A 42,734-nucleotide genomic window follows, 5' to 3' on the forward strand; every position below is an offset into this window, starting at 1 on the left:
AAGAAAATTATTTCACCTCAATTTCAAACTGTTCATTCAAGCTTAAAACCCCTTCCGTAATTCCCTCAGGATGCGCTGAATAACCTTTTAGTTTAGAGGTTTTTCCTTTAGTAATTAAATCCATTAATTGTTTTTCAGAAATTTTCTTTCCAAATATCTCGAACGGAATTTTAAACGTACACACTTTATAATCAGAACATCCAACCGCGGTTTTTCCCTTTAGAACAGTATGATTTTTACATTTTGGACAAGTCGTGGTTTCCCACGAAATTTCAGTTGTCTTTCTTGGTGCTTTTTCTTTGGGAGTTTCTTCTTTTTCTTCGTGTAACGTAATCATTTTCCCTCTTCCATCGATGACTTTTTTGGTAAGGTCTTTCACCATTTGGATGAGTTCTTCCTTGAAATGATTGGCTTCATATTCACCCTTTTCAATTTTTCGGAGTTTAAACTCCCATTCTCCGGTTAGTTCGGGACTTTTCAATAATTCGTCTTCGATGGTATCAATGAGGTCCATTCCGGTTGCGGTGGCGTAAAGGTTTTTCTTTTTCTTTTCGATGTATTTTCGTTTGAAAAGGGTCTCGATAATATTCGCACGGGTCGAAGGTCTTCCAATGCCATTATTTTTAAGCATTTCACGAAGTTCTTCATCGTCCACTTGTTTTCCAGCGGTTTCCATCGCTCGAAGAAGCGTTGCTTCTGTGTAAGGTTTTGGCGGACTTGTTTTCCCTTGATGAATGATGGGTTCGTGGTCGCCTTTTTCACCTGCAACAAATTCAGGAATGGTTTGTTCTTCCTCTTTTTCGTCTTTTTCAGAAGTTTCCTTTTTGTCTTTGGCGTAAACCAATCTCCAACCCGGCTCTAAAATTTGTCTTCCCGAAGCTTTAAACGGAATGGTTTCAACCTTTCCTTCCACCAAAGTATTTGAAATTTTACATTCGGGGTAGAACACCGCAATAAAACGTTTCGCTACCAAATCATAAACCAATTTTTCCTCTTTGCTCAAACTTTGTGATGGCAGAATTTCCGTTGGAATAATGGCGTGATGGTCGGTTACTTTACTATCATCAAAAACGGCTTTTGACTTCGGAATAGTCGTTTCCAGTAGAGGAGCAACAAGGTCTTGGTAAAAACGCATCGACCTCAAAATTCCCTCAATTTTCGGATACAAATTTTCAGAAAGGTATGTCGTGTCAACTCTTGGATAAGTGGTGTGCTTTTTTTCGTAAAGACTTTGAATATATTTTAAGGTGTTTTCCGCAGAATAACCATATTTCTTGTTAGCTTCTACTTGCAACGCCGTCAAATCGAACAATCGAGGATTTTTTTCCTTTCCTTCTTTAATTTCAAAAGAAACAATTTCAAATTGGTGTTGTTTTAAATATTCCAAACCTTTTTCAGCTCGGTCTTTGGATTTCAGTCGGTCAATGGAAGCATTGAAAACCACGTCACGATATTTGGTTTTGAGCTCCCAATAATCGGAAGAAGTAAAAGCGTTGATTTCTTTTTGTCTTTCAACCAACATGGCTAAAGTTGGGGTTTGAACTCTACCAATCGACAAAACCGCTTTATTTCCACCAAATTTTTTTGTGAATAATCGAGTTGCATTAATTCCCAAAAGCCAATCACCGATTGCTCTTGCGTTTCCTGCGAGATAAAGATTTTGATAATTTCCTGCAGGTTTCAGTGATGAAAATCCTTCACGAATGGCATCTTCTGTCAATGAAGAAATCCAAAGTCGTTTCATCGGTTTGTTGCATTTGGCTTTCTGTAAAACCCATCTTTGAATGAGTTCTCCTTCTTGTCCTGCATCCCCGCAATTAATGACTTCATCACATTCCTGAACTAATCTTTCAATAACCTTAAACTGTTTTTCAACTCCGTTGTTCTCAATCAATTTAATTCCAAAATTTTGTGGAATGATTGGAAGCGAGAACAGGTTCCAAGATTTGTATGCAGGAGAATAATCTTGTGGTTCTTTCAGCGTACAAAGATGTCCGAAAGTCCACGTCACCCAATATCCATTGCCTTCGTAATAACCACCCAAAGAAGCAGTCGCTCCCAATACTTTGGCGAGATCTCGTGCTACACTTGGTTTTTCGGCGATACAGAGTTTCATCAGTTGGTCTATTTTAACTTTAATTCAAAAAATCTGAACTTTAATTTTCTATATTTTTGAAGGAGGGCAAAGTTCGGTAAATTTTTGCTAGTTTGGAAAGAAAGTATTGGCTAAAGAAAAAATTATCATAAACAATAAACTGGTTGTCAAAATATTGCAAATTAATTTTTAGAGAAAATTATCTTAAAATTCAAAATTTTGGATATACAAACTGAATTAAAATTGCCTACTATTTCTTTTTCTTTTAACTTTGCACAAACCTAAATCTAATGAGCAAAAAGAATACGAAGTACATCTTCGTTACCGGAGGAGTTACTTCTTCACTAGGAAAAGGAATTGTATCTGCATCACTCGGATTACTCTTGAAATCAAGAGGTTACAAAGTGACTATCCAAAAACTAGACCCCTATATCAACATCGACCCAGGAACGCTTAATCCATACGAACATGGCGAATGTTATGTGACCGAGGATGGAGCTGAAACAGACTTGGATTTAGGACATTACGAAAGATTTCTAGACGAACCAACTTCCCAAAATAATAATGTTACGACGGGTAGAATCTACCAAACGGTTATCGAAAAAGAAAGAAAAGGTGATTTTTTAGGAAAAACAGTGCAGGTAATTCCGCATATCACCAATGAAATCAAGCGTAGAATCAAGATTCTTGCAAAACAAAATTACGATATTATCATTACTGAAATCGGTGGAACTGTTGGTGACATCGAGTCTCTTCCTTACATTGAATCAGTAAGACAATTGAAATGGGAATTGGGTGAAAAAAATTCGATGGTCATCCATTTGACGCTACTTCCATATCTTTCTGCAAGTGGAGAATTGAAGACCAAGCCTTCGCAACACTCTGTTAGAATGTTGATGGAAAGCGGTATTCAGGCGGATGTTTTGGTTTGTAGAACCGAACACAAAATTTCGAAAGAAATCAGAGGAAAATTGGCTCAATTCTGTAATGTAGCTGTAGAAAATGTGATTGAAAGTATTGATATGGACACGATTTACGAAGTTCCATTATACTTGGAGAAGCAACATTTTGATGAAGTGGTTCTAAAAGAATTAGGATTAAAATCTGACAAAAAAGCTGAACTTAAGGATTGGAAAAACTTCCTGAAGCGATACAAAAATCCTAAAAAATCTATTGAAATCGCTCTTGTAGGAAAATATGTCTCATTACAAGATTCTTACAAATCTATTGCGGAAGCCTTTATCCACGCCGGCGCAGAGAAAGAAACCGAAGTCAAAGTGAGATGGGTGTATAGTGGTGAACTTACTGAAGATAATATTAAAGAAACGTTTGCTGGAATCGACGGAATGCTTATTGCTCCAGGTTTTGGTGACCGTGGTATTGAAGGTAAAATTTTAGCTACTAAATATGCCCGTGAAAATAATATTCCGCTTTTGGGAATTTGTTTGGGAATGCAAGTGATGACGATTGAGTTTGCAAGAAATGTTTTAGGATTAGAGAAAGCCAACTCAATGGAATTTGATACCTCGTCACCAGATCCAGTGATTTCTCTAATGGCAGATCAGAAAAATGTAGTAGAAAAAGGTGGAACAATGAGACTTGGAGCTTGGAAATGTGACTTGAAGAACAACTCCAAATTACAAGAAATCTATGGAAGCAAGCATATCTCGGAAAGGCACCGTCACCGATATGAGTTCAATTCGGAGTATCAACAGGATTTCGAAAAACAAGGATTAATTCCGACAGGATTTAACCCAGAAACTAATTTGGTGGAAACTTTGGAGTTGAAGAACCATCCTTTCTATATTGGAGTACAATATCATCCAGAATACAAAAGTACAGTGGAGACTCCGCACCCTTTATTTATTGCGTTTGTCAAAGCTTGTACAGACAACAAAGCTGAGTAATAACTACGAAATTAAAAATGCTTCCCTTTCGGAAGCATTTTTTATCTGACAAAAAGTAAACGATTCCAAAATTATCTGTATTTTTGTCCACTCTAATTTTCACGGAATAAGATTTGTCAAAATTTTTGAATCTTAATCTTTTAATTAAAAAAATATAATGCAACAGAACAGCGGATTAGATAGAAAACAACTGATTAGTTTCATGATTTTTTCTTTGCTTTTTTTGGGAGCCATGTTTTATTTCCAAAATCAACAAGCAAAAAATCAGCAAGCAACAGAACAAACTAAAGCCAAAACGGAGCAGTCAAAAGCAACACCTGCAACAACAACTTCGACAGCGACCATTCCTCAAAATGTTTCGCCGGCTTCGATTCAGAATGTCAAACTTCAAAATGATGAACTTAATCTAGAGTTTGCAAGTCTTGGAGGTCAACTTTCTTCCGTAGAGTTGAAGAAATATAAAGCTTACAATAAGCAAACCGACAAAGCGGATCTACCGCTTAATATTATTCAGAAGAACAATTCGACTTACGGTTTTCAATTCAAAGATAAAGCAGGTAAGTTAATTAATACAAGAGACCTTAATTTCGTTCCGACAGTAAGCGGAAATACTGTGACAATGACTTACGCTATCCCCAATGTAAGCATTCAGTTCGTCTATACTTTACTTCCAAAATACACCTTAGATTTTAAAGTTAAAACTCAAGGTCTTGCTAATCTTACTTCTGGTTCCGAAGCTGATTTTATCTGGGATTACAATGTAAGAGAATTAGAAAAAGGTCGAGCACAAGAACAATCCCATTCAGAATTTGGATATGCATTTAGCAATTATGAAGATTATGATACGGATGGAAGAACAACATTGGAAGAACCAGATGAGACACTTAATTGGTTAGCAATTAAGCAACAGTTCTTTTCTTCTGTCATCGAATCAAAGACTGGTTTCAATAACTCAAAAGGTAGTTCTGAACCAATTGAAGAGGGAGAATACTTAAAGAAATTCAATTTTGATGGACAAATTGCTATGAATGGAGGCGAGTTCAATCAAGATTTTACTTGGTACTTCTTGCCTTTGGATTTACCTTTATTAAAATCTTATGAAGGTAAGAACTTTGACGAAATTTTACCTTTGGGTTGGACTTTTATCGGAGCAATGAACCGTTACTTCTTCATTCCAATGTATAATATCATTGCAAAATGGGGGATTCCAGCAGGATGGATAATTTTCTTGATGACCATCTTGGTCAAATTATTATTGGCTCCTGTAATGTTCCGTCAGCATAAATTAAGTGCGATGATGAGAGTCATCCGCCCTGAAATTGATGAGGTTAACAAGAAGTACAAAGATGCTGACCCAATGAAGAAACAACAGGAAGTGATGGCGGTCTATAGAAAGGCAGGAGTTAATCAAATGGCAGGCTGTCTTCCAGCGTTATTGCAGATTCCTATTTTCTATGCACTTTTCCGATTCTTCCCTAATTTTATTGAGTTGAGAGGAAAAAGCTTTTGGTTTGCAAAGGATTTGACAGCATATGACGATTTAATTAAATTACCTTTTAGTATTCCATTTTTAGGAGATCATTTAAGTGTTTTTGCTTTGGCGTGTACTGCGGTAATTCTTATCTATACGATAATGACCGCTGGTTCAACTCAGATGCCACAGCAAGAAGGGATGCCTAATATGAAGGTGATAATGTATATTTTCCCAATAACATTCTTGTTTTTCTTAAATACTTCTGCTTCTGGACTTTCTTGGTATTATTTTGTTTCCAACGCTATTAATATTTTGATCATTTTGGTGATTAAATATTGGATTTTGGATGAAAAGAAAATTCACGCTCAGATCCAAATGAATAAACAAAAAGAACCAAAAAAAGAAGGTAAATTCCAAAAGCGTATGCGTGAAATGATGGAGAAAGCTCAAGAGCAACAACGTGTGCAGCAAGATCAAGCGAACAGACAGAAAAAGAAATAAACTTTTATAAAATAATTTAAAGCCAGATAATCTCTGACTTTTTTATTTAATCATAATCAAGACGAAAGGATTTGCGATGATGAATGGTCGGGCCAAACTCTTTCAGCGCTTTTTGATGTTGTTTCGTTGCATAACCAAAATTTTTATCCCAACCATATTGTGGAAACTCTTCATGAAGCTGGATCATCAGTTGGTCTCTATAGTTTTTTGCTAAGATTGAAGCAGCAGCAATACTCAAATATTTTGAGTCTCCTTTGACAATGCAATGATGGGGAGTGAAATTATAAGGATGAAACTTGTTACCATCCACCAAAATCAACTCAGGTTGAATTGATAATCCATCTAGAGCCAAATGCATTGCGTGAATTGAAGCTTGTAATATGTTGTGTTCGTCTATAAATTCGGGTGACAATTCAGCAATAGCGTACGCGTTAACATGCTCTTTAATATAGCTGTCCAATTCTCCCCTAACTTTGAAATTAAGCTTCTTGGAATCATTTACCAAGTCGTTTTCGAAAGAATCACTAAGTATTACCGCGGCTGCAACAACAGGTCCACATAAGCAACCTCTGCCGACCTCATCACAGCCCGCTTCAACAAATCCGCTAGAAAAACTTTTAAGTAATGACATTTGTTAAAATAATTTAACAAATATACCGTTTTATCAAATAGATTAAAAACACTGCTAAAGAGCTGTTATTATGAATGTTTTAGTATTTTAAAATATTAATGATTAATAATATACTATGCTCGAATTAATAAATAATTAAGGAATTATTTGCATACATTAAGTTTTTTTTACAATTTTGTTCACATTATAGAAATTTATTTGATATGAAGAAACTAACAACAAGCGTTTTAGCTGTTGTTCTTGTTTCGTCCTTTACGATTGTAAACGCGCAACAAGATACTGCTAAGGCAAAAAAAATCGATGAAGTCGTAGTGACGGCTTTGGGGATTAAAAGAAATGTTAAGGAAATCGGCTATACAACTTCCAAAGTTAGTTCTGATGAATTAACAGATAACGCTGAACCCGATATCTTTAGATCTATTGGGAATTCAGTTCCAGGGTTAACGATTAATACCTCAACTGGACAGCCTGGATCAGCCAACAAGATTGTCATTAGAGGTATGAATTCAATGAATGGAAATGATCCTTTGATTATTGTTGATGGTATTCCTTATTCTGATTCTGAGGTATCTTCCTCTTCTAGGACCGTAAGTGGAGCTCAAAACATGGCCGGTATTTCATCGTTAGACCCGAATGATATTGAGTCTATGAATATTTTGAAGGGTGCAGCCGCAGCATCTCTCTATGGTTCTCGTGGATCCAATGGGGTTATACTTATTACCACTAAATCTGGTTCATTAAATAGGGGGAAAAGGGATAGATTAAATATTGATTTTTCGACAACTACTGCATTTGAAGATATTGCAAATCTTCCAGAGTACCAAAATAAATATGGAACTGGTTCTAACTTCAATTATTCTAATGCTAATGGTTCTTGGGGGCCAGCATTCGGAACGATTGAAACAATTCCAACATGGCCTGAGTTTTACAATTCAGGCGTAATTAGTACATCAACTATTCCGTATGTTGCTCAGCCAAACAATGTTAAAAATCTTTTCAGAACTGGATATCTTTGGGATAACTCGATAACCCTTAATAAAACATTTGAGAATTCTTCAATTACAATGGTTGCATCAAAGTTAATGCAAGAAGGTTATATTCCATTTTCTGAATTTGATAGGACAAGTTTCTCTTTAGGGGCGAATACAGTTGTTAACAAGTTTAGAATGGGGGGTAAATTATCTTACTCTACTAATAAGCAAGTAGGTTCTTTTTTTGGAAGTAATCAGTTTTCGGATGCTGATGGTTCCGGTACATCCTCCTTTGCTAGAACTATGATATTGGGTAGAAACTGGGATACAAGTTTACCATACGAGCATCCAATTACTGGTGCACCTTTGACATGGAATGGTTCCTCCCAATTTGACAATCCTTTATGGGCTTGGAAGCATAACCAAATAAAAACAGAAGCAGATAGGACTGTTGCACAGGCAAATATGGGATATGATTTTAATTCATGGTTAAAGCTAGATGGTCGTCTTGGTGTTAATAAATACAATCTTGAACGACGAGAGATTATCGATAGACTTTCAAGAGGCGCTCAAGGTCTTGGTCTACAAAGAAAAGATAATTATACATCAGAAGAAATCAACGGTGCATTGATGCTCAATATCAATAAGGAAGAGATATTTCCAAATTTCTCATTAACTTCTAATATTGGTACAGATTTCAACCAAAAAACAGAAACTAGGTATTTGGTTAAGGGTACAGAGATGAAAGTCCCTAATCTATTCACTTTGTCTAATTACAAAAATATTACACTAGAAGCAGACAATTACTATAGGTATAGGCTCTTTGGTATATATGCTGATATGACTCTTGGTTATAATAGTTATGCATTTCTTACTTTAACTGGAAGGAATGAGTGGGATTCTGCATTACCTCGTGATAATGATAATTATTTTTACTATAGTGTTTCTGGATCATTTGTATTTTCAGATGCATTCAAATTAAAAGGTGATGTTTTTAATTTTGGAAAGTTAAGAGCTTCTTATGGAACTGTTGGTAATGGTGTTGGAAATACGTTGGGAGCGTATTCGGTCGGCAGATACTATAACATTGATTCACCTGTTTGGGGTGGTCAAGCTCAGTATTATTTGCCTTCGCAGATAACAGATGCTGGTTTAAAGCCAGAACTTTTGAAAGAAATTGAATTTGGAACTGATTTAGAGTTTTTCAATCGTAGATTAACTGTTAATTTTACTTGGTATAAACAGAACGCAACTGACCAGATTGTTCCTGCAACTATCGCATCAACAACTGGATATAATTCTTTCCTTACAAACATGGGAGAACTTCAAACAAAAGGTATAGAATTAGCGACAACAATTATTCCTATAAAAACGCAAAATTTCAAGTGGGAGTTCGAAACAGCTTTTTCAAAATATAAAAGCGAAGTACTGAGCTTAAGAGAAGGGTTGACAAGAGTTCAAATCTTAGCTAATCAGCCAGGCTATTATATTGTTGGTGAAGCACCAGGAGTGTTTTTTGGATCTGCTGCAGCAAGAGACGATAATGGAAATATACTAATTGATCCAGCGACAGGTACAATGATTGTTGATCCAAATGAGAGGATTATTGGAAATCCTCATCCTGATTTTAGAGTTGGCTTCACTAATTCCCTTAATTATAAGAATATATCTCTAGGTTTTTCAGTTGATTGGAAGCAAGGTGGAGACGTATTTTCTCAAACAATTGTTGATTATCTCGGTCGAGGGGTAACAAGAGATACCGAAGATAGAGAGGGGGTTTTTGTAATGAATGGTGTTTATGGTAATACAGATACTTACCAACCAATTCTTGACTCTAATGGTAATGTAATCCAAAATACAACTGCCATAAATGCTAATTCGATGTATTTTGGAAGCGGTTCTTACGGGATAAATGGGGCTGATGAATGGGCAGTATATGATGGAACAGTTATACGTTTACGAGAGATAAACTTAGGTTACGAACTTCCTAAAAAATTCTTGGAGAGAACTTTCATTAAGTCTGTCAAATTTAGTTTGTATGGGCAAAATCTTTGGTATGTTGCTCCTAACGTTCCAAAGTATACCAACTTTGATCCAGATGTGACAAGTTTTGGAACAACCAACCTAGTAGGCGTTGAATTTGGTGCAGCACCAACTGGGAAAAGATATGGAATTAACTTAAAAGTTCAATTTTAACACTAAACATTCAAGAAAAATGAAAAAATTTAAAAATATATTATGGGCTTCAATGGCGGTTGTGTCTTTAATGTCTTGTAGTAATTATATTGACAGTGTAGAAGAAGTTAATCCTAATGAGCCTTCAGAAGTGCCTATTGGAGGTATATTAACTGGTGGTCAACTAAATCTAGCAAATGATTTTGCATATAGTTTATATTATAGCGAGGTTTTGCAAGCGTATACCCATCAGATGGTTATAAGAGAAGAAGGTGGTAGATACGATATTTCTACAGCTAATTCGGCAAACCAGAATTCTTGGGATAATTTCTACTCATCCACAGTCAAGCAATTAGACGCAGTTATTACCACTGGAACAGAAAATGATGATATGATTTATGTGGGAATTGCGCAAATTATGAAAGCTTACGCTTTTACAAGGGCGGTTGATGTTTGGGGGGATATTCCATTTAGCGAGGCAGGTCAAGGGCAAGGAAATTTGAATCCTGCTTTTCAAGATGATCAAGAAATTTATACTGCTTGCTTTGACCTAATTGACCAAGGGGTTAATAATCTTAGCGTTACAGCAACTAACAGTTTTAAGCCTGGTGCGGATGATATTTTTTATGCGGGTAATTTAGGAAAATGGAAAAGATTTGCAAATACCTTAAAATTGAATCTTTATAATAAAGTTCGAAATACGAGTTTGTATGATAATACCGAAGTGGTGGCGTTAATTTCAGGGGGTAACTTGATGTCTAGCATCAATGACGATTTTGAATTAAAATACACTTCTAGCAATACCGCTGCAGATATGAGAAATCCACTCTTTAGGGATGAATATGGTGGTGGACAAATTACCCACTACATAAGTCCTTTCTTGTACGAAATGCAAAAAGGATGGAATACGAATGTTTTTACTGGTATCGTTGATCCACGAGCTCCCTATTATTATGTAAATCAACTAGCTCCCGGTCAAACGCCGACCAATACAGGTGATTATCATGACTTATCCACAGGATTCTTGTCAATTAGATTTGGTTCTGTTGGGCCTTATGTTGATGCAGCTCAAAGGTCTTCTGGAACCATGGTTGGTAATTATATTGCAGGAGGTAAGTATGATTCGGGAACTGGAGGCAGTATAAAAATAACTTCGGGGACAGGGTATGCTCCATTAAGAATGCTAACTTATTACGACAGGTATTTTATTGAAGCTGAATTAATTCAAGCTGGGTTGGTTTCTGGGAGTGCTGAGACTGCACTTCAAAATGCAATGAATGCAGCCTTTGCAAAAGTCAATCAGATAGCAGCTTATTCTAATATTTCTTCAATATCTAGTTCTGCTCAGAGTTCTTATGTTTCTGCTGTTTTAGCAGAGTTTGCTACTGCTTCTTCTTCAAAGAAAATGGAGATCATCATGACTCAAAAGTGGTTAGCGAATTTTGGTAATCCTTTGGAATGTTATAATGATTATAGAAGAACAGGGTATCCAGTTTGGCCGGATCCAAATAGCTCAACAGCTGAATATGCTTTGGCTGGATTAGACGATAGCGAAACGTACATTAGCCGAAGTTATCCGTTGTCAGAATTTTGGCCATCTAGTGAACTTGCTTCAAATTCAAGTGCACCAGTACAGAAAGCTCCTGCTACCTATAAAGTTTTTTGGGATAATTAATAAGTTTATAAAATGAAAAATATATTTAGAATATTAGCTTTTAGTTTGCTTAGTGTTAGCACTCTATCGTGTAATGATGAAGACAGCTTGGATCATGGGCGTGCCAACTCTGTTGAGGTGCCTCTAGCCGCATTTGAAAAATTGTCATCTGGATCGCAATTCGTTGATGCTGGAAATTTTAGTTCAACAAATATTGTATATACTCTTGATTATCAAGCTGGAAAAAATTTAGCAAGTACTGTGGATGTTTATGTTGAATGGACTGGCGATGGTAGTTTTGCACCAGTGTTAGCAGAATCTGGTATTTCAACATCACAGTTGCCTTTTACTGGTACTATTACTGCTTCAGAACTGAAACAATATTTTCCAGCAATTTCAACTCAAGGTGTTGCTGTAGGAGAACAGTTTATTGTCTTTGCTGTCACACACGCAACAAGTGGAGTTAGCTATCCAACCTATACAAGTTTAGGTGCTGGAATTGGTGCGTCAGATATGAGTTCCAGCTTGATTACTCATTATCCATACTTGATTTATGATGTATCTTGTTCATCAAATTTAGCGGGAACTTATAATTATTCCACATCTAATTTCTTTGCTCCAGGTGGATCTGTTGTTGGTACTGCTACTTCAGGGACTGTAACCCTTACAGAGACCGCTGCTGGTGTTTATTCAATTTCAGATGCAAGTTTTGGTTGTTGGCCTTACTTCTATTCGGAAACAGCAGATGGACTTAGTTTTAAAGATGTTTGTAACCAAATATCGTTTACAGGAAGTTCTCAATATGGAGACACATTCATAATAAGTAATATTGTTGTGAGCGGGAGTACTTTTTCGTTTCATTGGGAAACTTCATATGGCGAATATGGTGACACAATTTTAACGCGTACAGATGGTACAAGTTGGCCTAATCTACACTAGTTAGAAAAAACTATTTACAAACCACTCTTCGGAGTGGTTTTTTTATTTCCTTATCTTTGCAAAAATTTATATTTCATGAGTATCAAGAACAATATACAATCTAATATATCGGAGATTATTTTTAATCTTTTTCAATTGAGGGACGTGACATTGGAAGTTCAAGAGAATAAAACGGACTTTCCGGGTGATTTCACCATTGTTATTTTTCCTTTGGTAAAAGAACTTAAGAAGAATCCCGAAGCCATTGGTAACGAACTCGGAGCAGAGTTAGCGTCAAAGTTTGATTACATCAAAGGTTACAATGTAGTGAAGGGTTTTCTGAATTTGGAAATTGAAGATCAGCTTTTCATCAAAAATTTTCAAGACATTAACCAAAACTTTGGAAAAAGAGATGATAAGAACGAGACCGTAATGGTTGAGTATTCTTCTCCTAATACTAACAAGCCATTGCATTTGGGCCATATCAGAAATAATCTTTTAGGGTACTCCGTAGCAAAGATTCTTGCAGAAGATGGGTACAACGTCATCAAGACTCAAGTTATCAATGATCGTGGAATCCATATTTGTAAATCGATGTTGGCTTGGGAAAAATTTGGAAATGGTTCAACACCAGAAAGCTCAGGTCTCAAAGGAGATAAATTAGTTGGAAATTTCTACGTAGAATTTGACAAACAGTACAAAAAAGAAATCTTTGAATTAATTGCTCAAGGACTGAGTGAAGAAGATGCAAAGAAACAAGCTCCAGTTATCATGGAAGCTCAAGAAATGTTGATGAATTGGGAGAAAGGAGATGTTGAGGTTAGAAACCTGTGGAGTACTATGAATTCGTGGGTATATGCTGGCTTTAATGAAACATACAAAAGGTTAGGCGTAGATTTTGACCAAGCTCAATATGAGAGTGATACCTATCTTTTGGGAAAAGATTTGATTCAAGAAGGATTAGAAAAAGGTGTTTTTTATCAAAAAGAAGACACTTCAATTTGGTGTGATCTTACGGATGTTGGTTTGGACGAGAAATTACTGATGCGTTCTAATGGAACTTCAGTCTATATGACTCAGGATTTGGGAACAGCGGTGCAGCGTTTCAAGGAGAATAATATTCAAAAATTGATTTATACTGTGGGAAATGAGCAAGATTACCATTTTCAAGTATTATTTAGTATTTTGAAGAAGTTAGGTTACGAATGGGCAGACCAATTGTACCACTTGTCTTACGGAATGGTTGAGCTTCCGGACGGAAAAATGAAATCTCGTGAAGGAACAGTTGTGGACGCAGATGATTTGATGCAGGAAATGTACGAAACAGCGAAATCAAAAGCTCAAGAACTGGGTAAACTCGAAAATTTATCCGAAGAAGAAAAAGAGAATTCTTACGAAATCGTTGGAATGGGTGCTTTAAAGTATTTCATGTTGAAAGTTGATCCTAAGAAGAAGATGCTTTTCAATCCAGCGGAAAGCATCGATTTTAATGGAAATACAGGGCCTTTTATCCAATATACATATGCGAGAATCCAATCTCTTTTAACGAAAGCAGATTATAAAGGAAATGAAATTTCTTCGGAAGTTGAGTTAAATGAATTCGAAAAAGAGCTTATTATGCAATTATCCAACTATAAGGAAACAGTTGAAAAAGCAGCTGAAACCTTGAGCCCTGCGCATATTGCTAACTATGTCTATGAAGTGGTGAAATCTTACAATTCTTTTTATCAAAACAATCCAATTTTGATTCAAGAGGATGAAAATATCAAAAATTTCAGACTTCAGCTGTCCGATTTAACAGCAAAAACAATCAAAAAATCGTTGGGATTATTAGGAATTGATACCGTGAATCGAATGTAAATAAAAACAAAAAACCTTCTGAATTACAGAAGGTTTTTTTGTAGACCCACAGGGACTCGAACCCCGAATGACTGAACCAAAATCAGGTGTGTTACCAATTACACCATGGGTCTATCCGTTTTTTGGTGGTGCAAATTTAAAATAAAATTCCTTTTACACAAAGAAAATTTTGAATATTTTTTTACTTTTATCCTTTATTTTCCAATGATTGATTTTAAAGATTTAAATATTAACGGGTTAGAATTTGAAAAAAGATTCGATAATGATGTTCTTGAGTTTCTCAAAGAATGGTTTTCTGATTCCAAAACAGTAGCTGTGCAGACATCTGGTTCAACGGGAGCTCCTAAAATTTTTGAAATAAAGAAGCAGAAAATGCTCAATTCCGCAAAAATGACTTGCGATTTTTTAGGATTAAAAGAAGGAAATTCTGCCTTAATTTGCCTTCCGATAGAATATATTTCAGGAAAAATGATGGTCGTTCGGTCCATAGAGAGACAGTTGCAATTGCATCTTTCCGAGCCAAGTTTAAACCCTTTAGAAAATTTGAATGAATCAATTGATTTCTGTGCGATGACGCCTTTACAAGTGGAAAAATCTCTTGATAAAATACATCTCATAAGAAAACTCATTATCGGCGGAGCAGCGGTTTCAGAAAGTTTAAAAAATAAAATTTTTGAAGCTCTGGGTTCTCGGTTCTCGGTTCTTGAATCTGTCACACTAAGCGGAGTTGAAGTGTATGAAACTTACGGCATGTCCGAAACCCTCTCTCATATTGCTTTAAAACAAATTTATCCCAATTCCGAAAGCTATTTTACAGTCTTAGATGGTGTCGAGATATCTCAAGATCAAAGCGGATGTTTAACTATTTTAGCTCCAAAACTGAATTCTGAGATATTGAAAACTAATGATTTAGTTGAATTAAAAAGCGAGAAGCAATTCAGATTTTTAGGAAGAATAGATAATGTCATTAATTCTGCTGGCGCAAAGATTTTCCCAGAAGAATTAGAAGCTAAGGTTAAAAAGCAAATTCCAAATGAAGTTGTATTTCTGGGGATACCGGATGAAAATCTTGGTCAAAAATTAATTTTGGTTGTGGAAAAGGATGCTTCGACTACGCTCAGCATGAAGGAACAAAATCTTCAGTCTGAGCGAAGTCGAAGACTAAAATTTAAGATTCAAAATTTAGAATTCGAAAAGTCTTTTCACAAACCGAAAGAAATTATTTTCGTCCAGAAGATTCCAAGAACGCCCAATGGAAAAGTGGATAGAATTAAACTTCAGGAAATTGCAACAACCTCCATCCTCAATCTTCCATCTTCCGACTTATGAAAAACTTCACAACAGAACTCACTTACAAAACTTCTCGCAGCAGTGGCGCGGGCGGACAAAACGTGAACAAGGTCGAAACTACTGTTACCGTAATGTGGACAGTTGCAGACAGTCAATTTTTCAATGACGAGCAAAAAGAATTGATTTCTCAGAAACTCAAAAATCGAATTAACTTAGAGGGAGTTTTACGATTAACCGTTTCAGAAAGTAGAACTCAACTTCAAAACAAAAAAATCGCTACCGAAAAAATTTTGGAAATAGTCAACAAATCGTTGATTAAACCCAAACCAAGAAAAGCAACAAAACCTTCCAAAGGACAAATCGAGAAAAGACTGAATCAAAAGAAGCAGAATTCTGAAAAGAAAGAAAATCGCAGGTTTAGAATTTGAAAATGAGACAATTTAAAAATTCTCTATTATCTAGGGTTTCTTTCATTACATTTGTTATCTAATATCTGAAATCTAATATCTAACTTCTAATATCAAATTTCTATCTTTGCAAAAATCAAAAAAATGAGCAAACCGATTACCGAGTTTATCGAAAAATATTATTTGCATTTCAATGCGGCTGCATTGGTTGATGCATCCAAAGGCTATGTAGCACACCTTAAAGATGGTGGTAAAATGATGATTACTTTGGCTGGAGCTATGTCAACAGCTGAATTAGGGAAAATTTTGGCTGAAATGATTCGTCAGAACAAAGTAAATTTCATTTCTTGTACAGGTGCGAACTTGGAGGAAGATTTAATGAATCTTGTCGCACATTCACATTATGAAAGAGTTCCTCATTACAGAGATTTGACTCCGCAAGAAGAGTGGGATTTATTGGAAAGAGGATTGAATCGTGTTACAGATACTTGTATTCCTGAAGAAGAAGCATTCCGAAGATTGCAGAAACATATTTATGAAATTTGGAAAGACGCAGACACTAAGGGAGAAAGATATTTTCCTCATGAATTTATGTACAAAATGATTCTTTCAGGTGTTTTAGAGCAATACTATGAAATTCCAAGAGAAAATTCTTGGATGATTGCAGCTGCTGAAAAGAATTTGCCAATTGTTGTACCAGGATGGGAAGACTCTACAATGGGAAATATTTTTGCAAGCTATTGCATTAAAGGTGAGTTAAAACCAACGACAATGAAGTCAGGTATCGAATATATGGCTTATTTGGCAGATTGGTACACTGCAAATTCTGGTGGAAAAGGAGTTGGTTTCTTCCAAATCGGAGGCGGAATCGCAGGAGATTTCCCTATTTGTGTAGTTCCGATGTTGTATCAAGATATGGAAATGCATGATATTCCTTTCTGGTCGTATTTCTGTCAGATTTCAGATTCAACGACGTCTTACGGTTCGTATTCTGGAGCAGTTCCAAATGAGAAAATTACTTGGGGTAAATTAGATATTACTACACCGAAATTTATCGTTGAAAGTGATGCAACTATTTGTGCACCATTGATGTTCACTTATATTTTGGAGAACGCATAATAACATTAAGTTGTAGAGAAAAGAATTTCACTTTTTTTGAAAAATAGATAAAGCACCTTTTTTAAGGTGTTTTTTTATGGCGTAACCTTCGCCAAAACATTTCCAGCAACTCGGGTAACCTTGGTTTATACTGAGCTTGCTGAAGTATCCGCTACAATCTTTTTTCCAAGCTTAATCTTTTGCGAGAAAAAGGATTTTCGCTACCATCGCTTACGCAATCTGCACTCATTTTATATATACTTCGCTCAATTTTCTTATTTTTACAATACGTCTTTTTTAGATATAAAGATTTATATAATAACGATTGATTTTGTTTAATTTTCATAACTAATTAATAATTAATGGCAAAAATAGAACTAAAGCAAGAAATCTATAACAAGTACCACTATTATCTCAATAGCAATTACAATGAAAAGTATATACGAAAGCAGCTAATTCAAGACGGGTATCTTGAATCAGATGTCAATGAGGTATTGCAGGAAATGAGTGATCGAAAGAACAAGCAACTGTTGGAAAAGAGAAAACAACAGAAAGCTTCCAGTATTTTGCTATATGTGCTTGGTAGTATTGTTCTTTGTTTAGGATTTGCAGTTTTACTAACAGGAGTTGTCCCTGGTTCCATTGCGTTAATTTTTGGAGCAGTAATGATCTTTATTAAGGCCAACAGATAATTATTTTGTAATATGAAGCTTCTTGAATCATGAACGAACTATTTAAACAGCAAGTTTGGGAGATTGCCAGACTGATTCCGGAAGGTCGGGTTTCTACTTATGGAGCGATTGCAAAAGCAGTGGGTTTTCCAAATCATTCCCGGCATGTGGGCAAGGCGATGGGAGGTTGTCCTAAAGATGTTCCTGCGCATCGGGTTTGCAATTCTGCGGGACAAATCACGGCAAGCTGTCTCCACGAATTTGTCGAAAAACTCGACAAAGAAGGTGTTGAAGCCAAAGATACCAAAATTAAGAATTTCAAAAACCTTTTCTGGAATCCTTTGGATGAGTTGTAATCACCCTTTAAATATTATTTCGGCGGAGCCAAAGGCTCCACCGAAATTATTTAAAACTTTAATTGTTTTATTTTTTGGATGTCATGCTGACGGAGGAAGCATCTTTTGAGATCCTTCGTTTCGCTTTGCTCCACTCAGGATGACAACCCCCAAAACTTACTTCTCCAATTGGTTATAACTTCTTTGGATGAAGTTGGTTAAATCCTTACCTTTCAAAAGGTTTTGAGATAATTTAGCCAAATCCAAAGCGTACTGAATTAAGCTTGCTTTTTCGTCAGCGTTTTCTGTTTTCAAAATTTGATTCGAAAATTCGCTGTTGGAGTTGATGACCAAGTTGTACATTTCAGGGAATCCGCCCATTGCAAACATTCCGCCACCACCTGTCATTTGCATATCTTTCATACGACGCATAAATTCAGGTTGCGTAATCGTGAAAGGCGCATCATTGCTGTCCAAATCTTCCAATTGAATCGTGAATTTGGTATCGTTAATCGCATCTTCAACTTCTTTTTTCAGGGTTTCTTTTTCAGTTTCATTGAGTTTTGAAATTGTAGGTTCGTCTTTTTTAATCAAATTATTAATGTGGTCTGCATCCACTCTCGCAAACGAAATATTCTCTTTAGAAGTTTCTAATTTTTGAATTAAATGTGGAACGATAGGAGAGTCCAACAACAATACTTCATAACCTTTGTCTTTCGCAGATTGAATATAAGAATCCTGTTCGTTGGTATTGGTTGCGTACAAAATAACTGTTTTTCCGTCTTTGTCGGTTTGGTTCAGTTTGATTTTGTCCATCAATTCACTCCACAAGAAATAGGTTTCGTCAACAGTTGGATACAATGTGAATTTGTCCGATTTTTCGTAGAATTTCTCTTTCGAAATCATTCCGTATTCAATCACGATTTTGATGTCGTTCCATTTTTTCTCGTAATCTTCACGGTTTTCATTGATGAGTGAAGCCATTTTATCTGCCACTTTTTTGGTGATGTAAGAAGAAATTTTCTTCACGGCACCATCTGCTTGTAGATACGACCTGGAAACATTTAATGGAATATCTGGTGAGTCAATCACACCACGAAGCAACATCAAGAAGTCTGGAACAATGCCATTAACTTCATCCGTTACAAAGACTTGATTTTGATATAATTGAATTTTATCTTTTTCGATGTTGAGGTTGTTGTTCAGTTTTGGGAAAAACAAAACACCCGTCAAATTGAAAGGATAATCCACATTCAAATGAATATTGAACAACGGTTCCTCGAACTGCATTGGATACAACTCGTGGTAAAATTTCATATAATCCTCATTGGTCAATTCACTTGGTGCAATCGTCCAAGCTGGATTTGGATTATTGATGATGTTGTCCACTTCTTCAGTTTCTGGTTTTGTTCCTTCTGGAGCGTCTTCAGGAAGTGGAAGTGTATGCGTTCTCGTCCCGAACTTAATCGGAATCGGCATGAATTTGTTGTACTTACTCAACAATTGGCTGATTCTATTTTCTTCCAAAAATTCAGTTGAATCTTCCGCAATGTGAAGAATAATTGTAGTACCTCTTTCGGTTTTATCTTCGGTTTCTTCTAAAGTAAATTCAGGACTTCCGTCGCAAGTCCAACGAACTGCTTTTGAGTTTTCTTGATAAGATTTGGTTAAAATTTCAACTTTATCCGCCACCATAAACGCCGAATAAAACCCCAAACCAAAATGTCCGATAATCCCTGAATCCTTCGCCGAATCTTTATATTTTTCTAAAAATTCTTCCGCACCTGAAAAAGCCACTTGATTGATGTATTTTTCAACTTCTTCGGCAGTCATCCCAATTCCTTGGTCGATGATGGTTAAGGTTTTTTCGTCTTTGTTAATTTGGACTTCAATCTTTGGAGTTCCGTAATCCACCCTAGCTTCTCCAATCGTAGTAAGGTGTTTCAGCTTAAGCGTTGCATCCGTTGCGTTGGAAATAAGCTCTCTTAAAAATATTTCGTGGTCGCTATAAAGAAATTTCTTGATGAGTGGGAAAATATTCTCCACCGATACATTAATACTTCCTTTTGTCATAATATGTTGATTTTAATTTTTCTGATGAATATTTTTCAAAAAAAATACCATCGCAACAGAAGTGACAAATTGACATTTTTGAAGTAAAAAAGCTAGCTTTCAAAAGTTGGCTTTTGTGAGTTGCATGTGATAATTTTTTACATCTTTATTTTTATATCTTTGATTAGTACAATGCGAAGAAAGTAATCAAAAAGAGAAAGTGTATAAGTTTTCAAAATAGATAATAATTGGCGGACACGAGCGTCTCGCTCTCGTCAGCGGGGGGCAACGTCAAATCAGAGACTTGAAATCAGAAAAAAAGCCATCTATTTTAGATATTTAAAAAAAGGCAAAAGATAATTTGCGAATAAGAATTCTTGAAAGATCATGTTATTAATTTAAAATTTCCAAATAGTATGAATTTTAAAACTATAATATTTATGATTTTATTATCCTCTTTATTAATTACGAATTGTAAGGAGGAAGTGAAAAAATGTGTAAGCCAATCTACCGATACTAATGTAAAACTATATAATGATTTAACAGATCAGTTGATATTTTATTATTTTGGAGATAATTATTTAGGTGAAAAAAAATATTTTGATAGTTTAAGAGTAGCTTCTATTGTAAATAATGATGATAAATATGGCGAAGAGAGGACAAAAGCGAACAACGAACTTTTTAATAATCCTGAAAAATTTTGCAATTTGTATATAGATTCTAGTAAAAATAAAAATATAGATCTTGCTACAGGTATTAGCAATTTTATTACAGATAATACCAATTTTGCTGTAGATAATCCCGAAGCTCGTATAAATTACATAAAAAGAAGGAAGGAGTTTTTAAAAGAGTTTTCTAATATTTCAGAGGTTAGAGAGAAATTGAGCAAACGAAGTTCTATAAAAGCAAATCAATTTGATTTGTGTACCGCAAAAGTCCTAGATCTGGCAGAGTATGATAAACATACAAATGAATGTGAGATAGGTGTTGTCTATTTTTCAGAGATTGTATTTGATCCTTCTAAAAAAAATGCATTAGTATTTGTTGAACATTATTTAAAAAATTATCTGCATAGAGCCTTTATATTTAAACTAAGATTGAATAATAATTATTGGGAAATAGAAGATTCTAAGTTAATGTTAACTTCCTAATTTCCGCTAGGCAAAGTCTCCCGACTTTGAGCGATTATGTAAACTTTAAAAAATAGCAAAAACCAACTTGTAGGAGCTGGCTTTTTTGATTTTAAATACAGATTAATTTGCTAATTTTTTAATGGAATCTTAGATTTCAAACGTATTCTTTTGATATTTAAACAAGGTAGTTACGCTTGTTTTTAAGTATTAATTTTATTGTAAGGTGCAAGAAAAGAACTTTTATTACAGATGATATAGTCAAACCTATTTAAAATGTCATGCTGACGAAGGAAGCATCTATATAGATTCTACGACTCCACTTCAGAACTTCGTTAGCAGACCTTCAGTCTGTGCTCAGAATGACAAACAAATATATCATGACAAATTATTAAAATTTAACTATACTATTTTGTAAATGGTTTTGTTAGGATTATTTCCAATCCTATGAAATGTCATGTTTTTCTGTTTATTTAAAAATTAAATTACCTTCATAGTAAATAGTTACCACAAATCAATGAGAAAGAAAATTGATATTTCTACTTTTGCATAAATATTAAAAAAAAACAAGTGGATTTCAGAGCCTATTTACATGAAGGTTATCATCGCCGAAAATTCGATATTCAGAAAAAGAAGATCGAAAATTTCATTGATGATTTTTTTCATTTTGTTTTCTTCTTGGACTTCCACCGTTGCTCGACCAGAGATGAAATCGGGATCCGATTGGATAGTTTTAAAAGAGATTTTTCGGATATATTACAGTCGGTTTTAGTTGAAAGTACTGATTGCGAAAGCCTTTCAGAGTATTTCTTCGATGTTTTCCCCAAAATATATATCGAATTAGAAAACGATGCAAAAGCACTCCTTAAAAATGATCCTGCTGCAACCGATATTGAAGAAATTTATTACGCTTATCCTGGTTTCTATGCTACGGCAATATTCAGGTTTGCGCATGAATTGCATTTAAAGAAAATTCCACTTATTCCAAGGATTTGGACCGAATTTGCACATAGCAAGACAGGAATCGATATACATCCTGGAGCACAAATTGGTAAAAATTTCTTTATTGACCACGGAACTGGAGTTGTGATTGGTGAAACAACGATTATTGGTAATAATGTGAAACTTTATCAGGGGGTTACTTTAGGTGCTTTATCCGTTTCTAAAGAAATTGCCAACACCAAACGACATCCAACCATTGAAGACGATGTTACCATTTATTCCAATGCCACCATTTTGGGAGGTGAAACCACCATTGGTAAAGGTAGTCTTATTGGTGGAAACGTTTGGATTACGTCCTCAATTGCACCGGATTCCATCGTCTATCACAAAGGACAAGTGATTTTGAAAAATAAATTCCCAAACGATGAACCTATTAACTATTTTATTTAAATAATTATGAAAGCGAATACCATATTAGAAACTATTGGTAAAACACCAATGGTGAGAATCAACAAAATATTTGGAGATGATTACGAAATCTGGATGAAATTAGAAAAGCAAAATCCAGGTGGAAGCATTAAAGACCGAATTGCTTTATCTATGATTGAAAAGGCAGAGAGAGAAGGACTAATAAACAAAGATACCCTTATTATTGAACCTACTTCTGGGAACACAGGTGTTGGTTTGGCAATGGTTTGCGCGGTAAAAGGATACAAATTGGTTTTGGTGATGCCAGAAAGCATGAGTGTCGAACGTCGAAAACTGATGTCGTCTTATGGCGCCGAATTTGTCTTGACACCAAGAACGGAAGGCACTGGAGGTGCCGTGAGAAAAGCCACCGAAATGGTTTCGCAGATTGAAAATTCTTGGATGCCTCAACAATTTGAAAATGAAGCGAATCCAGAAATTCATATTAAAACTACGGCACAGGAAATTTTGCGAGATTTCCCAGACGGATTCGATTATTTTATTACAGGTGTTGGAACTGGTGGTCATATTAGTGGAGTTTCCAAAATTTTGAAAGAAAGCAATCCAAATATGAAATCTTTTGCTGTAGAACCATCCGCATCTCCAGTAATTTCTGGTGGTAATCCTGGACCACATCCTTTACAAGGAATTGGAGCTGGTTTTATTCCGAAAAATTTGGACATGAAAGTTATTGATGGTACAATTCAAGTTGAAAAAGATGAAGCCTATGAATTCACAAGAAGATTGGCGCAAGAAGAAGGAATCCTTGGTGGTATTTCGACAGGGACATCTATCGCCGCAATCGCAAAAAAACTCAACGAAATTCCAAAAGGCTCAAAAATACTCACCTTTAATTATGATACTGGTGAAAGATATTGGTCTGTGGAAGGTTTGTTTGAAGAGAAAGAGTATCAGTTTTAAATAACAATCCCACCAAAATTTTGGTGGGATTTTTTTTTAATCTTCTTTTTCAAAATAAAGACGGTAGTATTTGCCTTTTTCGTCCTGACCGGTTTCTAACATTTTACGGTCGCCATGAACATAGATGTGGAAGTTCTTATCCAATTTAATGACGGACTTAAAGAGACGTTGGTTCTTCTTCACCGCGGATTGATTAATAGGAAACTCTTCCGAAATAGACACTTGCATGTCTTGCTCGTAATCGGTTTTGAAGTTGGTAAAACTCTCAATTACGTGCTCATCTTGTAGAACTTCTTTCGTGAATTCGTCATAATCAAACTGCTCTTTCTCCTTAAAAAAGGTTAAAGTTTTGTTCAAGAAATCAGCTTGGTCGGCTTTGGAAACCTCAAATTCTTGAGGTAGTTGTTTAACAACGTAATCTTTATAGACTTGTAGGGTTTCTTGGGTGTGGAAGTAGTCGTCATCACGTTGCTTGACTTTCAAAAAGTCTTCGAACCAATAATACATATCCCCATTTTTGTTATTGTCCACCACGGATAACGCAAAACCTGACTCTTTGTCTTTGTTGTAAATCAATGCACCTTTATCCAATTTAGAAAGTCCGATTCCGAAATCTCTTTCCAAATCGTACCCATCGACTTCTCTCAGGGTATCATCTTTTTTTGGTTGAATTTTCAAAAACGGTTCTTTTCTTTCAGTTTTGAAAATCCCGATGCAATCAATTTTCTCACCTGGACCGTCACTTGTTTCTAAAGCTTCACCTTCGAAATAGCAAACAAACAATTCTCCTCCTTGGACTCTTGGATTTTCAGCAATTTCGTACAGATGTTTGGCTATATTTTCACTTTCCCAAACAAATTTTCCTTGGTCTTCGAATATCTCCGAAACCGAACTGTATATTGGATTGTTCACCAAGTACGAGTCGCTGTAGAACTGAAACTGCTCCTCCGATTTGAAGGCTGCAAGAAAGTAGTTTTCCAACAATTCCTTCATGTCATCCGATACCTGAAGCTCTTCTTGACTAGTAAATAGGTTTTCTTGATTGATTTTATTTCCGACTTTATGAACGATTATTTTAGTAAGCATTTTTTGAAATTTTGAGATGCAAATATAGCTTATTTGAATTTTGAATTTGGGAGAGAAATAAAATTTCAAATAAATAAAACCTTTAGATAAATCAAAAATAATTTCCCCAAAAAAGGATAAAAAAAATGGAAAGCATATCCTATTAAATAAACGTGAAAGTACAATTATAAAAAATTAAAACAAGAATGTAAAGTACACTTTATCAGTATTTTAATATTTAATTTATTGTCCTTTCTGTGGACTCTTTTCATCATGACTTTTAGGAAAATTTTCAACATGAAAAAAATCCTAAAGCAAATTATTTTTGAAATTACTAAAGCTTATTTGTGTTTATATTTCGACATTGACCAAAGTTTAATTGATGAAGCTTTAATCATAATTGACTTGATTAAAAATAAATGTTATCCCTGACTTAGGTTTTCAATCGCAATTGTATTTACTTTTTCAAAACTGTGCTTTTAGCCTTGTTTAGAAGTTATAGATTGCTTCGTCGTAATTATTTCTTCTCGGAATGACTAATAAAAACACCCCAAGTGAAAACCTGGGGTGAAAAAAAACATAATTGAAGAAACTATTTTTTAATGATAAGTTTCAACGATTTTTCGAAAGATTCTGATCTTATAATGACCATATACATTCCGTCCATTAGCGTATTGTCAGTGAAATGAAGATTGACCTGTTTTCCATTTCTTTGAATGTACTTGGTAAGGTCTCTTTCCATTTTTCCTGAAAGGTTGAATAACTGTACAGTCATTGGACTATTGTCTTCAACTTCAAAAGCAAGGTTAATTTCTCCGTGGCTTGGGTTAGGGTATAGTTTAACTATTGATTCCGCAACCACTGGATTTTTAATTGTTTGTTCTACATTGTTAGTAGATGCTTTAGTAAACATTCCACTATCAGCACATGGGCAAGCTAACAATTCATTATTAGTTGTTCCGTTGTCATAGTTCCTATTGATCGCGTCAACAATTGAATTGATTTCATTTGCAGAATATTGAGAAGGTAAACCTCCTAAAATATTATTAGCTTCAGTAAGAATCTGATTGACAGTCATTCCCATGAATGTTCCTGAGATAACTACTAAATCACCTAAAGAACCAGCTGAACTTGAGAAGTTTGGATCTACCTGATCAAAAGTTACACTAAGTGTTAGAGCAACAACTTGTCCAGCTAAAACATTTCTGTAACCTCTTCCTAGATCAACTAAAGTTCCCGGATTAAGTGCTCGAGCTGTTGTAGAACTTGGTAAGAACTCCTGAACTGCACTTGATGAAGTTAATTTTAGGAATCTTGTACCAGCACCTATAGTTAAACCACTAGGGAATGCAGAAGCAAAATGATTGTCTCTATATGTTCCCCAATTATTTCCTGAAGCTTTAGCTCCCCAACCACCTATTGTTACTGTTGTAGATCCTTCACAAGATTTAACTTTGACTACAAAGTTTTGAGAAATATTACATCCGTTAGCATCAGTTACGGTTACAGAGTAATTTCCTGCAGGTAAATCAACTGGATTTACTGAAGCACCGTTTGACCAAGCGTATGAATAAGGAGCAGTACCACCTGAAACATTTGCAGTTACAGTACTATGTCCTCCTACACATAAGATTAATGGAATATCAAGATTTAAAACTATTGGCTCTGGTTGGCTTATTGTAACTTCGACAGTGTCAGTACAACCATTAGCATCGGTTACGATATAAGAATACGGACCACCAGCATTTACCACGAAAGAACCAACACCAGAATAAGGTTCAGTACCACCGAGAGCACTAACAGTAATAGTTGAAGAACCACCATTACAAAGGATAGGAGTATAGCTAATAGAAGCCACAAGAGCTGGAGGTTCAGAGATCTCTATTTTTTGAGAATCTTCACAACCATTGGCATCAGTTACCATATAAGTATAACTACCAGCACCGACGTTGAAAGTGCCAACACCAGAATAAGGCTCAGTACCACCTGTTGCAGAAACAGTCACAGTAGATTGTCCACCATTACAAGAAATAGGAGTAGCCACTACGTTGATAATTAATTCAGAAGGTTGACTAATATTATCAATCACAACTGTATCCGTACAACCATTAGCATCGGTTACGATATAAGAATACGGACCACCAGCATTTACCACGAAAGAACCAACACCAGAATAAGGTTCAGTACCACCGAGAGCACTAACAGTAATAGTTGAAGAACCACCATTACAAAGGATAGGAGTATAGCTAATAGAAGCCACAAGAGCTGGAGGTTCAGAGATCTCTATTTTTTGAGAATCTTCACAACCATTGGCATCAGTTACCATATAAGTATAACTACCAGCACCGACGTTGAAAGTACCAACACCAGAATAAGGCCCAGTACCACCTGTTGCAGAAACAGTCACAGTAGATTCTCCACCATTACAAGAAATAGGAGTAGCGTTAACACTAATATCCAAAGGTTGAGGCTCCGTGACTGTAATAGTTTTAGTTACAGCACAGCTTCCTTCTCCAATGGTAAAGGTATGCGTTCCTGCGCTCACTGTAAAGCTACCAACTCCTTGAGTTGAGGCAGTGCCATTGATTGCGGTGATAAGCACGGTAGTGCTTCCGCCATGACATTTAATTGGCTCAAAAGTGACATTCATTCTCAGTTTGCAGCAGTCGAGAAAACCATTATTGATAGTTCCTTCATCATAGTTTTGATTAATTGCGGTTGCCGCTGCTGTAAATTGCGGACCATCATAAGGACCAGTATAACCACATCCACCAATATAATTATTAGCCAATGTCATAAATTGACTAACAGTCATGAGATAGAAAGGACTATTAGGATCCATAATGTAAAAGTCTCCAAATGGCGTTGTTGCACTTGTGAAGTTAGGATCGTAATTGTCGAATCCAAGTGCTAGTTGGATAGAAATAAGATGGCCTGCTAAAGTATTAGAATAGCTGGATCCAGGATTGGTAAAATTGTTAGGAAGTTGTCCAGATCCACCTCCTGAAGGTAGAAAATCGGTCACCGCTTGTGCAGAAGTAAGTTTTAGCTGATAACCTGTTGGACAACCGATGCTTACTCCAGAAGGAAAAGCATTGTTAAAGTTAGCGTAAAGATAGCTAACATTGGGGTTTGAAGTATTGGGTGAACCCCAACCTCCAGGGGTCAGAGTGTGTCCCTGACAACTGCTTTGTGAATAGGAAAAAGTATAAAATAATAATAAAATAATTGAAATTACTTTTCCTAATTCCGTTTGTAGTTTTTTTGTTTTCATCATTTTGAAAATTTAAAATAAAACCGAATAGGCAGGCTCGTTAGAGTCGTAAATTTCAATTAGTGAAATTGAAAGAATTTGGTAATAGTTTTCTTAAAGTTCACTAACGTGTCATACATCTCGAAAAGCAACTAGTATGCTTTTCGTTACTCGTTGAATACTTTATCTGAATAGTTTTTTTTCTACTTCAAAGATATTTACATATATAATGCTCCGCATAGGAAAAACACCCTTTTTTATAAGTGAATCAACTGGTAATCAAATGAATATATCTAGTTCGTTTGTCTGAGAATGTCGTCATAGTGGGCTTTTAGCCTGTATTGTTGCTATGAAGTGATGATGTAATTTTAAATCTATTTTAGAAAAAACTCAAATTAAATAAATTGCATTTTATCTTTCGAATCAAATTTGAGAAACGAATGATTTATTATTTTACAAAGGATGAATATTAACAAAAAAATCCCCAAACTTTCGTTCGGGGACTTTCAATTATTTGATAAGCGTCTTCAACGCCTTTTCATTTAATATCTATGAAATTTACTTTACTTCTTCGAAGTCTGCATCTTGTACATCTTCTGTTGCACCAGCTCCAGTATTTTGTGCACCAGCTTCAGGATTTCCTTGTGCTCCTTGACCTTGTGCATACAATTCTTCAGAAGCTGCCATCCAAGCGGCGTCTAACGCTTCAGTTTTAGCTTTTACACCATCCATGTCTTTGGCGTCAAAAACTGTTTTTAATTCAGCTGCTGCACTTTCAATCGCTGCTTTTTTGTCAGCAGAAAGTTTGTCACCGAATTCTTTCAATTGCTTTTCAGTTTGGAAAATTAATCCGTCTGCTTTATTGAAAACTTCAACTTCTTCTTTCTTCTTAGCATCTGCAGAAGCATTCTCTTCAGCTTCACGCTTCATTCTTTCGATTTCAGCATCAGAAAGTCCTGAAGACGCTTGAATTTTAATAGACTGCTCTTTACCAGTTCCTTTATCTTTTGCAGAAACATGCAAGATTCCGTTAGCATCGATATCGAAAGTTACTTCAATCTGAGGAACTCCCCTTGGTGCAGGTGGAATATCAGTTAAGTCGAATCTACCGATTTCTTTGTTGTCATTAAACATTGGTCTTTCACCTTGTCCAACTCTAATGCTTACTGCAGGCTGATTGTCAGATGCTGTAGAGAAAACTTCAGATTTCTTAGTAGGGATGGTTGTATTAGCTTCAATTAATTTAGTGAAAACACTTCCCATCGTTTCGATACCTAAAGAAAGAGGTGTAACGTCTAATAAAAGTACGTCTTTAACATCACCTGTTAACACACCACCTTGGATTGCAGCACCAATAGCAACAACTTCGTCTGGGTTAACTCCTTTTGAAGGTTTTTTACCAAAGAATTTTTCTACTTCTTCTTGGATAATTGGGATTCTTGTAGAACCTCCTACCAAGATCACTTCATCAATATCCGAAGTTGAAAGACCTGCATCTTGCAACGCTTTTTTACAAGGCTCCATAGAACGTCTTACCAAATCAGCTGATAACTGCTCGAATTTAGCTTTAGTTAAAGGCTTAACTAAGTGCTTAGGTCCAGAAGCCGTAGCTGTAATATATGGCAAGTTGATTTCTGTTTGTGGAGAAGAAGATAATTCGATTTTTGCCTTTTCAGCAGCTTCTTTCAAACGTTGAAGCGCTATAGGATCGGCTTTAAGATCTACACCTTCTTCAGATTTGAATTCGTCAGCCAACCAGTTGATGATAACATCATCAAAATCGTCACCACCTAAGTGAGTATCTCCGTTAGTAGAAAGTACTTCGAAAACACCATCACCTAAATCCAAAATCGAAATATCGAAAGTACCACCACCTAAATCGTAAACTGCAATTTTTTGGTCTTTGTGGCTCTTATCCATTCCATAAGCTAAAGCAGCTGCAGTTGGTTCGTTGATAATTCTTTCAACAGTTAAACCAGCAATTTCTCCAGCTTCTTTAGTTGCTTGTCTTTGAGAATCGTTGAAGTAAGCAGGTACAGTAATTACCGCTCTTGTTACTTCTTGTCCAAGATAATCTTCAGCAGTTTTCTTCATTTTTTGAAGAATCATTGCAGAAATTTCTTGTGCAGTATATTCTCTATCGTCTATTTTAACTCTTACAGTATCGTTTGGTCCTTCAACCACAGTATAAGGTACTCTTGCGATTTCAGTTTTGTCTTTAGAAAACTGAGTACCGATGAAACGTTTGATTGAATAAACAGTCTTTTGCGGATTAGTTACCGCTTGTCTTTTAGCAGGATCTCCTACTTTTCTTTCACCATCTTCTGTGAAAGCTACAATTGAAGGGGTAGTTCTCTTACCTTCTGCATTAGGAATTACCACTGGATCTTTACCTTCCATTACGGCAACGCAAGAATTGGTTGTTCCTAAGTCTATTCCAATAATTTTACTCATGATATTTTTTATTTTTTTACTTAATAATTCGTTTTATGTTTTTGCAATTCTCCAAATTTGTACCAACGAAATGAATGTGACAAATTGACAGAAACAAAAAACACTCTGCGTTAACAGAGTGTCTTTATTATGTTGACTATATGACTTTATTGATATTCTTTGGTTTCCCCTTTTTCGTCTGTCAGTTTACCAGAATGTCCGTCTTCATTCATTTCCCAAACATATTTCCCATCAGTGAATAATGGATTTCCCTTATCATTAACTCCCTTTGCAGAAAGTTTGACTTCTGTACTATTTGTTAATTTGACTCTAACGGCGACTTGGTCTCCTTCGGCAAAATAGATTACCTCAATTTTTTCTCCTTGTGCATTTTGAAGTGGTTGTGCTTCTTGTACTTGAGATACTTCGGTATTGGGAGTGTCACCATTTTCGGATGATTCTTTAGATTCTGTTTTGTTGCATGACACAACTAGCATCGAAACTAATAATAGACTCGACACCAAATTATTTTTGATAAATGACATTAATCAGGTTTATTTTTTCAAAGTTAAAATATAAGCAACCATCTTTTTAGCGGTTTCTTTACTCATACCAGCGTGAGGAGTCATTGGTACTTCTCCCCAACTTCCTTTTCCTCCATTGATGATTTTGTCCGCCAGCATATCTGCATCTGCTTCTGTGTATTTGTCCGCAATTTCTTGATAAGATGGTCCGACTAATTTAGCATCCATTTTGTGACAACCTAAGCAGTCAGCTCCCTCAATTAATTTCAAACCTTCGTCTTTTCCAGCACCAGCTACATCAGTTGATGAAGATTCTTTAGGTTCCTCCAACATAACATTAGATTCTACATCCTTTGGTTCTTCCTTTTTAGAACACGAAATCACTGCCAAAGCTAAGGCAGTTGCAAACAGAATTTTTTTCATTTTTTCAAACAATTTTATAGTAACAAATTTCCTAATAAATATCATTCGATTAATATGACTGTAATCATAATTTTAGAGACTGAGGTGTGGTAGCTTTGTGGTAAAGTAAATATTAATCTATATGAATACCGTAAAAATTCTTGCATTATCATTATTTAGTTTTGTCTTATTTTCTTGTGGAGGTGAGAAGAAAACTGATGAATCTACAACGCCTGCTGGTACCGAAACAACAGCTGCAACTACAGAAGAAACGCCTGCTGCAAGTGGTGCTAATGACTACGATCCCAAAAGAGGTTTGGGTAAATATGAGGAAGGTAGTGTCGATGTGAGTAAGTTCGATCCTACAATGGCAGCGGAAGGTAAAAAAGTCGCTGAAGTTAAATGTGCTTCTTGCCATAAACCAACTGATGAAAAACTAGTTGGACCTGGTTGGAAAGGCGTTACAACAAGACAATCTCCAGCATGGATCATGAATTTTATTTCTAATCCAGATCCAATGATCGACGTGGATCCAGAACTTCAAAAACAATTAGAACTTTGCTTGGTTAGAATGCCAAATCAAGGTTTGTCAGACAAAGAAGCCAGAGATATTCTCGAATACATGAGAGAAATTGATGGTGCTAAATAATTGTTGCGTTCAAAAAAACATCTAAAGATAAACAAACAAGATATGAAAATTTCAAGACTATTGGGTGTAGTCGCTATCGCAGGACTTACTGTGATAACAGGCTGTAAACCTAAAGGAACTCAAAACGCCGTAAGTGGTGACGCTGCTGAAAAGGTCTATGTCGCTCCTGGCAAGTATGATGAATTTTACAACTTCGTGAGTGGTGGATTCAATGGGCAAATGAATGTCTATGGACTTCCAAGTGGAAGACTTCTTAAAGTGGTTCCAATTTTCTCAGTTAATCCTGAAAATGGATATGGTTATAGTGAAGAAACTAAGCCTATGTTAGAAACTTCTCATGGGTTTATTCCTTGGGATGACCAACACCATTTGGAATTATCTCAAACCAATGGAGAAGTGGACGGAAGATGGATATTTGCTAATGCTAATAACACCCCTCGTGTTGCAAGAGTAGATTTGAAAACATTCCGTACAATGGAAATTATTGAATTACCTAACTCTGCGGGTAATCATTCTTCACCATTTATTACCGAAAATAGTGAATATGTAGTTGCAGGAACTCGTTTTGCTGTTCCTACAGACGATGCTAATGGTGATGTTCCTATCAATACCATGAAACAAAACTTCAAAGGAGTTATTTCATTCATCGGTATTAATAAAGAAAGTGGAGATATGAACATTAGTTTCCAAATTGAAGCTCCTGGTATCAACTTCGACCTTTCTCATGCTGGTAAAGGAAAATCTCACGGATGGTTCTTCTTCTCTTGCTACAATACAGAACAAGCTAACTCTTTGTTAGAAGTTAATGCGTCTCAAAACGACAAAGACTTCATTATGGCTGTTAACTGGAAAAAAGCTGAAGAATATTTGAAAGCTGGTAAAGGTAGAAAAGTTAAAACTCAATATGCTCACAACAAATTTGATGAGGCAACACAAACTGCTACCACTACAATGGAGCAAGAAGTTACTGTGCTTTCTGCTAAAGAATTGAAAGATATTTGCTACATGATTCCATGTCCTAAATCTCCTCATGGTTGCGACGTTGACCCAACTGGAGAGTACATTGTAGGTTCTGGTAAATTGGCAGCTTTAATTCCTGTATTTAGTTTCGATAAAATTCAGAAAGCAATTGCTGATAAAAACTTCAGTGGAGAATACGATGGTATTCCTGTAATTAAATATGAAGCAGCGCTTCACGGTGAAGTTAAAAAACCTGGTTTAGGTCCATTGCATACAGAGTTTGACGGACAAGGGAATGCAATTACTTCTATGTTCGTATCTTCTGAAATCGTTAAATGGAATATTAAAACTTTGGAGGTTTTAGACAGACAACCAACATTCTACTCTGTAGGTCACTTAATGATTCCTGGTGGAGATACTAAAAAACCTTTCGGTAAATATGTTGTGGCTTATAACAAAATTACTAAAGACAGATTCTTACCAACTGGTCCAGAATTGACACAATCTGCACAACTTTATGATATAAGTGGAGACAAAATGAAGCTCTTATTAGACTTCCCAACTTTTGGTGAACCTCACTATGCACAAGCTGCACCAGCGGATTTAATTAGGAAAGATCAAGTGAAATTCTATAAAATAGGAGATAATAAACATCCTTATGCAGCAAAGGGTGAAGCTGAATCCAAAGTCGTTAGAGAAGGAAACAAAGTTCATGTATATATGACTTCCATTCGTTCCCACTTTTCACCAGATAATATTGAAGGAGTTAAAGTTGGAGACGAAGTTTACTTCCATGTAACCAACTTAGAACAAGACTGGGATGTTCCTCATGGATTTGCAATTAAAGGAGCTCAAAATGCCGAACTCCTAATTATGCCAGGTGAAACTTGTACTCTGAAATGGATTCCTCGAAAAGCTGGAATGTATCCGATGTATTGTACAGACTTCTGTTCTGCATTACACCAAGAAATGCAAGGTTATGTAAGGGTTTCTCCTGTAGGTAGTAACACTCCTCTCATATTTAGTTTGAATAACAAACAGGATAATGCACAAGGTTCTGTTAAAGAGGGAGAAGTTAAATAATACTTTTTTTAAACAATGATAAAAGGGCAGGATTTCACTGCCCTTTTAAATATAAAACAATGAAAACCGATTCATTAAAAAAAACAACAAAAATATTACTGATTATTTGTGGTCTCGGATTATTAATAAGCATTTTTGTGCCACTTTGGGCGATTTATTTGGAAGCGCCACAGTATCCGGAAGGATTAGGAATGTTTCTTCATGCAACTAAAATTACAGGAGATTACGAAATCATCAATGGACTTAACCATTATATAGGGATGAAAACCATTCATCAAGAAGATTTTTGGGAATTCAAAGTCCTACCATTCGCATTAGTGTTTTTTGCTATCCTATGTTTTGGCGTAGCTTTTCTTAACAAACGAAAATGGCTTTTGATCTTAACTATTTTATTTTTAATTTTCGGGATAGCTTTTATGGTAGACTTTTGGTTATGGGAATATGACTACGGACATAACCTTGATCCCAATGCAGCAATTGTTGTTCCGGGTATGAGTTATCAACCTCCATTATTTGGTTTCAAACAATTATTGAATTTCGGAGCTTATTCTTATCCCGACATTGGAGGATGGATTATGTTTGGAGTTGCTATTATCTTGCTTGGACTATCTTTCGTGGAATTTAGAAAAAAAGAAATCTAAAATTTTGATTATGAAAAATATTAAACTGTTAACTTTTGTTTTATCACTATTCTTATTCGTTACTTCTTGTGCTCAATCTGGGCCGAAGGAAATTAATGTGGGAAAAGACCAATGTGATCATTGCAAGATGACCATTACAGAGCAAAAGTATTCAACGCAATTGATAACCAGTAAAGGAAAAGTTTATAAATTTGATGATATCATTTGTATGGAGAGTTTTTCTAACTCTAATACCGACAAATCAAAAGGAGCTAGAAAGTATGTGGTTGATTTTCCTTCAGCGAAATTTATCGATGCATCAACTGCAACTTATATCTCAGGTGGAACGATTAAAAGTCCTATGAATGGTAACACACAAGCTTACAAAGATAAAGCAGTTGCTCAAAAAGCAGCTACAAAATTAGGCGCTAAACTTAAAAAATAATTTATGCTCAGGATACTGTTCTTGTTTTTACCCGTTTTTATATTCTCGAATGTCATAAATGTCGGTGGAAACCAGCCTTATAAAAGCATTAAAAAAGCTATCGCCGCAGCAAAAAGCGGCGATACTATTTTGGTGAAAAAAGGTCATTACAAAGAAGGGAATATCAGTATTACCAAATCTTTGTCCATTTTTGGAGAAGATCGTCCTATTATAGATGGAGAAATGAAGTATGAAATCCTTTCGTTTCGCTCCAATCGAATCCATTTGAAAGGTTTTAAAATTATTAATTCCGGAGAAGATGAGGTTAAAAATATTGGGGCAATCCGATTGTATGACAGTCATTTTTCGACGATTGAAAATAACATTTTCGAAAACAATTATTTCGGGATTTATATTCAGAGAGGATATCGATGTCTGATTCAGAATAATAGAATTACCTCTACTCGAGCGACTTCACAAGAACGTAGTGGCGACGGAATTCATGTTTGGGTCAGCGATGAAATTTGGATTAAAAACAATTATATCGAAGGCAACAAAGACGGAATCTATCTGGAAAAAGTCACCAATTCTTATATTTTTAGAAATTATTCCAAAAAAAATCTTCGGTACGGACTTCATTTTATGTTCGCCAATGACAACGTCTATGTTGGGAATACATTTGATGACAATAACGCAGGAGTTGCCGTGATGTACAGTCAAAATGTCGGAATGGTCGGTAACCGATTCATCAATAATTGGGGTGACGCGGCTTACGGAATTTTATTGAAAGATATTTCGTTCAGCAAGATAAAGCATAATGTATTTAAAAATAATACAACCGCGGTTTTCATGGATGGCGCGACCAAAATAGATTTTTATCAAAACCAATTTGAAAGCAATGGTTGGGGTTTGAAAATTAACGCCAATTGTATGGAAAATAAGGTCATCAAAAACAATTTCATCAACAATACTTACGATGTTAGCACGAGTGGAACCATGGTGATGAACGACTTCAAAAGCAATTATTGGGACAAATATGAAGGTTACGACCTCAATCGAGATGGTATTGGAGATGTGCCGTTTCATCCTTTGAGTTTGTATTCGGTTTTGGTGGAAAAGAATCCTTCGGTGATGTTGTTATTCAAAACTTTTTTGGTGGATATGCTCGACCGAATGGAAAAGGTCATCCCAAGTCTAACACCAGAAAACTTTGTGGACGAGCAACCTTTGACAAAACCCGAAAAATTTAAAATTTAGGAAGAATATTTGTCATTCTGAAAACAGACTGAAGGTCTGCGAACGAAGTTCAGAAGTGGAGCGAAGAATCTAATTGAAAATTGGAAAAAGATGCTTCCTTCGTCAGCATGACACTAATGATAATTATTGAAAAATCTATTTAACGCAATGAGCGCAAAGATTTTTTTTGAAAAAAAATATACTTATTATGTTCGCAAAGCCACTTCGTTTAGGAAAGAATATGTATGTAAATCAATTTGATTTTGCAGAGCGAAGCGACTTTGCGTACTAAAAATTAGCACAGCTTATAAATAATAAAATCCTTGTGTACTTTGCGATAAAAATTTTCCTAAATACACGACAGTTTTGAATGATAAAATCAAACCTTAATAAAAAAGAATGATTGAAATAAAACAGCTCACCAAAAAATTCGGAAAGTTCACCGCTTTGGATCGTTTGGATGTCAATTTCCAAAAAGGACATTCCATTGCGTTAATCGGACCCAATGGATGCGGAAAAACAACTTTGATTAAATGTATTCTTGGGCTTAATGTCGTGGAAGAAGGCGATATTTTGGTGAATGGCAACAGTGTAAAAGAAGATTATAAATACAGAAACCAAATTGGTTACATGCCCCAAATTGGCCATTATCCAGAAAATATGACCATCGAACAAACCTTGAAAATGATTAAGGATGTTCGGAATCTTCCTGATGCCGATTTGGATACCGAACTTTTGGAAGCCTTCGAATTGCAAAAACTTTACGATAAAAAAATGGGAACGCTTTCCGGTGGAACAACGCAAAAAGTGAGCTCAGTTTTGGCGTTTATGTTCAATCCCAATATTATTATTTTGGATGAGCCAACAGCGGGATTAGATCCTTTGGCTTCCGAAATTTTGAAAAATAAAATTATTAAAGAACGAAATAAAGGCAAGCTCATCATCATCACTTCTCATTTGCTGAGTGAGTTAGACGAGATTGTAAACGAAATTGTATTTATGAACGAAGGAAAAATTCTGCTTAACCAATCAGTTGAAGACTTGAAAATTGAATCGAAAGGCGCAACCATTTCTGAAGCTATTGTTCACTTTTTAAAAAAAATGAAACATGAATAAGATTGCAAAATTTATCCTTTTCGATATATTGAAAAACAAAATTGTCATGGTTTACACCATCCTTTTGTTTATTATTTCATGGTCAGTTTTGGGACTCGAAAGTAATTTTACCAAGGCAACGCTTAGTTTGCTCAATGTCGTATTATTGGTGGTTCCATTGGTAAGTATTATTTTTTCAACCATTTACGTTTACAATTCATCCCAGTTTATTGAACTGTTACTTAGTCAGCCTGTCGCAAGAGGAAAAGTGTGGTTCAATATATTTTTGGGGCTTTCGACCGCATTGGCATTGGCATTTTTAATCGGTTGTGGAATACCCATTTTACTTTATTCCTCAATAGAAACAGGATTTTCATTAATAATTATTGGAGTTCTTTTGTCAATTGTATTTGCCTCTTTCGCGATGCTTTCGGCTATTTCGACAAGAGACCGAGCAAAAGGAATTGGGATTTCCATTTTCATTTGGCTATTTTTTGCCATTATCTATGATGGAATTTTATTGGTTCTTATGTTTCAATTTGCAGATTATCCTATTGAGGGAATTATGGCAACTTTGGCGGCAATTAATCCTATCGGATTATCAAGAATTTTCGTTTTACTTCAGTTAGATGTTGCTGCAATGTTGGGTTATGGAGGTGCTGTTTTCAAAGATATTTTTGGTGCTGGAGGAGGAATGGGAATTTCCATGGTTATTTTATTAGTGTGGATATTACTCCCATTTTTGTTTTCATTAATCAAATTCAATAAAAAGGACTTGTAACTGACAATTATCACTTCGCTTATGTAACTTTTGTGACTGTAATCATAATATTTTTTGTTGATAGTCAATAACTTTAGTCCATTAAATATTTGACCTATGAAAAAAATTGTATTATTATTTGCTTCTACCTTATTAGTGATGACTTCTTGTAAAAAAAATGATTCTGGAACTGAAACTACCAGATCTGATTCTGAAACTATCGAAGTTAAAGGACAAGAAGGGGTTCAAGATGAACAGTCTGCACCTGACATTGTTAAACTAGCGATCGGAAATAAGGATTTAAGCACTTTGGTAAAAGCTGTTGAAGCTGCTGGACTAACTACTTCGCTAAGTAATGCTGGTCCTTTTACTGTTTTCGCTCCAACCAATGCGGCTTTTGATAAACTCCCAGCTGGAACAGTTGAAGATTTACTAAAACCTGAAAACAATGGCAAATTGGGAGACATCTTGGGACATCACACCTATGTTGGAGTAATAAAAACAGAACAATTTACAGACGGACAAAACCTTGGAATGGTTGATGGAAAAAACATTACCATCAAAATGGTCAACGGAAAACCTACTGTTAACGGAACCATCAATATTATTGCTTCAGTTCCTGCATCTAATGGAATTGTGCATGTGGTTGATTCAGTTATCCTTCCTAAATAGATTCATTTCATAGTAAGTATATAACAACATTCCTGCGGTAATACTAAGAAAAATTTTTATCGCTGAATTTATTGTTTCAATTTAAGTTTGTTTTAAAGCATCTCTATTCGGAGGTGCTTTTTTTATGAAATTTTAAAACCAAGAATCACGAATAATGTTAGAAAAACATGACTGAATTTCTAAGTGTTTATTAGGAATTCAATTGACTGGATGTTATACTCTTAAATTAATTACTATGCGTCCTGCGAAGCGAAGCAAATAATATAGCAAGAGAAACCATCATCAGAACAGAAATACCCAAAAGAAACTCTGCACTATTTGGAATACTTACATATTTGATGGAAAAGATTCCCATGATTCCAAGCATGGCTTCATTGAGAAAGATTCCTAACAATAATGCTCCAAAGCTGTAAATAACTGCTTTTGAAATTTTAAAGATTCTTAAATTGAGAATTTGAGCCAATAAGAAAACTGAAATACACATCAATAGAACCAAATGAAGATAGGCGATAACAATATTTCTAAACCCAAAAGCAAACTGCGAAATTTCTGGTACATTGGAGCCCAACTGCAAAATTGTTTTGACCAAAAATGCGAATCCCGCTATTAAAATTCCGATCCTGATGAAGCTTGGTGTTTTGGTTTTAATGAGATGCCAATTTTCTTTGACAAGTTTTAGTAATTTGAAAACACCAGCGGTTTGCAATAATGTTCCAGCAACGATTATTACGAATGTCCAAAGTGGAATTCGCAACCACAATACCGAAAGTCCATAACCAATGATGCAACCAATAAATAACAATTTGAAGATTTGAAGATTTTGTTTATCAGTGATTTTAACTCCGATATTTTGTAAATAGTGGACTAAGATGCCAATACAGGCAAATGTAAAGAAACCATTATACTGAAAATGTAGATAATAATACGTCGAAGCCAAATACAAATCTTGAGTCACATTCCCCGAAATCTTCATGTAAGCCAAAAAGAAAACTCCAAATGAAGATAGTATAACAAAAAGAAAAGCGGCAAGAAACCACGGTTTTGTCAAGTGTCGTACACTTTTGTAATCCTGATAGAGATAATAAAAAAACAGATAGCTCACTAACACGGCAATCGTAGAAACCCCAATCGAACCTCCGAAATATCCTTTCCATAAAAAAAGAGGAATCATCAACCAAGAAGAAATAGTGTTGATGATGAGGAGATTATTGTATTTTTTTAGTTTTTTCTGGGAAATAAATTCTTGTAAAATGTAAATGATGAAGGCATAGATAGCCAAAGTTATCCAACCATAAAAAGCAAAATGAGAGTGTGCTTCTTGCGTATGTTTTTGGTCAAGAATGGGAAGCGAAAATGCAATTTTGTAACGCATTAATACCCCTAAAACTGATACAATGAAAAAATTAAAAATTGAGAATCGAAGCCAGAATACATAGTTTTTCATGCGCTAAAAATAATAAAGCTCATCAACAAGACCTATGACTACAATCACTTAAAAATAGATTTTTCCATTTTTGATGACGAGTTTTTGCTCTTTTTCCATCTTTTTAACAGTTCTAATGATGGTTTCGACTCTTAAACCCGTCATATTGGAAATTTCTTTTCGAGTCAGGTTAATCATAATTCTTTCCGAGCATTTTCCTTTTTCTTTTTTGTAATCCTCAAGTTGTCGATGGATTCTTTCTTCAGGATTAAGGAAAACGATGTTCTTGAGTGCATTACTTTTGATAATGGATTTCTCAGCTATAGACATGGCAAACTCCAGCATTTTGTCGGGATGTGTCTTCATGTAATCCAAGAAATTAGTTTTCGGAATTACCAGTATTTCTGCTTCGTCGGAGCAGACTTCAACATTTCCTAGAAAACATTGGTCTAACAATACTGCAGGCTCTCCAAAGAAATGATTAGGGGAAACTTTATGTTGAAGGAACTCTTTTCCTTCTTCGGTAAAGTTGTAGACGGTAAGTTCACCTTCTAAGAGGTAAAGGAAATTTCGTGCTTTTTCACCTTCGCGCATGACCGATTCTCCCTTTCGAAAATTTTTAATGGTGGCACTTGTCCCTTCAATAAAATTGTTGTCAACAGTGAAAATCATATTTTTATTATATTCTCTAAAATTACTAATATTTTTAACTAAAACTATTATGTTTTCGGTTATTTTTGCTTTTTGGCGTTAATAATCATACTTTGAAAATAGATATTTTGCATATTGATGAGGTTGGGACGTTGCTTTTTCTATACGTTTAAAAATATTAACTTTGTAAAAATCATTTTTTCAAAATATTAAATATTAGATTATGTCAAAAGCAATTTCTCAAGTTCCTTTCGCAGTAAATGAACCCGTTAATACTTATGCGCCTGGTTCGGCGGAAGTGAAGTCCCTAATTTCTACCTACAAAAAAATGTGGAAAGAGGAGGTTGAAATTCCGATGGTTATTAATGGCAAGGAAGTGAAAACCAAGGAAAAGGTAGCATTGTCTTCGCCACAAGATCATCAACATAATTTAGGCTTTTATTATAAAGGAAATATGAAGCATGTTGATGAGGCGATTGAAACCGCTCTTGCAGCAAAAGAAAAATGGAATGCTTTAGGATGGGAGCAACGAGCAGCAATTTTCTTGAAAGCAGCAGACCTTATCGCAGGTCCATACCGTGATAGGCTTAATGCAGCAACCATGATTGGACAGAGTAAGAATGTTCATCAGGCAGAAATAGATTCAGCATGTGAATTTATCGACTTTTTGAGATTCAATGTAGAGTTCATGACTGAAATGTACAGTGAGCAACCGGTATCTGATAGTGGAATTTGGAATCGTTCGGAATATCGTCCTTTGGAAGGGTTTTGTTTTGCGGTGACTCCATTTAATTTTACTGCTATTTCTGGAAATTTGCCTTCATGTATGGCGATGTTGGGGAATGTTGTTGTTTGGAAGCCTTCCGATAAGCAAATTTATTCTGCTCATGTTATTATGGAAATTTTCAAAGAAGCAGGTCTTCCTGATGGTGTTATTAATATGATTTTCACCGATGGAAAAGAAACCGCGGAAAAAGTATTGTCACATCCAGATTTTGCGGGATTACATTTTACAGGTTCGACCAAAGTTTTCCAAGGAATGTGGAAAATAATTGGAGATAACATTCATCAGTATAAGACATATCCAAGAATTGTTGGAGAAACAGGAGGGAAGGATTTTATAATGGTTCATCCATCTGCTAATGTGGAAGCTGTTGCTACTGCCATGGTTAGAGGTGCTTTTGAATATCAGGGTCAAAAATGTTCTGCGGCTTCTCGCGCTTATCTTCCAAAATCGCTTTGGAAAGATGTTAAAAAAGAAATGGAAGCTCAATTGAAAACGGTAAAAATGGGTTCTCCTGAAGATCCTTCGAATTTTATTAATGCAGTAATTGACAAAAACTCCTTCGAGAAATGCAAGGGTTATATCGAAAGAGCAGAGAAATCAAAGGAAGCAAAAGTGGCTATCGGTGGAAAATGTGATGATAAAAAAGGTTGGTTTGTACAGCCGACTGTTATAGAAACCACTAATCCAAAATATGAAAGTATGGTCGAGGAAATTTTCGGACCTATTTTGTCGGTTTATGTTTATGAAGACAAGGATTGGAACAACACCTTGAAGTTGGTTGATGAGACGTCTCCATATTCTTTAACAGGATGTGTGTTTTCTCAGGATCGTTATGCGATTGACGAAGCCTACAAAGCTTTGGAAAATGCAGCAGGTAACTTTTATATTAATGATAAACCAACTGGTGCAGTCGTTGGGCAACAGCCTTTTGGTGGAGCAAGAGCTTCAGGAACTAATGATAAAGCAGGAAGTAAAATGAACCTTCTTCGTTGGGTTTCTGTAAGAAGTATTAAAGAGACTTTTGTAAGTCCAAAGAATTACAAGTATCCTTATTTGGGGTAGTCGTAGTTTGATATTTTTAACTAAAAAAGGATGAAATCTAGGTTTCGTCCTTTTTTTTGTATAAAATAATTTTTTTCTTTCAAAAAAATGTGTGTTTGTTGTATTTGATAAATGGCACTATTCTTGCCTAAAAGC

Annotated in this window: 33 protein-coding genes and 1 tRNA gene; 23 read left to right on the forward strand and 11 right to left on the reverse strand. The window is 35.5% G+C overall.

The window, feature by feature from the left end; genetic code table 11:
• Positions 1–7: 7 nt before the first annotated feature.
• Positions 8–2,116 (reverse strand): type IA DNA topoisomerase, encoded by a 2,109-nt coding sequence (locus AC4AGG_RS04425; protein WP_489770776.1) that lies wholly within the window; start codon positions 2,114–2,116, stop codon positions 8–10.
• Between the two features lie 269 nt (positions 2,117–2,385).
• Here AC4AGG_RS04425 and pyrG point away from each other — a divergent pair, with 269 nt between their 5' ends.
• On the forward strand, positions 2,386–4,002 hold the full coding sequence (gene pyrG, locus AC4AGG_RS04430) for a CTP synthase (RefSeq protein ID WP_489770777.1): 1,617 nt from the start codon (positions 2,386–2,388) through the stop codon (positions 4,000–4,002).
• 157 nt (positions 4,003–4,159) lie between these two features.
• The gene (gene yidC / locus AC4AGG_RS04435) at positions 4,160–5,977 is read left to right on the forward strand and encodes a membrane protein insertase YidC (protein WP_489770778.1); all 1,818 of its coding nucleotides are present in this window, start codon (positions 4,160–4,162) and stop codon (positions 5,975–5,977) included.
• A 46-nt stretch (positions 5,978–6,023) separates the two neighbouring features.
• On the opposite strand, the gene rnhB is transcribed toward yidC, so the two are convergent.
• The gene (gene rnhB, locus AC4AGG_RS04440; RefSeq protein WP_489770779.1) at positions 6,024–6,608 is read right to left on the reverse strand and encodes a ribonuclease HII; all 585 of its coding nucleotides are present in this window, start codon (positions 6,606–6,608) and stop codon (positions 6,024–6,026) included.
• Between the two features lie 203 nt (positions 6,609–6,811).
• On the opposite strand from rnhB, the gene AC4AGG_RS04445 reads away from it, so the two are divergent.
• The 4 genes from AC4AGG_RS04445 (at position 6,812) to argS (ending at position 14,186) form a co-directional block, all read left to right on the forward strand.
• Positions 6,812–9,775 carry a SusC/RagA family TonB-linked outer membrane protein gene (locus tag AC4AGG_RS04445; protein WP_489770780.1) on the forward strand — a complete coding sequence of 988 codons (2,964 nt, stop codon included), beginning with the start codon at positions 6,812–6,814 and terminating at the stop codon, positions 9,773–9,775.
• 19 nt (positions 9,776–9,794) lie between these two features.
• Positions 9,795–11,429 (forward strand): SusD/RagB family nutrient-binding outer membrane lipoprotein, encoded by a 1,635-nt coding sequence (locus tag AC4AGG_RS04450; RefSeq protein WP_489770781.1) that lies wholly within the window; start codon positions 9,795–9,797, stop codon positions 11,427–11,429.
• A gap of 12 nt (positions 11,430–11,441) precedes the next feature.
• A complete protein-coding gene (locus AC4AGG_RS04455) occupies positions 11,442–12,347 on the forward strand; it encodes a hypothetical protein (protein ID WP_489770782.1) in 906 nt (301 codons plus the stop codon).
• Between the two features lie 75 nt (positions 12,348–12,422).
• A complete protein-coding gene (gene argS / locus AC4AGG_RS04460; protein WP_489770783.1) occupies positions 12,423–14,186 on the forward strand; it encodes an arginine--tRNA ligase in 1,764 nt (587 codons plus the stop codon).
• A gap of 41 nt (positions 14,187–14,227) precedes the next feature.
• On the opposite strand, the gene AC4AGG_RS04465 is transcribed toward argS, so the two are convergent.
• Positions 14,228–14,299, reverse strand: a tRNA-Gln gene (locus AC4AGG_RS04465).
• Positions 14,300–14,390: 91 nt separating this feature from the next.
• On the opposite strand from AC4AGG_RS04465, the gene AC4AGG_RS04470 reads away from it, so the two are divergent.
• The 5 genes from AC4AGG_RS04470 to AC4AGG_RS04490 all read left to right on the forward strand — a co-directional run bounded on the left by AC4AGG_RS04470 (position 14,391) and on the right by AC4AGG_RS04490 (position 18,008).
• Positions 14,391–15,515 carry an AMP-binding protein gene (locus tag AC4AGG_RS04470; RefSeq protein ID WP_489770784.1) on the forward strand — a complete coding sequence of 375 codons (1,125 nt, stop codon included), beginning with the start codon at positions 14,391–14,393 and terminating at the stop codon, positions 15,513–15,515.
• Positions 15,512–15,904 carry an alternative ribosome rescue aminoacyl-tRNA hydrolase ArfB gene (gene arfB / locus AC4AGG_RS04475; RefSeq protein ID WP_489770785.1) on the forward strand — a complete coding sequence of 131 codons (393 nt, stop codon included), beginning with the start codon at positions 15,512–15,514 and terminating at the stop codon, positions 15,902–15,904. Before AC4AGG_RS04470 ends, arfB begins: the two co-directional genes overlap by 4 nt.
• 123 nt (positions 15,905–16,027) lie before the next feature.
• The gene (locus tag AC4AGG_RS04480; protein WP_489770786.1) at positions 16,028–17,002 is read left to right on the forward strand and encodes a deoxyhypusine synthase family protein; all 975 of its coding nucleotides are present in this window, start codon (positions 16,028–16,030) and stop codon (positions 17,000–17,002) included.
• Positions 17,003–17,343: 341 nt separating this feature from the next.
• On the forward strand, positions 17,344–17,673 hold the full coding sequence (locus AC4AGG_RS04485) for a hypothetical protein (RefSeq protein WP_489770787.1): 330 nt from the start codon (positions 17,344–17,346) through the stop codon (positions 17,671–17,673).
• A gap of 29 nt (positions 17,674–17,702) precedes the next feature.
• Positions 17,703–18,008: an MGMT family protein gene (locus AC4AGG_RS04490; protein WP_489770788.1), complete on the forward strand. Its 306-nt coding sequence runs from the start codon at positions 17,703–17,705 to the stop codon at positions 18,006–18,008.
• Between the two features lie 156 nt (positions 18,009–18,164).
• Here the strand turns inward: AC4AGG_RS04490 and htpG are convergent, their stop codons facing one another.
• Entirely contained in the window at positions 18,165–20,060 is a 1,896-nt protein-coding gene (gene htpG, locus AC4AGG_RS04495; RefSeq protein ID WP_489770789.1) for a molecular chaperone HtpG, read from the reverse strand.
• A 419-nt stretch (positions 20,061–20,479) separates the two neighbouring features.
• Here htpG and AC4AGG_RS04500 point away from each other — a divergent pair, with 419 nt between their 5' ends.
• The 3 genes from AC4AGG_RS04500 to cysK all read left to right on the forward strand — a co-directional run bounded on the left by AC4AGG_RS04500 (position 20,480) and on the right by cysK (position 23,500).
• Positions 20,480–21,190, forward strand: a complete 711-nt coding sequence (locus AC4AGG_RS04500; RefSeq protein WP_489770790.1) for a hypothetical protein — start codon at positions 20,480–20,482, stop codon at positions 21,188–21,190.
• A gap of 549 nt (positions 21,191–21,739) precedes the next feature.
• Positions 21,740–22,561: a serine O-acetyltransferase EpsC gene (epsC, locus tag AC4AGG_RS04505; protein ID WP_489770791.1), complete on the forward strand. Its 822-nt coding sequence runs from the start codon at positions 21,740–21,742 to the stop codon at positions 22,559–22,561.
• A 6-nt stretch (positions 22,562–22,567) separates the two neighbouring features.
• Positions 22,568–23,500: a cysteine synthase A gene (gene cysK, locus AC4AGG_RS04510; RefSeq protein WP_489770792.1), complete on the forward strand. Its 933-nt coding sequence runs from the start codon at positions 22,568–22,570 to the stop codon at positions 23,498–23,500.
• Between the two features lie 36 nt (positions 23,501–23,536).
• Here the strand turns inward: cysK and AC4AGG_RS04515 are convergent, their stop codons facing one another.
• The 5 genes from AC4AGG_RS04515 to AC4AGG_RS04535 form a co-directional block, all read right to left on the reverse strand.
• Complete coding sequence (locus tag AC4AGG_RS04515) at positions 23,537–24,586, reverse strand: nucleoid-associated protein (RefSeq protein ID WP_489770793.1); 1,050 nt, start codon at positions 24,584–24,586, stop codon at positions 23,537–23,539.
• A gap of 571 nt (positions 24,587–25,157) precedes the next feature.
• Positions 25,158–27,842 carry a T9SS type A sorting domain-containing protein gene (locus AC4AGG_RS04520; RefSeq protein WP_489770794.1) on the reverse strand — a complete coding sequence of 895 codons (2,685 nt, stop codon included), beginning with the start codon at positions 27,840–27,842 and terminating at the stop codon, positions 25,158–25,160.
• Positions 27,843–28,376: 534 nt separating this feature from the next.
• Positions 28,377–30,272 (reverse strand): molecular chaperone DnaK, encoded by a 1,896-nt coding sequence (gene dnaK, locus AC4AGG_RS04525; RefSeq protein WP_489770795.1) that lies wholly within the window; start codon positions 30,270–30,272, stop codon positions 28,377–28,379.
• A 146-nt stretch (positions 30,273–30,418) separates the two neighbouring features.
• Positions 30,419–30,796: a hypothetical protein gene (locus tag AC4AGG_RS04530; RefSeq protein ID WP_489770796.1), complete on the reverse strand. Its 378-nt coding sequence runs from the start codon at positions 30,794–30,796 to the stop codon at positions 30,419–30,421.
• Positions 30,797–30,805: 9 nt separating this feature from the next.
• Complete coding sequence (locus AC4AGG_RS04535; protein ID WP_489770797.1) at positions 30,806–31,198, reverse strand: c-type cytochrome; 393 nt, start codon at positions 31,196–31,198, stop codon at positions 30,806–30,808.
• A 121-nt stretch (positions 31,199–31,319) separates the two neighbouring features.
• Between AC4AGG_RS04535 and AC4AGG_RS04540 the strand changes: the two genes are divergently transcribed.
• From AC4AGG_RS04540 to AC4AGG_RS04575, 8 genes are all read left to right on the forward strand, one after another.
• The gene (locus tag AC4AGG_RS04540; protein WP_489770798.1) at positions 31,320–31,826 is read left to right on the forward strand and encodes a c-type cytochrome; all 507 of its coding nucleotides are present in this window, start codon (positions 31,320–31,322) and stop codon (positions 31,824–31,826) included.
• A gap of 42 nt (positions 31,827–31,868) precedes the next feature.
• Positions 31,869–33,869, forward strand: a complete 2,001-nt coding sequence (gene nosZ, locus AC4AGG_RS04545) for a Sec-dependent nitrous-oxide reductase (protein ID WP_489770799.1) — start codon at positions 31,869–31,871, stop codon at positions 33,867–33,869.
• A gap of 59 nt (positions 33,870–33,928) precedes the next feature.
• Positions 33,929–34,510 carry a hypothetical protein gene (locus AC4AGG_RS04550; RefSeq protein WP_489770800.1) on the forward strand — a complete coding sequence of 194 codons (582 nt, stop codon included), beginning with the start codon at positions 33,929–33,931 and terminating at the stop codon, positions 34,508–34,510.
• A 10-nt stretch (positions 34,511–34,520) separates the two neighbouring features.
• The gene (locus tag AC4AGG_RS04555; protein ID WP_489770801.1) at positions 34,521–34,934 is read left to right on the forward strand and encodes a nitrous oxide reductase accessory protein NosL; all 414 of its coding nucleotides are present in this window, start codon (positions 34,521–34,523) and stop codon (positions 34,932–34,934) included.
• A 3-nt stretch (positions 34,935–34,937) separates the two neighbouring features.
• Complete coding sequence (locus tag AC4AGG_RS04560) at positions 34,938–36,170, forward strand: nitrous oxide reductase family maturation protein NosD (RefSeq protein ID WP_489770802.1); 1,233 nt, start codon at positions 34,938–34,940, stop codon at positions 36,168–36,170.
• Between the two features lie 378 nt (positions 36,171–36,548).
• Positions 36,549–37,265 carry an ABC transporter ATP-binding protein gene (locus AC4AGG_RS04565; RefSeq protein WP_489770803.1) on the forward strand — a complete coding sequence of 239 codons (717 nt, stop codon included), beginning with the start codon at positions 36,549–36,551 and terminating at the stop codon, positions 37,263–37,265.
• A complete protein-coding gene (locus tag AC4AGG_RS04570; protein ID WP_489770804.1) occupies positions 37,258–38,025 on the forward strand; it encodes an ABC transporter permease subunit in 768 nt (255 codons plus the stop codon). Before AC4AGG_RS04565 ends, AC4AGG_RS04570 begins: the two co-directional genes overlap by 8 nt.
• Before the next feature lie 96 nt (positions 38,026–38,121).
• Positions 38,122–38,676 (forward strand): fasciclin domain-containing protein, encoded by a 555-nt coding sequence (locus tag AC4AGG_RS04575; RefSeq protein WP_489770805.1) that lies wholly within the window; start codon positions 38,122–38,124, stop codon positions 38,674–38,676.
• A gap of 226 nt (positions 38,677–38,902) precedes the next feature.
• On the opposite strand, the gene AC4AGG_RS04580 is transcribed toward AC4AGG_RS04575, so the two are convergent.
• Together AC4AGG_RS04580 and AC4AGG_RS04585 are read right to left on the reverse strand one after the other, a co-directional pair.
• Positions 38,903–40,048 (reverse strand): hypothetical protein, encoded by a 1,146-nt coding sequence (locus tag AC4AGG_RS04580; protein ID WP_489770806.1) that lies wholly within the window; start codon positions 40,046–40,048, stop codon positions 38,903–38,905.
• A 120-nt stretch (positions 40,049–40,168) separates the two neighbouring features.
• A complete protein-coding gene (locus AC4AGG_RS04585) occupies positions 40,169–40,771 on the reverse strand; it encodes a Crp/Fnr family transcriptional regulator (protein WP_489770807.1) in 603 nt (200 codons plus the stop codon).
• A gap of 202 nt (positions 40,772–40,973) precedes the next feature.
• Between AC4AGG_RS04585 and pruA the strand changes: the two genes are divergently transcribed.
• The gene (pruA, locus tag AC4AGG_RS04590; RefSeq protein ID WP_489770808.1) at positions 40,974–42,599 is read left to right on the forward strand and encodes an L-glutamate gamma-semialdehyde dehydrogenase; all 1,626 of its coding nucleotides are present in this window, start codon (positions 40,974–40,976) and stop codon (positions 42,597–42,599) included.
• Positions 42,600–42,734: the final 135 nt, after the last annotated feature.

The sequence above is a fragment of the Chryseobacterium sp. CG10_8 genome (assembly GCF_058117085.1).

What these genes read in the sequence shown, in the direction of transcription:
- AC4AGG_RS04425 (WP_489770776.1), bottom strand. Translation starts at nt 2,116, where the DNA reads ATGAAACTCTGTATCGCCGAAAAACCAAGTGTAGCACGAGATCTCGCC.
- pyrG (WP_489770777.1), top strand. Translation starts at nt 2,386, where the DNA reads ATGAGCAAAAAGAATACGAAGTACATCTTCGTTACCGGAGGAGTTACT.
- yidC (WP_489770778.1), top strand. Translation starts at nt 4,160, where the DNA reads ATGCAACAGAACAGCGGATTAGATAGAAAACAACTGATTAGTTTCATG.
- rnhB (WP_489770779.1), bottom strand. Translation starts at nt 6,608, where the DNA reads ATGTCATTACTTAAAAGTTTTTCTAGCGGATTTGTTGAAGCGGGCTGT.
- AC4AGG_RS04445 (WP_489770780.1), top strand. Translation starts at nt 6,812, where the DNA reads ATGAAGAAACTAACAACAAGCGTTTTAGCTGTTGTTCTTGTTTCGTCC.
- AC4AGG_RS04450 (WP_489770781.1), top strand. Translation starts at nt 9,795, where the DNA reads ATGAAAAAATTTAAAAATATATTATGGGCTTCAATGGCGGTTGTGTCT.
- AC4AGG_RS04455 (WP_489770782.1), top strand. Translation starts at nt 11,442, where the DNA reads ATGAAAAATATATTTAGAATATTAGCTTTTAGTTTGCTTAGTGTTAGC.
- argS (WP_489770783.1), top strand. Translation starts at nt 12,423, where the DNA reads ATGAGTATCAAGAACAATATACAATCTAATATATCGGAGATTATTTTT.
- AC4AGG_RS04470 (WP_489770784.1), top strand. Translation starts at nt 14,391, where the DNA reads ATGATTGATTTTAAAGATTTAAATATTAACGGGTTAGAATTTGAAAAA.
- arfB (WP_489770785.1), top strand. Translation starts at nt 15,512, where the DNA reads ATGAAAAACTTCACAACAGAACTCACTTACAAAACTTCTCGCAGCAGT.
- AC4AGG_RS04480 (WP_489770786.1), top strand. Translation starts at nt 16,028, where the DNA reads ATGAGCAAACCGATTACCGAGTTTATCGAAAAATATTATTTGCATTTC.
- AC4AGG_RS04485 (WP_489770787.1), top strand. Translation starts at nt 17,344, where the DNA reads ATGGCAAAAATAGAACTAAAGCAAGAAATCTATAACAAGTACCACTAT.
- AC4AGG_RS04490 (WP_489770788.1), top strand. Translation starts at nt 17,703, where the DNA reads ATGAACGAACTATTTAAACAGCAAGTTTGGGAGATTGCCAGACTGATT.
- htpG (WP_489770789.1), bottom strand. Translation starts at nt 20,060, where the DNA reads ATGACAAAAGGAAGTATTAATGTATCGGTGGAGAATATTTTCCCACTC.
- AC4AGG_RS04500 (WP_489770790.1), top strand. Translation starts at nt 20,480, where the DNA reads ATGATTTTATTATCCTCTTTATTAATTACGAATTGTAAGGAGGAAGTG.
- cysK (WP_489770792.1), top strand. Translation starts at nt 22,568, where the DNA reads ATGAAAGCGAATACCATATTAGAAACTATTGGTAAAACACCAATGGTG.
- AC4AGG_RS04515 (WP_489770793.1), bottom strand. Translation starts at nt 24,586, where the DNA reads ATGCTTACTAAAATAATCGTTCATAAAGTCGGAAATAAAATCAATCAA.
- AC4AGG_RS04520 (WP_489770794.1), bottom strand. Translation starts at nt 27,842, where the DNA reads ATGATGAAAACAAAAAAACTACAAACGGAATTAGGAAAAGTAATTTCA.
- dnaK (WP_489770795.1), bottom strand. Translation starts at nt 30,272, where the DNA reads ATGAGTAAAATTATTGGAATAGACTTAGGAACAACCAATTCTTGCGTT.
- AC4AGG_RS04530 (WP_489770796.1), bottom strand. Translation starts at nt 30,796, where the DNA reads ATGTCATTTATCAAAAATAATTTGGTGTCGAGTCTATTATTAGTTTCG.
- AC4AGG_RS04535 (WP_489770797.1), bottom strand. Translation starts at nt 31,198, where the DNA reads ATGAAAAAAATTCTGTTTGCAACTGCCTTAGCTTTGGCAGTGATTTCG.
- AC4AGG_RS04540 (WP_489770798.1), top strand. Translation starts at nt 31,320, where the DNA reads ATGAATACCGTAAAAATTCTTGCATTATCATTATTTAGTTTTGTCTTA.
- nosZ (WP_489770799.1), top strand. Translation starts at nt 31,869, where the DNA reads ATGAAAATTTCAAGACTATTGGGTGTAGTCGCTATCGCAGGACTTACT.
- AC4AGG_RS04550 (WP_489770800.1), top strand. Translation starts at nt 33,929, where the DNA reads ATGAAAACCGATTCATTAAAAAAAACAACAAAAATATTACTGATTATT.
- AC4AGG_RS04555 (WP_489770801.1), top strand. Translation starts at nt 34,521, where the DNA reads ATGAAAAATATTAAACTGTTAACTTTTGTTTTATCACTATTCTTATTC.
- AC4AGG_RS04560 (WP_489770802.1), top strand. Translation starts at nt 34,938, where the DNA reads ATGCTCAGGATACTGTTCTTGTTTTTACCCGTTTTTATATTCTCGAAT.
- AC4AGG_RS04565 (WP_489770803.1), top strand. Translation starts at nt 36,549, where the DNA reads ATGATTGAAATAAAACAGCTCACCAAAAAATTCGGAAAGTTCACCGCT.
- AC4AGG_RS04570 (WP_489770804.1), top strand. Translation starts at nt 37,258, where the DNA reads ATGAATAAGATTGCAAAATTTATCCTTTTCGATATATTGAAAAACAAA.
- AC4AGG_RS04575 (WP_489770805.1), top strand. Translation starts at nt 38,122, where the DNA reads ATGAAAAAAATTGTATTATTATTTGCTTCTACCTTATTAGTGATGACT.
- AC4AGG_RS04580 (WP_489770806.1), bottom strand. Translation starts at nt 40,048, where the DNA reads ATGCGTTACAAAATTGCATTTTCGCTTCCCATTCTTGACCAAAAACAT.
- AC4AGG_RS04585 (WP_489770807.1), bottom strand. Translation starts at nt 40,771, where the DNA reads ATGATTTTCACTGTTGACAACAATTTTATTGAAGGGACAAGTGCCACC.
- pruA (WP_489770808.1), top strand. Translation starts at nt 40,974, where the DNA reads ATGTCAAAAGCAATTTCTCAAGTTCCTTTCGCAGTAAATGAACCCGTT.